Source organism: Pseudomonas sp. E1BtOHC1 (assembly GCF_058744285.1).
This window is the reverse complement of the sequence record NZ_CP196023.1, coordinates 2,606,533-2,663,961: the sequence shown is the minus strand read 5'-3', so window position 1 is coordinate 2,663,961 and position 57,429 is coordinate 2,606,533. Positions and strand designations below refer to the sequence as shown.

At 61.6% G+C, this 57,429-nt stretch carries 55 protein-coding genes (1 of these 55 only partly in view); 16 read left to right on the top strand and 39 right to left on the bottom strand.

What is annotated here, in order from left to right; all coding sequences use genetic code 11:
• From ACSSVC_RS12200 to ACSSVC_RS12055, 30 genes are all read right to left on the bottom strand, one after another.
• Positions 1–465 carry the 5' portion of a sensor histidine kinase gene (locus ACSSVC_RS12200; RefSeq protein ID WP_346632079.1) on the bottom strand. 729 nt of this gene lie to the left of the window's left edge, so 465 of the gene's 1,194 nt are visible here — the first part of the coding sequence; it begins with the start codon at positions 463–465; its stop codon lies beyond the left edge, outside the window.
• A 129-nt stretch (positions 466–594) separates the two neighbouring features.
• Positions 595–2,070, bottom strand: a complete 1,476-nt coding sequence (locus ACSSVC_RS12195) for a sigma-54 dependent transcriptional regulator (RefSeq protein WP_011059970.1) — start codon at positions 2,068–2,070, stop codon at positions 595–597.
• Between the two features lie 170 nt (positions 2,071–2,240).
• Positions 2,241–2,537, bottom strand: coding sequence for a flagellar protein FliT (gene fliT / locus ACSSVC_RS12190; protein ID WP_102864028.1), 297 nt, complete (start codon positions 2,535–2,537; stop codon positions 2,241–2,243).
• An 11-nt stretch (positions 2,538–2,548) separates the two neighbouring features.
• On the bottom strand, positions 2,549–2,944 hold the full coding sequence (gene fliS, locus ACSSVC_RS12185; RefSeq protein WP_346631991.1) for a flagellar export chaperone FliS: 396 nt from the start codon (positions 2,942–2,944) through the stop codon (positions 2,549–2,551).
• Positions 2,945–3,073: 129 nt separating this feature from the next.
• Complete coding sequence (gene fliD / locus ACSSVC_RS12180) at positions 3,074–4,519, bottom strand: flagellar filament capping protein FliD (protein WP_492612332.1); 1,446 nt, start codon at positions 4,517–4,519, stop codon at positions 3,074–3,076.
• Positions 4,520–4,601: 82 nt separating this feature from the next.
• Positions 4,602–4,973: a flagellar protein FlaG gene (locus ACSSVC_RS12175; protein WP_346631993.1), complete on the bottom strand. Its 372-nt coding sequence runs from the start codon at positions 4,971–4,973 to the stop codon at positions 4,602–4,604.
• Positions 4,974–5,046: 73 nt separating this feature from the next.
• A complete protein-coding gene (locus ACSSVC_RS12170; protein WP_346631994.1) occupies positions 5,047–5,898 on the bottom strand; it encodes a flagellin domain-containing protein in 852 nt (283 codons plus the stop codon).
• A 243-nt stretch (positions 5,899–6,141) separates the two neighbouring features.
• Positions 6,142–6,411 (bottom strand): hypothetical protein, encoded by a 270-nt coding sequence (locus tag ACSSVC_RS12165; RefSeq protein WP_346631995.1) that lies wholly within the window; start codon positions 6,409–6,411, stop codon positions 6,142–6,144.
• Entirely contained in the window at positions 6,408–7,697 is a 1,290-nt protein-coding gene (locus ACSSVC_RS12160; protein WP_492612331.1) for a motility associated factor glycosyltransferase family protein, read from the bottom strand. The genes ACSSVC_RS12165 and ACSSVC_RS12160 overlap by 4 nt, the downstream gene beginning before the upstream one ends.
• 82 nt (positions 7,698–7,779) lie before the next feature.
• Positions 7,780–8,706 carry a ketoacyl-ACP synthase III gene (locus ACSSVC_RS12155; RefSeq protein ID WP_346631997.1) on the bottom strand — a complete coding sequence of 309 codons (927 nt, stop codon included), beginning with the start codon at positions 8,704–8,706 and terminating at the stop codon, positions 7,780–7,782.
• Between the two features lie 231 nt (positions 8,707–8,937).
• A complete protein-coding gene (gene pseI / locus ACSSVC_RS12150; protein WP_492612330.1) occupies positions 8,938–9,990 on the bottom strand; it encodes a pseudaminic acid synthase in 1,053 nt (350 codons plus the stop codon).
• Positions 9,983–11,488 (bottom strand): UDP-2,4-diacetamido-2,4,6-trideoxy-beta-L-altropyranose hydrolase, encoded by a 1,506-nt coding sequence (pseG, locus tag ACSSVC_RS12145; RefSeq protein WP_492612329.1) that lies wholly within the window; start codon positions 11,486–11,488, stop codon positions 9,983–9,985. Before pseG ends, pseI begins: the two co-directional genes overlap by 8 nt.
• The gene (pseF, locus tag ACSSVC_RS12140) at positions 11,485–12,192 is read right to left on the bottom strand and encodes a pseudaminic acid cytidylyltransferase (protein ID WP_346632000.1); all 708 of its coding nucleotides are present in this window, start codon (positions 12,190–12,192) and stop codon (positions 11,485–11,487) included. Before pseF ends, pseG begins: the two co-directional genes overlap by 4 nt.
• 110 nt (positions 12,193–12,302) lie before the next feature.
• A complete protein-coding gene (gene pseC / locus ACSSVC_RS12135) occupies positions 12,303–13,472 on the bottom strand; it encodes a UDP-4-amino-4,6-dideoxy-N-acetyl-beta-L-altrosamine transaminase (RefSeq protein ID WP_346632001.1) in 1,170 nt (389 codons plus the stop codon).
• 94 nt (positions 13,473–13,566) lie between these two features.
• Entirely contained in the window at positions 13,567–16,503 is a 2,937-nt protein-coding gene (locus ACSSVC_RS12130) for a TIGR00180 family glycosyltransferase (RefSeq protein ID WP_492612328.1), read from the bottom strand.
• Between the two features lie 51 nt (positions 16,504–16,554).
• Entirely contained in the window at positions 16,555–17,292 is a 738-nt protein-coding gene (locus ACSSVC_RS12125; RefSeq protein WP_492612327.1) for a cephalosporin hydroxylase family protein, read from the bottom strand.
• 20 nt (positions 17,293–17,312) lie between these two features.
• Positions 17,313–18,383, bottom strand: coding sequence for a class I SAM-dependent methyltransferase (locus tag ACSSVC_RS12120; protein ID WP_404938708.1), 1,071 nt, complete (start codon positions 18,381–18,383; stop codon positions 17,313–17,315).
• Positions 18,373–19,230 (bottom strand): NAD-dependent epimerase/dehydratase family protein, encoded by an 858-nt coding sequence (locus ACSSVC_RS12115; RefSeq protein ID WP_492612562.1) that lies wholly within the window; start codon positions 19,228–19,230, stop codon positions 18,373–18,375. Before ACSSVC_RS12115 ends, ACSSVC_RS12120 begins: the two co-directional genes overlap by 11 nt.
• 5 nt (positions 19,231–19,235) lie before the next feature.
• Entirely contained in the window at positions 19,236–20,462 is a 1,227-nt protein-coding gene (locus ACSSVC_RS12110; RefSeq protein WP_346632004.1) for a methyltransferase domain-containing protein, read from the bottom strand.
• Positions 20,459–21,019 carry a dTDP-4-dehydrorhamnose 3,5-epimerase family protein gene (locus ACSSVC_RS12105; protein ID WP_492612326.1) on the bottom strand — a complete coding sequence of 187 codons (561 nt, stop codon included), beginning with the start codon at positions 21,017–21,019 and terminating at the stop codon, positions 20,459–20,461. The genes ACSSVC_RS12110 and ACSSVC_RS12105 overlap by 4 nt, the downstream gene beginning before the upstream one ends.
• Positions 21,016–22,098, bottom strand: coding sequence for a CDP-glucose 4,6-dehydratase (gene rfbG / locus ACSSVC_RS12100; protein ID WP_492612325.1), 1,083 nt, complete (start codon positions 22,096–22,098; stop codon positions 21,016–21,018). The genes ACSSVC_RS12105 and rfbG overlap by 4 nt, the downstream gene beginning before the upstream one ends.
• Positions 22,080–22,853, bottom strand: coding sequence for a glucose-1-phosphate cytidylyltransferase (gene rfbF, locus ACSSVC_RS12095; RefSeq protein WP_346632007.1), 774 nt, complete (start codon positions 22,851–22,853; stop codon positions 22,080–22,082). Before rfbF ends, rfbG begins: the two co-directional genes overlap by 19 nt.
• Before the next feature lie 267 nt (positions 22,854–23,120).
• Positions 23,121–26,693: a glycosyltransferase gene (locus tag ACSSVC_RS12090; protein ID WP_446438884.1), complete on the bottom strand. Its 3,573-nt coding sequence runs from the start codon at positions 26,691–26,693 to the stop codon at positions 23,121–23,123.
• A 120-nt stretch (positions 26,694–26,813) separates the two neighbouring features.
• Positions 26,814–28,382: a flagellar hook-associated protein 3 gene (locus tag ACSSVC_RS12085; RefSeq protein ID WP_346632009.1), complete on the bottom strand. Its 1,569-nt coding sequence runs from the start codon at positions 28,380–28,382 to the stop codon at positions 26,814–26,816.
• 13 nt (positions 28,383–28,395) lie between these two features.
• Entirely contained in the window at positions 28,396–30,447 is a 2,052-nt protein-coding gene (flgK, locus tag ACSSVC_RS12080; protein ID WP_346632010.1) for a flagellar hook-associated protein FlgK, read from the bottom strand.
• 10 nt (positions 30,448–30,457) lie between these two features.
• Positions 30,458–31,723 (bottom strand): flagellar assembly peptidoglycan hydrolase FlgJ, encoded by a 1,266-nt coding sequence (gene flgJ, locus ACSSVC_RS12075; RefSeq protein WP_346632011.1) that lies wholly within the window; start codon positions 31,721–31,723, stop codon positions 30,458–30,460.
• A gap of 10 nt (positions 31,724–31,733) precedes the next feature.
• Entirely contained in the window at positions 31,734–32,843 is a 1,110-nt protein-coding gene (locus tag ACSSVC_RS12070; RefSeq protein WP_123723934.1) for a flagellar basal body P-ring protein FlgI, read from the bottom strand.
• Between the two features lie 15 nt (positions 32,844–32,858).
• A complete protein-coding gene (gene flgH, locus ACSSVC_RS12065; RefSeq protein WP_011059951.1) occupies positions 32,859–33,554 on the bottom strand; it encodes a flagellar basal body L-ring protein FlgH in 696 nt (231 codons plus the stop codon).
• Between the two features lie 61 nt (positions 33,555–33,615).
• A complete protein-coding gene (gene flgG, locus ACSSVC_RS12060) occupies positions 33,616–34,401 on the bottom strand; it encodes a flagellar basal-body rod protein FlgG (RefSeq protein ID WP_102864053.1) in 786 nt (261 codons plus the stop codon).
• 45 nt (positions 34,402–34,446) lie between these two features.
• The gene (locus ACSSVC_RS12055; RefSeq protein WP_492612324.1) at positions 34,447–35,187 is read right to left on the bottom strand and encodes a flagellar basal body rod protein FlgF; all 741 of its coding nucleotides are present in this window, start codon (positions 35,185–35,187) and stop codon (positions 34,447–34,449) included.
• A 333-nt stretch (positions 35,188–35,520) separates the two neighbouring features.
• Here ACSSVC_RS12055 and ACSSVC_RS12050 point away from each other — a divergent pair, with 333 nt between their 5' ends.
• Together ACSSVC_RS12050 and ACSSVC_RS12045 are read left to right on the top strand one after the other, a co-directional pair.
• A complete protein-coding gene (locus ACSSVC_RS12050; RefSeq protein WP_346632012.1) occupies positions 35,521–36,387 on the top strand; it encodes a phytanoyl-CoA dioxygenase family protein in 867 nt (288 codons plus the stop codon).
• On the top strand, positions 36,384–37,106 hold the full coding sequence (locus tag ACSSVC_RS12045; RefSeq protein WP_060838116.1) for a TylF/MycF/NovP-related O-methyltransferase: 723 nt from the start codon (positions 36,384–36,386) through the stop codon (positions 37,104–37,106). Before ACSSVC_RS12050 ends, ACSSVC_RS12045 begins: the two co-directional genes overlap by 4 nt.
• A gap of 54 nt (positions 37,107–37,160) precedes the next feature.
• Here the strand turns inward: ACSSVC_RS12045 and ACSSVC_RS12040 are convergent, their stop codons facing one another.
• Positions 37,161–38,723, bottom strand: coding sequence for a sigma-54-dependent transcriptional regulator (locus tag ACSSVC_RS12040; protein ID WP_123392028.1), 1,563 nt, complete (start codon positions 38,721–38,723; stop codon positions 37,161–37,163).
• A 305-nt stretch (positions 38,724–39,028) separates the two neighbouring features.
• On the opposite strand from ACSSVC_RS12040, the gene phhA reads away from it, so the two are divergent.
• From phhA to ACSSVC_RS12010, 6 genes are all read left to right on the top strand, one after another.
• Positions 39,029–39,820: a phenylalanine 4-monooxygenase gene (gene phhA, locus ACSSVC_RS12035; RefSeq protein ID WP_123723930.1), complete on the top strand. Its 792-nt coding sequence runs from the start codon at positions 39,029–39,031 to the stop codon at positions 39,818–39,820.
• Positions 39,821–39,889: 69 nt separating this feature from the next.
• Positions 39,890–40,246 (top strand): 4a-hydroxytetrahydrobiopterin dehydratase, encoded by a 357-nt coding sequence (locus tag ACSSVC_RS12030; protein WP_007930096.1) that lies wholly within the window; start codon positions 39,890–39,892, stop codon positions 40,244–40,246.
• Positions 40,246–41,436 carry an amino acid aminotransferase gene (locus ACSSVC_RS12025; RefSeq protein ID WP_404938701.1) on the top strand — a complete coding sequence of 397 codons (1,191 nt, stop codon included), beginning with the start codon at positions 40,246–40,248 and terminating at the stop codon, positions 41,434–41,436. Before ACSSVC_RS12030 ends, ACSSVC_RS12025 begins: the two co-directional genes overlap by 1 nt.
• Before the next feature lie 202 nt (positions 41,437–41,638).
• Positions 41,639–41,770, top strand: a complete 132-nt coding sequence (locus ACSSVC_RS12020; RefSeq protein ID WP_258009278.1) for a hypothetical protein — start codon at positions 41,639–41,641, stop codon at positions 41,768–41,770.
• An 89-nt stretch (positions 41,771–41,859) separates the two neighbouring features.
• Positions 41,860–42,042 carry a hypothetical protein gene (locus tag ACSSVC_RS12015; RefSeq protein WP_346632015.1) on the top strand — a complete coding sequence of 61 codons (183 nt, stop codon included), beginning with the start codon at positions 41,860–41,862 and terminating at the stop codon, positions 42,040–42,042.
• A 117-nt stretch (positions 42,043–42,159) separates the two neighbouring features.
• Positions 42,160–43,359, top strand: a complete 1,200-nt coding sequence (locus ACSSVC_RS12010; RefSeq protein ID WP_446438885.1) for an MFS transporter — start codon at positions 42,160–42,162, stop codon at positions 43,357–43,359.
• On the opposite strand, the gene arfB is transcribed toward ACSSVC_RS12010, so the two are convergent.
• Together arfB and ACSSVC_RS12000 are read right to left on the bottom strand one after the other, a co-directional pair.
• Positions 43,356–43,769, bottom strand: a complete 414-nt coding sequence (gene arfB, locus ACSSVC_RS12005; RefSeq protein ID WP_492612323.1) for an alternative ribosome rescue aminoacyl-tRNA hydrolase ArfB — start codon at positions 43,767–43,769, stop codon at positions 43,356–43,358. The genes ACSSVC_RS12010 and arfB overlap by 4 nt on opposite strands.
• 201 nt (positions 43,770–43,970) lie before the next feature.
• A complete protein-coding gene (locus ACSSVC_RS12000; protein ID WP_404938699.1) occupies positions 43,971–45,392 on the bottom strand; it encodes an amino acid permease in 1,422 nt (473 codons plus the stop codon).
• A gap of 1,027 nt (positions 45,393–46,419) precedes the next feature.
• Here ACSSVC_RS12000 and ACSSVC_RS11995 point away from each other — a divergent pair.
• Positions 46,420–46,557 (top strand): hypothetical protein, encoded by a 138-nt coding sequence (locus ACSSVC_RS11995; protein WP_178116200.1) that lies wholly within the window; start codon positions 46,420–46,422, stop codon positions 46,555–46,557.
• A 63-nt stretch (positions 46,558–46,620) separates the two neighbouring features.
• Positions 46,621–47,586, top strand: coding sequence for a CgnE/CgnB domain-containing protein (locus tag ACSSVC_RS11990; RefSeq protein ID WP_346632019.1), 966 nt, complete (start codon positions 46,621–46,623; stop codon positions 47,584–47,586).
• 172 nt (positions 47,587–47,758) lie between these two features.
• On the opposite strand, the gene rluB is transcribed toward ACSSVC_RS11990, so the two are convergent.
• From rluB to ACSSVC_RS11965, 5 genes are all read right to left on the bottom strand, one after another.
• Complete coding sequence (rluB, locus tag ACSSVC_RS11985; protein WP_346632020.1) at positions 47,759–48,949, bottom strand: 23S rRNA pseudouridine(2605) synthase RluB; 1,191 nt, start codon at positions 48,947–48,949, stop codon at positions 47,759–47,761.
• 266 nt (positions 48,950–49,215) lie between these two features.
• Entirely contained in the window at positions 49,216–50,220 is a 1,005-nt protein-coding gene (scpB, locus tag ACSSVC_RS11980; protein ID WP_492612322.1) for an SMC-Scp complex subunit ScpB, read from the bottom strand.
• 12 nt (positions 50,221–50,232) lie between these two features.
• Complete coding sequence (locus ACSSVC_RS11975; RefSeq protein ID WP_123723921.1) at positions 50,233–51,051, bottom strand: segregation and condensation protein A; 819 nt, start codon at positions 51,049–51,051, stop codon at positions 50,233–50,235.
• Positions 51,052–51,681, bottom strand: coding sequence for an L-threonylcarbamoyladenylate synthase (locus ACSSVC_RS11970; protein WP_102864113.1), 630 nt, complete (start codon positions 51,679–51,681; stop codon positions 51,052–51,054).
• A gap of 13 nt (positions 51,682–51,694) precedes the next feature.
• The gene (locus ACSSVC_RS11965; RefSeq protein WP_123723920.1) at positions 51,695–52,555 is read right to left on the bottom strand and encodes a PHP domain-containing protein; all 861 of its coding nucleotides are present in this window, start codon (positions 52,553–52,555) and stop codon (positions 51,695–51,697) included.
• A gap of 87 nt (positions 52,556–52,642) precedes the next feature.
• On the opposite strand from ACSSVC_RS11965, the gene ACSSVC_RS11960 reads away from it, so the two are divergent.
• The 6 genes from ACSSVC_RS11960 (at position 52,643) to ACSSVC_RS11935 (ending at position 56,735) form a co-directional block, all read left to right on the top strand.
• Complete coding sequence (locus tag ACSSVC_RS11960) at positions 52,643–53,239, top strand: septation protein A (RefSeq protein WP_346632022.1); 597 nt, start codon at positions 52,643–52,645, stop codon at positions 53,237–53,239.
• A 1-nt stretch (position 53,240) separates the two neighbouring features.
• Positions 53,241–53,540: a YciI family protein gene (locus tag ACSSVC_RS11955; protein ID WP_402894414.1), complete on the top strand. Its 300-nt coding sequence runs from the start codon at positions 53,241–53,243 to the stop codon at positions 53,538–53,540.
• A gap of 110 nt (positions 53,541–53,650) precedes the next feature.
• Positions 53,651–54,061: an SH3 domain-containing protein gene (locus ACSSVC_RS11950; protein ID WP_346632024.1), complete on the top strand. Its 411-nt coding sequence runs from the start codon at positions 53,651–53,653 to the stop codon at positions 54,059–54,061.
• 7 nt (positions 54,062–54,068) lie between these two features.
• The gene (locus ACSSVC_RS11945; protein ID WP_346632025.1) at positions 54,069–54,746 is read left to right on the top strand and encodes a response regulator transcription factor; all 678 of its coding nucleotides are present in this window, start codon (positions 54,069–54,071) and stop codon (positions 54,744–54,746) included.
• 143 nt (positions 54,747–54,889) lie between these two features.
• Entirely contained in the window at positions 54,890–55,327 is a 438-nt protein-coding gene (locus tag ACSSVC_RS11940) for an LTXXQ domain protein (RefSeq protein WP_346632026.1), read from the top strand.
• Between the two features lie 67 nt (positions 55,328–55,394).
• Entirely contained in the window at positions 55,395–56,735 is a 1,341-nt protein-coding gene (locus ACSSVC_RS11935; RefSeq protein WP_404938695.1) for a sensor histidine kinase, read from the top strand.
• An 81-nt stretch (positions 56,736–56,816) separates the two neighbouring features.
• Here the strand turns inward: ACSSVC_RS11935 and ACSSVC_RS11930 are convergent, their stop codons facing one another.
• Complete coding sequence (locus tag ACSSVC_RS11930; RefSeq protein ID WP_346632028.1) at positions 56,817–57,383, bottom strand: nitroreductase family protein; 567 nt, start codon at positions 57,381–57,383, stop codon at positions 56,817–56,819.
• Positions 57,384–57,429: the final 46 nt, after the last annotated feature.

The following is a 57,429-nucleotide window of genomic DNA, read 5'->3' as shown; positions in this document are numbered from 1 at the left end:
CAACTGCCCGGGCTCGGCATCCAGCGAGCGGGTAGCTATCGATAGACGCCGGCCGTCGCGCAGGGAAATCTCATGACCGTCATCCTCACGGGGCGCAAAGCTGCGGGCAATGATGTTGCGCCACAATTGCCCTTCCAGCGGCAACCCCAACAGATCGCATGCCGCCGGGTTCGCCTCGCTGACAATACCGTGGCCATCAATGACGATGACGCCACCGGGCAACAGGTCGAGAAGATTTTGCAGACGGTTGGCCAGACGCTCTTTTTCCGCCAGTTCCTGCATCCGCTGGGCACTGACCACAGCCAACTCACCCTTGAGCTCAGTCACCCGAGCCTCAAGCATGCTGTAGGAGTCAGTAAGTTGGCTCGACATCTGGTTGAACAAAGCGAAGGCCTGCTCAAGACCTAGCCGACTTGCCTGCTCTACGGACGACGATTGCCCCGGAGCATCGGGGGCAGGAGACATCTGGGCGGCTTGGGGCATCGTGCTCTCTCGCGTGGCTGACCGTCAGTTAAACGGAACGTTGCAAGAGACTTAGCAATACCCGTGCCTAAAAAAAAACCACACGGCTTTCAACGACTTGAAAAACAGGCGTCAATCATCCGCCTGTTCATCGCCCTCACGACGACTCATGCCGTACTTGCGCATCTTCTCCACCAGAGTGGTGCGACGAATGCGCAGGCGCTCTGCAGCCCGAGCCACAATGCCATTGGCATCGTCCAACGCTTGCTGGATCAGACCCTGCTCCAGGCTACCGAGGTAATCCTTCAGATCCAGGCCTTCCGGCGGCAGCATGGCGGTGGCGGCGAAGTCCGGCGCATGGCCATTGATCGCCACCCGCTCTTCCAGGTCGCTGCGCAGACTGTCTACCAACTGCTCGTCTTCATCATCGACGTAGCGGAATTTCTTGGGCAACTCGACCACACCGATCACCCCATACGGGTGCATGATCGCCATGCGCTCAACCAAGTTGGCCAGCTCGCGGACGTTACCCGGCCAGCCATGCCGGCACAGGGACATGATGGCAGCAGAGTTGAAGCGGATCGAACCGCGCTTCTCATGCTCCATGCGCGAGATCAACTCGTTCATCAGCAGCGGAATGTCTTCCACTCGCTCACGCAATGGCGCCATCTCGATGGGGAACACGTTGAGGCGGTAGTACAGGTCCTCACGGAAACTGCCCACTTCAATCATGCTTTCAAGGTTTTTATGGGTGGCTGCGATGATTCGCACATCGACACCCTGGGTCTTGTTGCTACCTACGCGCTCGAAGGTACGCTCCTGCAACACCCGCAACAGCTTGACCTGCATCGGCAGCGGCATATCGCCGATTTCGTCGAGGAACAAGGTGCCGCCGTTGGCTAGCTCAAAGCGCCCGGCGCGACTGGTAATGGCCCCGGTGAATGCACCCTTCTCATGGCCGAACAACTCGCTTTCCAGCAACTCTGCAGGAATGGCTCCGCAATTGACCGGAACGAATGGCGCGTCACGCCGCTTGGAGTGGTAGTGCAGGTTACGAGCTACCACTTCCTTGCCGGTCCCGGACTCACCAAGGATCAGCACGCTGGCATCGGTATCCGCCACTTGCTGCATCATCTGCCGCACGTGCTGGATCGCACGACTGGTGCCTACCAGGCTGCGGAACAGGTTGGGCTCTCGGTGACGACCGCGCTCGCGGGCCTGATCGTACATTTCACGATAGACCTGGGCACGGTGCAGGGAGTCGAGCAACTTGCTGTAGCTAGGAGGCATTTCCAGGGTGGAAAGCACTCGACGACGCTGGTCTTCGGGCAAGTCGATGGAAGAATTTTCGCCCATTAACAAAACCGGAAGGAACTCATCCCAGGTTGAGAGTGTCTTTAACAGGCCCAAAAGCGCGCCAGGAGCATTTACAGTCCCGATGAGGACGCAAATTACTTCACGACTTGACGACAAAGAGCCGACAGCCTGCTGCCAGTCATGGCTACCGCAGGGTAAATTTTCTTCACCAAGAAAATTTAAAATCACCGCCAGGTCGCGGCGGCGCACGCTATCGTCATCGATCAGCAGAATTTTGGTTTCACGCCACATGCAATAGCAACTTCCCTAGTCAACTCAATGCCCAGAATGAGGGGCAAGCTAGACGCGCTTTAGGCATTTTCTGCCTTATAGACGCCTGAAATCTGAAAACAGCCACTAGTTAAGTCAAAAATGCGTGCACAGTCAAATTTATGGCGCGCAACGTTCGGATTAACTCAACATTAACCGAACAAATGGTAAACCTTTGCCGCGTTCTGTGCTTGGGTGATCTGCGACATCTCGTCGACTATCGCCTGACGCTCTCCGGTTGCCACCTCAAGCAGCTGCCGGTAAACCCCCAACAACTCCTCCAGATTGTCCCGCAAGGCGACCTCGTCAACCTGAGCCTCGCCGAGCACATCCTCCATGCACGAACGGCAGGCCAGGTCCAACTCGCCAATGGCTTGCCAGTTGCGCTCGGCCAAGGCGCCAACCAGAGCCTCGCGGGTTTCTTCGATGCGTTGCAGGACAGCACTCATGGTGTTCCTCCTTAGAACTGCGGACCCGGTGCAGCGATGGCATCCCAGCCTTCCTTGACCGTGCGCAGCAGATCAGCGACCTCATCGAGAATCTTCGGATCGGTCTTGATATTGGCTTCAGTCAGACGCTTCATCATGTAGGTGTAGAGACCATCCAGATCCCCCAGGGCATCCATGGAGTTTTCCAGGTCCAGCCCCTCACGCAAGCCACCGATGATGCCAATTGCCTTGCCGATGAACACGCCCTTGTTGGCGATATCCTTGCGCTCCATTGCGCCCTTGGCCTGCGCAATACGATCCAGACCGCCTTCCATCAGCATCTGCACCAGACGATGCGGACTGGCTTCTGAGGTCTGTGCCTGTGCACCCACCTTCTGGTACTGCCGAAGGGCTAACATCGGATTCATGTGATACCTCTTCAAAACTCAAGGGTTCGTATAAGCAATGTATCGACGCAACGTCAAAAAACTTTAGATCAAATGCAAAAGCCCGGAGCGCTGAAAAAACGCTGCCGGGCTTTTGGCGCAGGCTGGATATTAGCCTTTTTTCTGTGCGTTCAACGCTTCGAACATCGACGTGATGTTACTGGCAGTGGCCTTCAGCTTGCCCACCAGGGTATCCATGTCGTTGTACTTCTTGGTCAGTACCGCTGTCAGCGTCGCCACTCGACGATCCAGGGCATCCTGCTGATCGCTGAGCTTTTTCTTGGTGATATCCAGGGTCTTGGTCCGAGTGGTGAGAATCCCCTCGGTCATGGTGCCTACGCCCTGAGTGAACGGCTTGATAGCGGAAGTCATGCGATCAAGCAGGCCTGGATTGGTGCCATCGCCGGAAAACAGCTTCTGCACTTCGCCACCGAGTTTTTTGTCGGTCATGGCGGCGGTGAACTTCTTATCGTCGAAGTCCAGGGCACCAGTCTTCTGGTTGGTGGTAATCCCCAACTGCGCCAGCACCGTCAACTTGTCACCCGCCCCCACCTCCGACAACGGCGCACGAATCGCCGCCAGAATCGAACGAGGCAGAGCGTCACCGGTCAACTGAGCAGGGACCGTCAGCTTGCCGTTGTCGTCCAGCGAGGGCTTGGTCAGGGTCGAAATGCCATTGGCCACCGCGTTGTAAGCATCGACAAACTTCTGAATCGAAGTCTTCAGACCTTCAGTGTTGGTCGCAACAGTGATAGTGATCGGCTTATCGGTCGCGGTGGGAGCCACCAAGTTGAGCTTGAGACCGGAAACAGCCTGAGTAACGGTATTGGTCTTGCTGGTCAGCTGCATGCCATCGATCTTGAAAACCGCATCCTTGGCGAGCCCACCAATGTTGCCCGATGCCGCAGCGCCGACCCCCATGGGCTGGGTGCCGTCAACTTCCAACCCAGCAATACCACTGACAGAAATATCAGAGCCAGCACCAGTCTTCTCAGAACCAATCACCAGACGCGAACCGAACGAGTCGGTCACGATGTTGGCACTGATTCCGGACATGGCCATTTTGGAATCGGCGTTGATCGAGTCACGCACCGACTGCAATGTCGCATTCGCGCCGATTGTCAGCGGATAGTTAATGCCATTTTGAGTGATGTTCAACGTACCACTCGGAATGGCACTGGTATTTCCTCCGGCAAAAGCCTTACTGGCCACTTTTGACGAAGTTGCAATATTAGTCACTTCAACAGTGTACTTGCCAGCCACCGCATAGTTGTCGGCTGTGGCATCCACGATTTTATTGTCGCTGGAGGTAGCCGCAAAACCGGCAAAGGAAGGATTGACCGAGCTTCCAAGCCCTGTGACCGACAGAGTGCTCTGGAAAGTCGACAACAGCGATTGCAAGGTGCCGATACCGGAAATACTCGCACTGTTGCTGGCAGTTGCACGGTCGATCTGACCCTGCTTGGCCGCTTTGTCAGCCGCAACCAACGCCTTGACGATAGCACCGGTGTCGAGGCCGGAACCTAGACCGGTACCCGGTAGAATTGGACTTGCCATGTGTATCTCCCTTCAGTGTGCCGCCGGTCTTTTGACCACTACAACGTCCAAAAGAACACAGCAACAAATTTCATGCCAGCTATCAGACTTTCGCGCTGAACAGCAGGCTGCTGGCGTCATTCAAGCTATTGGCCAATCTCAGCACTTCTTCGTTGGGGATCTGACGAACCACCTCACCCGAATCGCTGGCAATCACCTTGACCACAACCTGGCCGGAGGGCTCGTCGATCGAGAACTCCAGGTTACGCTTGACCGACTGGACAAATTTCTCGATTTCCTGGACGGCCATCTTCAACTTTTCCTGCTCGGTCTGAGCACCTTTCTTACTGTCCTGACTGGCGGTCTCAGCCACAGCAGGCACCACCTCTCGAGGCTTCTCCACGGGCTTGTCAGCAACAGGCGTCACCGGCTTGGCCGCTGGATAAGACAAGTTCAGCTTCACGCTCATATCCATGTCCATCACCTCTTAAAGTAAAAAAGCGAGAGAGCACGACCAGCGCACTCCCCCGCCAAAGCTTAGCCAGCTATTACTGAAGCAGTTTCAGTACAGCGGATGGCAGTTGGTTGGCCTGGGCCAGAACTGCGGTCGAAGCTTGTTGCAGAGTCTGCTGCTTGGTCAGCTGGGCAGTTTCAGCAGCGAAGTCGGTATCTTGTACGCGACCCAGTGCAGCACTGGCGTTTTCGTTGATGTTCTGCAGGTTGGAGATGGTGCTGGTCAGACGGTTCTGGGCAGCACCGAGGTCGGCACGGCTGGAGTTGATGGTCTGCAGCGCCTTGTCGATGGCGTCCATAGCGGCTTTGGTGCTGGCTTCAGCAGTGGTGCTGTCAGTACCGGTGATGGCGATGGTCGCGGAACCCACGCTCAGGGTTGCAGCGTCGAAGCCGCTGGCCAGAGTGATGGTGATCTGGTTGGTAGCGCCAGTGTTGGAACCGACCTGGAAGGTCATGGTGCCAGCAGTACCGTCGATCAGGTTCTTGCCGTTCAGGTTGGTCGACTTGGCGATACGGGTCAGTTCGTCCGACATCTGACCAAATTCTTTGTTCAGAGCAACACGGTCTTGAGTACCGTTGGAGTCGTTTCGTGCCTGTACAGCCAGTTCACGCATACGCTGCAGAATGTTGGTGGATTCTTGCATCGCGCCTTCAGCGGTCTGGGCGATGGAGATACCGTCGTTGGCGTTCTTGATAGCCATGGTCTGACCACGGATCTGCGAAGTCATACGGGTAGCGATCTGCAGGCCGGCGGCGTCGTCTTTTGCACTGTTGATTTTCAGGCCGGAAGACAGGCGAGTCATCGAAGTCGACAGAGCGTCGGAAGCGCGGTTCAGGTTTTTCTGAACGTTCAACGACGTGACGTTAGTGTTTACTGTTAAAGCCATGACGAATTCCTCGTTGGTTGGGTACTGCGGCTTCCGGCCCTGGCAACCGCCGGGTAATGGCCTAGAGAACCTTCGTAATAGTTATCGTCGCCAATGCAAGTTGCTTTAGGGCTTTTTCAAAAATATTTGCCATCACCCTGCCACCCCTTGGAAAACAAGGGGTTAAGCCCATCGACAAGCGAAAAAAATGACGTCAGAAAACCCTCGCCAAAACCGCCCTGGCAGGCAACAAGAAAAAACCTTTCAGCTACCCAGTTCACCCTGCAGCCAATCCACCAGTTCATATTCGAGATAATCAGCCAGGCTCAGCCAGTTCTGCATCTCCTGGCAAGCCAGCATCAGGCCCAGCAACTGGGCCCAGTCCTGCTGAACCGACACCGACGCACTATCCACCCGCAACTGTATGGGCTCGAACAACTCGACCATGCCTCCTACAGCCTCCACATCTCGGCCCAGGCGGAACAGATCGGCAACTTCCCGGGCACGATCAAACACAGGCTCAAGTCGCTTCATTGAACAAAATCCCCATGGAAGATGGTGCCCAGGATCATCGCGCCACTGCGGCTGGTATTGAAGAACACCACTTCGGGCCGACTCGCGATGTAACGCTCCAGCTCGCACAGATAACTACGAAAGTTGAGCTGGGTCTTGACCCGCTGCCCATGGCCGTCAAGCACCCAATGCCGGGCCACGCCGGCCTGAGGCCCGAGATCACCGTCCTGCCACCCGGCATGAGTTCGATTCTGAGGAAATGCGAAATCCGCACCAAACAGAGTGATCCGCCTGCCTCCCATCTTCACCGCCAGATCCACGGCCGGATGAATCACACTGCCTCCAGCATGCAACTGCGCCCGCGGTATCCGCTGGCGCAACGCCTGGAATACCGGACTGGAGGAATAGCCCACATACCGCGGCCCCCGCCAACCTTCAAGAACCAACGGGTCCGCCAGGGGCATATAGACCAGGACGACGCCGTCACTACCCTGGCCCGGCAGATGCACCGTGGAGATTCGCTGATCGATACTGACCACCAGATCCACCCGGATGCCTTGCTTGAGCAGAGGCAGATAGGCCGTATCCACACAGATCAACAACGGCCGCTCAGGTTGTTCGGCTACCGCCCGCAATGCCTGGTAATGCTGCTCCAGGCTCGGCCCCGTAGCGATCACGAACACCTCGCGCCCAGCATGAAGATCGAACAGTTCGGCAACATCGCGATCCGCCCGAACCCAGGGCTCGATGGCGGCCAGACGCGCAGCGATGTCCGGCGCATCGGCCGAGAACAGACGATTGTTGAAAGACAGATGGGTCTCGCTGATCAGCCGGTCACGAATCTTCGCGTTGTAATCATCGGCCAGCACCAACTCGGCCGGCAGGGCGAAGAACGGCAGTTGAATCTCCGGCAGATCGCCGGCATACAGCAACTCGACCCGTGGATCGGCCAGCCAGTCCTGCTGATCAAGCAGTTGCAGCACCAACCTGAACACCGCGCCATTGAGGATGTGCACGTACAGACGCGTCAACTCCGGCCGCTGGAGTAACGCCCGTTGCAGGTCCCCCAGGCCGCAGCCGTACAGATGCAGGACCGGCGCCTCAGGCAGGCTGGCGGCCTGGGTATGCGCCTCACGGGTGCGATCATGGCGGCTGGTGAGCTGGATACCGGCGATGCTCAGGGTCGAACCCAGCCCCTCCACCAGGTCCGCCTGCAGCGCATCACTGTCTTCAGCCAGCAGCCGCTCCAGCAGCACCGGCCAGCGCTCGCCCAGGACCCGGGCATTGTGTTCCAAGCTGTCGCTCATGCTGCCTCGCTTATCACTCGCGCAAAAAAATAGCGCTCAAGATTACACCTTGAGCGCTACGTGTGCCGCCGGAAGCTGAGCGTCAGGAGCGATAGATGATCGCCGACCCCCAGGACAAACCAACACCGAAGCCACTCAAGGCCACGCGCTTCCAGCTGGAATCGAACATATGCTTTTCCAGTAGCAGCGGAATGCTCGAGGAAACTGTGTTGCCGGTTTCCACCATGTCCTTGATGAACTTGTTCGGATCGCCCTCGAAACGCCGGGCCACGGCGTCGACAATCGCAGCACTGCCCTGGTGAATGCAGAAGGCATCGATATCGTCAGGCTGCAAGCCCGACTCGGCCAGCAACTCGTGCAGGTGGGCAGGCACCTTGAGCAGTGCGAAGTTGAACACCTGGCGGCCGTTCATGAAGAACACGCCATCGCTGACTTTCAAGTGCGGAGCACCGGAGCCATCGGTGCCGAACTTGGCCTTGCCCAACTGCCAGGTCGCCCCCTCGCCCAGCCAGGTGGCGGTGGCGGCATCGCCGAACAGCATGGTGGTGTTGCGGTCTTCGGGATCGACGATCTTCGAATAAGGATCGGCGGTGACCAACAGGCCGTTCTTCAGGCCTGCAGCTTCCATGAAACCCTTGATGGCATAGATACCGTAGACATACCCGGAACAGCCCAGGGAAATATCGAAGGCCGCCACCGTGGTCGGCAGGCCCAGTTTGTCCTGAACGATCGCGGCGGTATGGGGCAGCCCTTCCTCGTCACCGTTCTGGGTGACCACAATCAATACGTCGATGGCTTCGCGCTTGAGTTCCGGGTTGCTGGCGAACAGGGCATTGACCGCTTCGACACACAGATCGGAAGTCTCTTGCCCGGCGTCTTTGCGCGGCAGGAAAGCGGAACCGATCTTGCCCAGGATGAAGTCTTCATCCTTGGCGAACTTTGCACCTTGTGCGTAATTGTCCACGCCGGCTACAGGCACGTAGCTCGCAATGCTTTTTATGCCAATCATTACGGCTTCCCAATAATAAACAGCTCAATACCCCCGCTCAGTCACTGAGCAGGGGCTGCCGAAAGAAACACAGATACTTGCGCCGAACACAACGGCATCGGGAAGAACCAAGGGCTATCACGGGTCCTGTCACGCAGGGCTGGCGCCATCTTCCCGGGCAATACAATACAGTGAAGATGCACGTTATGACTCACAGGTCACGCTATTTTGCCGAATCAGCCACACAAAGGCTTAATCGATGAGCGCCCAGTCCAGCGCCGTGCCGCGCTTGAGGGCCTGACGCGCACGACGCCCGAGCAGCGCATCGTAGTGCTTGGGAGCCAGCCCCAGTCCGGGACGGATTGCCCGCACATTGTCGGCGCTGAACAGTTCCCCAGCCTGCATGTCCCGGGTGACATACAGCGACCGACGGTACGTCAGCGACTTGCTCTCGGCCTGGGTGGCGCCATAGCGCACCTGCCCCATGGCCTGCCAGGCCCGCTCGGTTTCAAGCACCAGGCTGGCCAGTTCCCCCGGTTCCAGGGAAAAACTGGCGTCGACCCCTCCGGCCGAACGGTCCAGGGTGAAATGTTTTTCGATCACCGTGGCGCCCAGGGCCACAGCAGCCACCGAGACCCCAACCCCCATGCTGTGATCGGACAGGCCCACTTCACAGCCGAACAGCTCCCGCAGATGAGGGATGGTCAACAGGTTGCTGTTGGCCGGCGAAGCCGGATAGGTGCTGGTGCACTTGAGCAATACCAGATCCCGGCAGCCGGCCTGCCTGGCGGCCCGCACGCTTTCGTCCAGCTCGGCGATGCTGGCCATGCCGGTGGAAATGATCAGCGGCTTGCCGGTGGCGGCGACCCGGCGAATCAGCGGCAGGTCGGTGTTTTCAAAACTGGCGATCTTGTAGGCCGGGACGTCGAGGCTTTCGAGAAAGTCCACCGCGCTCTCGTCGAACGGCGTGGAAAACGCCAGCAAGCCCAGCTCCCGCGCCCGGGCGAAGATCGGCTCGTGCCACTCCCAGGGCGTATGGGCACGCTGGTACAGGTCGTACAGCGATGAGCCAGCCCAGAGGCTATCCGGGTCCTTGATGAAAAACTCCCCCTGATCCAGGTCCAGGGTCATGGTGTCGGCGGTGTAGGTCTGCAACTTCAGGGCATGGGCACCAGCCTTGGCCGCGGCCTCGACAATCTGCAGAGCCACATCCAGCGACTGATTATGGTTGCCGCTCATCTCGGCGATGATCAACGGCGCAGCACCGGCGCCCACAGAGCGCGAGCCGATCTTGAAACTAGTCATCCAGATGTTCCTTCAACACACGGGTGAATTCACAAGGCGCCTGGCAATAGCCGGCCCGGCGAAACAATGTCAGCGAAACCTGATTCTCTGCCAGCACCCGAGCCCCCAGGCGCTGCACATCGGGCCAATGGCGCATCAGCCAAGCCTCGCCCTGCTCCAGCAACGCCCGCCCCCAACCTAGCCCCAGGTGCTCGGCAAACAGGTAGATCGACACATCCGCCTGAATGCCTTGGCGGTCATAGCGCAGCACCCCCACCGCCCCCGCGGCTATTTCCGCTATCAGCAACAGCCGCTGCGGATCATTCACAGCGGCCTCCAGCCAGCGCACATGGTCCGGCCACTCAAGCGCCTCGGGCTGCTGGGACCAACGCCTGACGAGTTCGGCATTGCGCCCCTCGAACAGCAACCGGGCATCATCCACAGACGCCGGACGCAAACGCAGTGCCACAGTGAACAACGCCGCTGCCATTCGCTGCACACCCCGACCATCCACCAGCTCGCGGGCCCGGCGGGACAGGCTATGACGCAGCCCCGGATTGTCCAGCAACAGGCTCAGGGCCTGGCGCACCTGCTCCACGCTGACCTGTTCACAGGCCCCCAGGTACAAGTGGGCACCCGCCTCGGCCAGCAACCGGGCATTGGCCTCCTGGTTAGCGGCCACGGTGATGCACAGCGTAGGCACCCCCAGCACCGCTCGCTCCCAGCTGGTACCGCCTCCCGCGCCCAGGCACAGGTCTGCCTCGGCCAACAGCCCGGCAAAATCCTTCACATAGCTGTGCAGTCGCCAGTGCGGCCGTTCGGCGGCCAGGGCCTGCATGGCCTGCCAGTCCGGGTTGCCGCTGCCGGCGACGAAGTCCACCTGCAGATCGTGGAAATCCAGCAGTGCCAACATGGCCTTGTGGGTCTGGCCGGCGGCATCGAAACCGCCGAAGTTCACCAACAAGCGCCGCGGCTGTGGCCGGATCGATATGGGGGGGCGGTGAAACTCTTCGCGCAACAAGGCGTAATGCGGACCGAACAGGGTCCGGCACGACGCGTCGTACAACCCGGAATAGGCCTCGGCGCTGCCGCTGAAATTCTGATCCAGCAACAGGTCCACGGCATGCTTGCGGTTGGCCAGATCGTCGATCGCGGCGATCCTCGGCGCCCATTGGCGAGCGGCGCTCTGCCATAGATGATCGAGACCGTAATGATCCACCAGCACCCAGTCGAAGGCCGGCTGAGCGACCAATACCAGCTGCAGCGCGGCGATGTCCGCCTGCCAGGGCAAGGGCGCCTCGATCCCCAACTCTGGATGCTCGTCGACGTAGCACTCCGGTAACTCAAAGGCCTGGAAGCCCTCGGCCCACAGCGCCTCCAGGCGATGACCGGGCAGACGCCGACAGGCGAACGCTACATCAGCGCCCTGGCGGCGCAGTTCCTGGGCCAGGGTCAGGCAGCGGGCCACGTGGCCGCTGCCGATGACCGGCGACGCATCGGCGCGGATCAGTACCCTCACTCCAGCTCTCCTGCGGCCTTCAGTGCGGCGTACAGGTATTCCGCTCGCCGCCAGTCTTCTTCGGTATCGATGTCCTGCACCAGATGACGGGGCAGGATCACCGGCAGGCTGCGGGGTGAGAACAGCACCTCCCCCTCCAGCCAGGCCTGGCTCCTGCCCCAGTAGAACTGCCCTGCATCCTGATAGGCCAGTGGCAGATCCTGGGAACGGCTCTGACGAAATTCCGGGTACAGGGCATTGAGCGCCCCTTGCTCATCGAGAGTCAGCGCCCGCTGCACGGGAAAGCCGAAGCTGCACACCGAGAAGGCGAACGCCTTGTCCGGGTGCTGCACCAGCGTCTCCAGCCCCTGGCGCAGATAACGCACCTGCAGCAAGGGCGCGGTGGCGTAGATACAACAGGCGTACTCGAACGCTTGTCCCTGCTCCTGCAACACCTGCAAGGCATGGACAATCACCGCTGCCGTGCCGGTGAAGTCATCTGCCAGGGACTGTGGCCGAACAAACGGCACCTCGGCGCCACAGGCAAGCGCCAGTTCGGCGATCTGCGGATCGTCGGTGCTGACCACCACTCGCTGGAACAGCCCGGAACTCAATGCCTTGTCGATGGAGCGAGCGAGCATCGGCACACCATCGAAGGCCCTGAGGTTCTTGCGTGCAATACGCTTGCTGCCGCCTCGGGCAGGAATCAACGCCACACAACTCAAAGGCCTGGCTCCAACTTGCACGCCCCTGACTCAGGCAGACAGCCTGGAGCGTTCGCAGCCGCTTGGACGCAGCACATCCCAGGCCAGGAAAAAACCGTCATCACTACCTCTCAATCCAGAATCCGCTGCAGGTGCGCCACCACTTCGTCTTGCAACTCATCGGTCAGCTCTGGAAAAAGGGGCAGACTGAGGGCTTCCAGGAAGTAACGTTCTGCCTCGGGGTAATCACCCTCGGCGAAGCCCTGTTCTTGGTAATAAGGCTGCAGGTGCACGGGAATGTAATGCAGGTTCACCCCCAGTCCCGCCGCACGCAATTCGTCAAAGACTTGCTTCTGGGTCAGCCGGATACGGGTCAGATCCAGGCGCACCACATACAGATGCCAAGCCGAGTCGGCCCCGCTCTGCGCCACCGGCAAGGTCAGCGGCAGGTCGGCCAGCAACATCTGGTAGCGTGCCGCCAGCTCCCGACGTCGAGCCACGAACTCGTCGAGCCGGGACATTTGAGAAAGTCCCAGTGCAGCATGCAAGTCGGTCATCCGATAGTTGAAGCCCAGCTCCAGTTGCTGGTAGTACCACAGGCCAGTATCCGGGACCTGCATCAGTGCCGGGTCGCTGGTAATGCCATGACTGCGCAAACGGCGCAGGCGCTCGGCGAACTCCGGCCGGTTGGTCAGCACCATCCCGCCTTCGGCACTGGTGATGATTTTCACCGGGTGAAAGCTGAAGATGGTCATTGCCGCATAGGTTCCGCAACCCACTGGACGCCCCAGGTAGGAGGCACCCACGGCGTGCGCCGCGTCTTCGATCAAGACAAATCCGTAGCGCTCGGCAAGCCCGGCGATGGCCTGCATGTCGGCACTCTGTCCAGCAAATGCGACAACCACCACCACCTTCGGCAGGGTGCCGTTGCGTTCGGCTAACTCGAGCTTCTGCGCCAGCAGAGCCGCATCCATATTCCAGGTATGGGGATCGATATCGACAAAGTCCACCTGGGCACCGCAGTAACGCCCACAGTTGGCCGAAGCGACAAAGGTATTGGGGCTGGTCCACAGAAAGTCGCCCGGCCCCAGGCCCGCCGCCACGCAGGCGATATGCAGCGCCGCCGTGGCATTGCACACGGCAACGGCATGCCCGGCCTGACAGTAGTCGGCCAGGGCCTGCTCGAAACGCTCGATCGTCGGCCCTTGGGTCAGCCAGGGAGACTGGAGCACCTGCACCACCGCATCGATGTCCGCCTGATTGATGCTCTGGCAGCCATAGGGAATCCTGTAGGGAGTCATGACAGTCTCCCTCTGCAAGCAAGCGTCAAGTCACGATGCGCAAAGCGGACATTCAAAAGACTATTGAGCATGCTGGGTTCCCTCGAGACAGCAATCAATTGGCAATCATCTGTAGCCAATCCACACCACTGGCGGTACCGAGCGTAAAGCCCTTGCCGCTCAACGCCAGGTTCTGGTTATAGGCAATATCCTGGGCAAAGCGCGCCGCCCACTTGTCCTGCAGGGCCGCGGCCGCCTGTGGGTGTTGCGGCAAAGTCCCCGGATGCTGCACCTGGGCCTGGGGCGTCAGTACCGTGAGGTAACCGGCATCAGCCACTTTCAGGCACAGGTCGACATCGGCGAAGGCCTGGTCGAAATGCTCTTCGTCCAACCCGCCCACCGCCTCGAACAGCACCTTGGCGATCATCAGGCAGGCACCGGACACCGCTGAATAGTTTTTCTCCACCCACAGGCTATTCATGTAGCCCGCTGCCTCCCTGGCCTCACCGGCGAAGGCGGCACCCAGGTGGCCGTCAAAACCCAGAATCAACCCGGCCTGGGTGGTCACGCCGTTTTCGTTCACCAGCTTGGCGCCGACAATCCCGACTTCCGGGCGTTGAGCCTGGTTGAGCAGGCTCTCGATCCAGTTGGCGTTGACCACCTCAGCATCGGCCGAGAGCAGCACCAGGTACTCGCCCCGAGCTTCCCGGCACGCCATGTTGTACAGGGCCGAAGCGCTCAGGCGCTGGCCGCTGCGCAACACGCGAATGCGCTCGCCGCGGCCTTCCAGGCTGGTCAGCCAGCTGTCGAGCTCGGCGCTCTGGTTGTGGTTTTCGGCGATCAGCACTTCATAGCGCTGGTAGCGGGTGCGCTGCAGCACGCTGACCAGGCAGCGTTGCAACTCGGCGAAATTGTCCTGGCTGGGCAGAATGATCGACACCAGCGGCCGCTCGGCGTGCTGATACTCGATCTGATAGGTGCCCGGCTGCGCCGAACCAACCTGAGCGCGATAGCCTCGTGCGGCCAGGTGCCGGGTCAGCACCTGCCGTTCTTCGGCTTCCGCCTTGTCCCCTGGGGCCTGACAAATCAGCAAGGGCTCGGCCAGGTGGGCCAGACCGCCCAGGCCACCGTCCTGGATCAGGCGTAATACAAGGTCCAGTTCCAGGGCCTGCTTGAGCTCACGGGAGAAACCACCGATCTGCAGCACCGTCTCGCGGTCCAGCAGCCAATGCCGGGCCATTAGCGCCGGCGTGCCTTGCAGTTGATCCAGGTTGACCCCGGGGCGGAACACCGAACTCAAGGTGGCATCGGCACGGCGCTGGATCTCGTCCATGGCCACGGCCCGAATGCCTTCGGCGCCGAGCAACTCCAGGCTCGCCCGCAGCAGGCCGCTGGCGGTGAACTGGTCACCGGCCTCGGCCAACACTACCCAGTCGGCACGGGACTGGGCCATGGCCTGGTTGATGCGCTCGACGTAGTTGCTTTCCGTGACCTTGACGAAGTGCAAGGTGTCCTGGGCCGTGGTGGTGGCCGGCAGCTCGCCGGTGGTGAATACCACCAGTTTGAACGCCTTGTAATGACCGGCCAGCAGACTGTCGAGCGTGGCCTGCAACTTGACTAGGTCAGCGTCCAGGTCCAGCAACAGGATCTGCACCTGCGGGCCACCGGCATGACGGGCCAGGTGCGCGGCGATGGCATTCAGCTGTGCCGGCTCCGGAGCACGGGCCTCAAGCCATTTGAGCAAGCGTCCCGACTCGGTCGCGTTGAACAGGGCACGACTGTCAGAGCCTGGCACCGATGCCAGGCGCTCGGCCCAGGCCTGCAGCTTGCGCGCCTCCTCGGGCTCGTCGCTGTCCTGCATCGACTCGGCCAGGCGCTTGACCACCTCGCGGTTGAACAGGTTCAGGGTCAGCGCTTCCCACAACCGGGCGCGCAGACTCTCCGGCGTATCGTTGGGATGAACCCGCATCAACTCTTCCTGACGCAGCCACACGCCCTCCAGCTCTTTGAGCTGCAGGCGCCCGGTGGGCATGGCGTGCATGAGGAATTCCAACTGGGTCAGCAGATCGAACATCGGCTGGTTGTAGAAGGGCATCTCGACGAACTGCTCGGGACCGAAGGAGCGTACCGGCTCGGCCCCGACCTCGACCCAGGCCGAACGGAAGATCGCCGTGCCCTTGAGGGAACGTCCGCTGAGCAGGCAATCGGCCATGGCGGTGAAACTGTCCAGGGCGATCTGCTTCACCTGCTCGGGGTCCTGGCCACTGAAACCGGTGGGCAACGAAGCGAGGAATTCGGCGAAGGCCTCACGCTGGGCCACCGATTGCGCGTCCTTGTAGGTCAGCACCGTCAGCACATTGGTGTTGTGCTCCGAAGCCCCGTAGTTGGCCTCACGCACGGCAAATGGAATCGGCAGGATCCGCGCCTTGGCACAGGCCAGCAGGAAGAAGGAATGACCGATTTCCTGCCATTCGAAACTCACCCCCGGCGGCAGCAGCTCATACCACTGGCGCAGCAGGTCGGTGCGGGTCACCGCATAGAACGGCGGCAGGAAATGCCCCATGAAGTTCATTACCCGATCCTGGGCATCATGGGAGTCATAGTCCTCCATGACCCGGCGATCACGGCGGTAGTAATTGGTTTCCGAAGCCCGGGCCAGATACATCATCCCGTAGCCGTGGCACAGCCCGTAGTCGGGATGGGCCTCGAGAAACTCCAGGGAGCTAGTCAGCGCATCGTGGAGGAGAAAATCGTCATCGGCAGCGAACGCCATGTAAGGCGTGGTCACCAGGCTCATACCATAGGTCAGCTTGTCCTGCAGGCCCTTGTAGCCGAACTGCGGCAGATGCCGGTAGTCGACCTGGGGATAGAGCTGCGCCAGGGACTCATCCGCCTCCAGCGACGAATCCAGTACCAGGATCGAGCACGGATAGGTGCTGTAATACTGCAAGGTGCGCTGCATGAACGCTTTGCGGTTGTGGGACAACAGCACAAGGGTGAAACGCTCACTCAGGGGTGCTTTGTCATTCATTGCTTTGTCTCCAACCCACATAGGTACTTCCCCACAACCGGCCAAACGCCTTGAACCTGCAACCATTGATAGTTAACGAACCCGACGCAGGTAACCGTCCGGCGCCACGGTGATCAGCAGCTTGTTCTGCATCTGATAGTCGATTTCAAAATCGCGGTTCTCCTCCAGATAGGCCCAGACCGCAGTTTTCGGGTTGTCACCCGGCCCCCAGGGACGATCCGGGAAGAAGCTTTCCGGCATGTCCTCAACCACGGTGTCCATGACCACGCAGTAGCTGTCCACCGACACCAGCGGCGCATACAGACGCAGCTCTTCGAGCACGTGCTCGTGGGTGTGGTTGGAGTCCAGGACCAGGATCACCTTCTTGCCGGCTGCGGCGGCCCGTACCTGCTCGGCGATGGTCGGATCGATGCTCGAACCCTCGATCATGCGGATACGCTTGCTCATCGGATGCTGCTCGATGGCTTCGCGGTTATGCGGACGGATATCCAGGTCGATGCCCAGCACTTCGCCATGGCCCTGCAACTCCAGCAGCGAGGCGTAGTAGATGATCGAGCCGCCGTGAGCGATACCGCATTCGATCACCAGGTCCGGCTTGACCTGCCAGATGATCTCCTGCATCGCCATCATGTCCTGGGGCAGCTGAATGATCGGCCGCCCCATCCAGGAAAAGTGATAGCTGTACTTGTGGGTCGCCGACTCGTTGAAAAAGTCACGGGCCAGGCCCTTGAGCTTCTCATCCTGGCCCTGGGCGCTGATCTGCGCCTGGCATTCTTGTTCAAAGGCTTGAATGACGTTGTGCTCGGTCATGTTCGGATCTCAATGGCAAATTAGCTGAACGAAGCGCTGTCGACGGCGTGATAGACATAACGGCCGTCGGTCATGCGCTTGATTTCTTCGAGGTAGTTGGAATTCATCACGAACAGGTTGGCGCCTGCCGGCAGTGCCTCCATGGCTTCTTGTGGCGATGACACACGCATGCCACTGAGCGGCAGGTACCGGCCCTGTTTGGCCGGGTTGATATCGACGACTTGATCCACCGCCACGCCGGCCCGTTGCAGGAACAGCGAATAGATCACGCCCTTGGACGAGGCGCCCCAAATCCCGGCAGCGGTGTGCGGCGCCGACTCGATGATGCGCTTGGCGCACTCGATGCTGGCGGTGAAATCCGCCGGCATCTGCAACGGCCGGCTAGGCGCCGGCAACGACGACTTCAAGCTGCCCAGGTCCGCCACCACGTACAGGTACTGGCCGCCGAACAGATGCCCGGCCTCATGCACGGTGCCGAACATGCGCTGCAGGTCTTCGAGGCGGAAGTAATTGACGTGCTCATAGAACACGTCGAACCAGGCGCGATGCTCGAGAATCCAGTCGAAACATGGCACCTCGATATAGATCTGCCCGCCCTGGTTGGCATCGGCAATCTCTGCCAGAAAGGCCAGCGGATCGGCAATATGCTCCAGCACATGACGCAGCACGATGGCCTCGGCAGCCAGCCCCAGGCCACGGGTGAAAGGCGCCTTGATCACCTCGGGGTTGGCCCCTTCGTAGGCCGGGTCGATGCCGGTGATGGCGTAGCCCTCGCTGCGCAGCAGTTCGAGGAAATAGCCCTTGCCGCAACCGACTTCGATCAGCTCGCGCCCCTTGAAGTGCCGGGCGATGATGCCCTCCACATCCATCAGGTGCTGCTGGAACTGCGCTGAATGGGCCTGTTCGTTCTGGTAGTCGCTGTCGTAACTGAGCTTGTCGGCATCGAAGGCCTGATTGAAGATCAGCCCGCTTTGCAGGTCCTGCACCAGCACGATGTCCGCAGCAGCCGAGGCGCGGGCACTCTGGGCATCGGCGAAGGTACGGTTCTGCAACACCGGCAAGTCGGCGACCCGATACAACTCATGCGCCATGTTCGGCTCCTGTTATTTGCTGCAAGCGTTGGTTCAAGCCCCAGAACGCCATGGGTTCGTAGTCCGGGTACGGGTAGTGCCCCAGGTTCAGGCGAATCGATGAACCGCGCTGGGCGATGCGCTGTTCCACCAGGGAACGCACGGCGATCGGCCGGCCACTGGAGCAATTGACCACACCGGAAAACGCCCGCTGGCGCAGCAGCGCCGCAAGGTAGCCGGCCGCTTCCTCGATGGCCAGGTAGTCCCGCAACTGCTCGCCGCCGGACATGTCGAACACCTCATCACCGGCATCGATGGCCCGATCCAGAGCCGCCAGCAGGCTCTTGGGATTCTGTCCCGGGCCATGCAGGTAGAACAGCCGCGCCCACTGCAAGCTGAAGGGCACCTGCTGCTGCAGGGCCTGGAGGAACAGGTGCAGGCTGTGCTTGGCCAGGCCGTAGGGATTGCCTGGGCAAGCCTCGGTCTGCTCTGTCAAAGGTCCGCTCTGCATGCCGTACTCGAAGCAGGTACCGGTGACCAGCACCTGGCCCACCCCCGCCTCGACCACCGCCTTGATAAAGCGATAGTCGGCCATCAGGTTGTGCTCCAGGTGAAACAGCGCCTGGTAGTTCGGCAATCCGGGCCAGGCCAGATGGGCCAAGGCGTCGACCCCGTCCACCAGGGCGGCGACATCCAGGTGCGGGTCATGCACATCCAGCGCGCGGAACTCCACAGCGTCGAACCAGGGCATCTGCCGCGCCTTGTCCAGATCACGGGCCAGCGCACGGACCCGGCAACCCCGGGCCAGCAAGGCTGCAACCAGATGCCGGCCGACAAAGCCGGTGGCGCCGGTGACCAGCACCTTCATGCCGTTCACAGCAGCTTCAACTCAGGCACGGCAATCACGAAACGCCCGCCCCATTGCCGCACCTGGGCCAGTTGCTCGCTGACTTCGCCCAACAGGTTCCACGGCAACACCAGCACATACTCCGGTCGCTCCTGGTCGATGCGCTCGGGCGCCACCACCGGGATACGACTCCCCGGCAGGAACTTGCCCTGCTTGTGCGGGCTGGCGTCGGCGACCCAGGCCAGCAAGTCGGCCTTGATCCCCGCGTAATTGAGCAAGGTATTGCCCTTGGCTGCCGCGCCGTAGCCCACCACGCGCTTGCCTTCGGCCTTGGCCTGGAGCAGGAAGCGCAACAGCTCGTGCTTGATCCGCTCTGCCGCCGGCGCCAGGGTCTGGTAATACTCGGGCGTGTTCACCCCGGCGCGCTGCTCCAACAGTAACTGCTGCGCCACGCTGTCCTGCACTGGCCGACGCGAACCGTCGATACGCTGCACGAAGACCCGCAGCGAACCGCCATGGGTTGGCAGGGTCTGGACATCGAAGACTTCCAGGCCGTTGCGCTGGCACAAGCTCAGGACGGCGGTCAGCGACAGATAGGAATAGTGTTCGTGGTACAGGGTGTCGAACTGCTGGCCGGCCATCAGGGTCAGCAATTGGGGAAATTCGAAAGTCGCCACCCCCGTCGGTTTGAGCAACGTCGCGAAACCGCAGAGAAAATCGTTGATGTCCGGCACATGGGCCAGCACGTTGTTGGCCGCCATCAGGTCCGCGGCCCAGCCCTCCTCCAGCAACTGCGCGGCAGTGCCACGGCCGAAGAACAGCTCGCGGATCTGCAAGCCCTTGGCCCGCGCCGCCTGGGCGGTGCTGCGAGTCGGCTCGACCCCGAGGCAGGGAATGTCACGCTGGGCCACGTACTGCAGCAGGTAGCCGTCGTTCGCCGCTACTTCCACTACTCGGCTGCGGGCGTCCAAGCCGAAACGCTCGACCATTTGCGCCACATAGTCCCGGGCGTGCTGCAGCCAAGTGCTGGAGAACGAACTGAAATAGGCATAGTCGGCGTCGAACAGGTGGTCGGCGCGGGTGTAGTCCTCGGTCTGCACCAGCCAGCATTGCTGGCACACCTGGACCTTGAGCGGCACCCACTGCTCGGCCTGATCCAGTTGCTCGGCACGCAGGTAAGCGTTGGATGGCGGTGAGGTGCCCAGGTCGATCAGAGGCAGGCTCAGGCATGCGCCACAACCGCGGCAATTCATAGTCTCACTCCAGCGAAGGCAGCATCGAGCAAGGGGTGGCTGGCATCCCGGTTCGACAGATTATTGACAGACAACGGCCAGTGGATCGCCAGTCGCGGGTCCAGCACCGACAACCCGGCCTCGTGCTCGGGGGCGTAGTCGGCGCTGTGCAGGTAGAGCAGCTCGGCATCGTCGCTCAGGGCCTGGAAGCCATGGGCGAAACCCGCCGGCAGCAACAGGCTGCGCCCATCGCCGCCGCGCAGGTGCTCGGCATGCCAATGCAGAAAGGTCGGCGACTCGGGGCGCAGGTCCACCGCCACGTCCCAGACTTCACCCCGCAAGCAACTGATGAGTTTGGCTTCGGGCCGGGCAGCGGTCTGATAATGCAGGCCACGCACACTGCCCCGTTCGCGGGTGCAGGAGTGGTTGATCTGGCGAATATGGAAGGGCTGGCCAAAAGCGCTCAGGCTGCCCTCGCAGAACAACCGGGAGAAATGCCCGCGCTGATCCTCGAAGCGTTTGTGGCGCACCTCGAACAACCCGGCCATTGGCAGAGCCAGGACCTGAAACTCGCTCACAGCGCCCCCCGGTACAGGTTCAACTGCCCAAGGGTCACGGCACGCATGTCCGCGCCGCCCTTCCAGGCCAAGTGCCAGTCCAGGGTTTGCACCAGACACTGTTGCAGCGTCCAACGGGGTTTCCAGCCCAGCAGCTGGCGCGCACGACTGCTGTCCAGGCGCAGCAGGCCGGCTTCGTGCAGCTCACTGGGCTCGATCCGCAGGCCCGGGGCCTTGGGCCAATGCCGGGCCAGCAGCTCCACCACTTCACCGACGCTGCACATGTCCTGCTCACCGGGCCCGAAGTTCCAGGCACCGGCGTATTGCGGGCCGTCCAGGTACAGGCCGGCCGCCAGTTGCAGGTAACCGGCCAGGGGCTCCAGGGCGTGTTGCCAGGGGCGTACCGCCTGGGGATAACGCAAGGTCACCGGCTCGTCGGCCGACCAGGCCTTGAGCACATCGGGAATCAACCGCTCGGGTGCAAAATCGCCACCGCCCAGCACGTTGCCGGCCCGGGCCGTGGCCAGGGCCAGGCCATGCTCGGCATAACGCTCGGCAGCAAAGAAGGATGAGGCATAGGACTGGGCCAGCAACTCGCAACAGGCCTTGCTGCTGCTGTAGGGATCGTGGCCGCCCAGGGCTTCGTTTTCCCGATAGGGCCACAGCCATTCCTGATTGGCGTAGACCTTGTCGGTGGTCACCAGGACACAGGCACGTACCCCACCGACCTGACGGATCGCTTCCAACAGGTTGAGGGTGCCCATGACGTTGCTTGAGTAGGTCCCCAGCGGATCGCGGTAGGCCTCGCGCACCAGGGGCTGGGCCGCCAGGTGCAGGACGATTTCCGGCTGCACCTGGGCGATCAGCTCCAGCAGACTGCCCAGGTCCCGCAGGTCGCCACGATGATCGTCGACGCCTTCGGCCACCCGGGCCAGTTCGAACAGGCTCGGCTCGGTCCCCGGGTCCAGGGCGAATCCGCTGACCTGGGCCCCCAGGCTTTGCAGCCACAGGCTCAGCCAACTGCCCTTGAAACCGGTATGCCCGGTCAGCAGGACACGCTTGCCACGCCAGAACTCCTGGCTCAGTCCCATTGCTTCCACGGGGCCTCCCCGCTTTGCCAGAGCTGTTCCAGATGATTCTTGTCCCGCAGGGTATCCATGGACTGCCAGAACCCCGAATGCTCGTAGGCGCTCAGTTGCTGATCCTTGGCCAGCTGGATCAGGGGCTCGGCCTCCCAGGTGGTGCTATCGCCATCAATGTAGGACAGCACTTTGGGCGACAACACGAAGAACCCGCCGTTGATCCAGCCACCGTCGCCACGGGGTTTCTCGGTGAAACCCAAGACCTGATCGCCATCGCGATCCAGGGCGCCATAGCGGCCCGGGGGCTGTACGGCAGTGACGGTGGCCAGCTTGCCGTGGGACTTGTGGAAGTCCACCAGGGCACTGATATCCAGATCGGAGACGCCATCGCCATAGGTGAAGCAGAAGGCCTCGTCTTCCTGCAGGTAGCGCCCGGCCCGGCGCAACCGTCCGCCGGTCATGGTTTCCTCGCCGGTGTCGATCAGCGTCACGCTCCATGGCTCGCTGTAATTCTGATGCACGTCCATGCGGTTGTTGCGCATGTCGAAGGTCACATCCGAAGTGTGCAGGAAGTAGTTGGCGAAGAAGTCCTTGATTGCGTAGCCCTTGTAGCCCAGGCAAATCACGAAGTCATGAATCCCGTGGGCGGAATACTGCTTCATGATGTGCCAAAGAATTGGCTTGCCACCGATCTCGATCATGGGCTTGGGCTTGAGGTGGGACTCCTCGCTGATTCGCGTACCCAGTCCACCTGCCAGAATTACTGCCTTCATCGCTGTCCTCTTGCTCTTCGTGGGCCAGGCCAGCCCTTTCAGGACTGGCGCGGCGCCAGATGCAGATCATTCATCGCAACCAAAGGGTCCCTTGCACCGCGCCGCAGTGAAGGATTTATGGCGATTTGCTGAAGACTTGCAGGAAGTGCGCCAATTGCGTGCGCGGTGCCCGCAGGCGCCGCAGAAGGCAGCGAGAGCAACCCCCCGAACAGAAGATTGCCCAAAACACCGGCCAGCGACGGTGGCAGTCGCCGGCCCGGGGATCGATCAGTCCGCCAACCATCCCCACAGCCAGTGCCGCAGGTTGTCGTCGCGCAGCATGAAGTCGCGATGCACCGCTTCTCGCAGCTCATCCCCCATGCGGTAGCTGGCTGCCGGGTCGGACAGGTGCATGCGGATCGCCTGCAACCATTCCTCGGTGCTGTTGCTGCGGACCTTGGTGCAGGGCAGGAAACCGCGATAGGCCTCGGTGTCGGTGCAGATCACCGGGTAACCGCAGGCACCGTATTCCAAGAGCCGCAGGTTGCTCTTGCAGTCGTTGAAGATATGAAACTCCAGCGGCGCCAGCGCCAGATCCAGATTCAGGCTGGCCAACTTGAACGGATAGCTCTGCAGGCTGGTGAGGGAGTGAAACTCGTGCACATAAGGACGCAAGTCATCAGGGCACATGCCGAAGAATACCCACTCGACCTCGTTGGCCAGCTCGCGTACCACCTCGGCAATGATTTCCAGGTCGCCGGTATGACTGGTGCCACCACCCCAGCCCACCCGCGGCTTGCTGGAGGTACCACGGCGACTGGTCAAACTGGCCCAGGGGTCCAGCGCCAGCATGTTGGGCACCACGCGAATGTCGCTGTGCATGCTCGACAGAGCATCGGCCAGGGGCTGGGTGGTCACCACCACGCGATCGCACAAGGCGATACCTTCGCGCAGCATCTGCTCGGTGTTCACCGGCTTGTTTCGAGCGTGGGTGTTTTTCTTCGGCGCGCTGACGATGTAGTCGTCGAGCTCGAAGACCCGCAGGGCGCTGGAGTATTTTTTCATCCGCAGAATGTCGCTGGCCGCCCCTTCGCTGTAGCGGCACTGCAGGATGATGCTATCCGGCGACAGGCGCTCGATGTCCGCCGTGGACGGCGACTCGTAGGCCACCCGGGCAATCGCCCGCCCCGCCTCTTCCAGCGCCGTCAGGGGACCTGTCACCCGGTAATGTCCGACCGCAGAGCTGTTGACCGGCAAGCCGAGGATCAAGGGCAAGGCCCGACTGCAGAACGGATTCCAATTGTTGCGCAAGGAGGGCTCCAGACTGAAGCTGGAGTAGCCCAGGCTCAGGGCCGGGTTGTAGGCCGGATCGCGAGCGACCTTGGCCATCCACTGCTGATAGAAACGCTCTTGCTCGGCTTCACGGGCCAGCAGTTGCTCGCTGTCGTCACTGGCAGGCGACGCCGGCCGCAGCATCAGGGTGGCGTGAGGCGTCCAGACCACCAGATAACCGTTGCGGTCGACCCGCAGACACAGGTCGGTGGCACCCAGCTCGCCGGCGAAGGCTTGCTCATCCAGGCCGCCCAGGCTGTCGAAGACCTCCTTGCGCACCATCAGGCAATCACCACTGACCGCACTCCAGTTCTGCACCACCTGCAGCCGCTGCATGTAGCCCCGGGCATCCATGGCTTCGCCGACAAAGGGTGAGCTCGCAGGCCCGGCCATGCCCAACACCTGGCCGGCATGGAGAATGGAGCCATCGGTAGCCAGAATCCGCGCGCCCACCACGCCCACCTCCGGACGCTGAGCCTGATTGAGCAACTCATCCAGCCAGTCGCCGCTACAGATCAGCGCCCCCGGATTGAGCAGCAACAGGTAGTCGCCACGCGCCTGGCTCGCCGCACTGTTGATCAGCGCAGCATGGCTGTGCGGACCGACATAAGGCAGGACCCGCAGCATTGCACCACCCAACTGAGCCATGGCCGTCAGCCAGTCGGCCATGGCCGGGTCGCGACTGCCGGCATCCACCAGCACAATTTCGTAGTGGTTGTAGGCCGTCTGCTCGATCAGGCTTTCAACACAGCGCTGCAGGGTCGCCAGGGAGTCGCCGCACGGCAGGATGATCGACACCAGCGGCCGGCTGCCATGCAGGTAGTCGATGCGGTTGAGCAGAGGCAAATCATCGTGAACAATCCGGTGCTCCACACCGATCCGCTGCAGATGCGCCGCCACCAGCCCCTCGCTGGCCTCGATCACCTGGGGCCGGGACAGCCACTGGGCGAAGCTGAACTCGGACTCCAGCTGGATATCGGCAATGTGCTCGATCGCCTGGGGCCCCGCCGCTTCCACCATCCGCCACAGCAGATCATGGGGCGCCAATTCGCCATGGAGCGGATCGAAGCCGCCCTCGGTCATGAAGCGCTCGCGGGAAAAAGCCAGGGCACGGCCGACATAGGGGTAGGAGCGCATCAGGTCAAGGTTGAAGTCAGGCTTGAACACCGGTTCCGACGACTCCCCCTCCACCAGCGCACCTTCATCGCTGTAGGCACAGAGCATGGCCGGGGTATTGGCGATGCGCTCGGCCAGGATCAGCAGTGCCGACTCCTGCAGACGGTCACCGGCCTGCAACAGATAGAACCAGTCGCAACCTTCCAACTGCGGGGCCAGCTCATTGAGCTGCTGTACCCAGTCGTCGCGCAGAGGCTGGTGCAGGACCCGCTCACGCATCGGCTCCTCGCCCGCCGACAACAGCAGCACTGCGGCAGGCGCGAACAGCTGGCCATCAATGCTGTCCAGAGTCCGGGCAAGCGCCTGGCCATCGCCCTCGAAGTCGAGAACCACCGGCACCAGCTGTACCCGCCGCGGCCAGCTGTCAATGCGCTGAGGCATCAGCCGCTGCTCCACCGCCGAGAACTTGCGTACCGACAGCCACTCGCGATAGAAATCCTCGTAACTGATGCTCTCGCCACCGACCCGGCCATCGACCACGGTACTGCGATTGCCCAGCACACGGGTCACGCACAGCTCCTGCCAGTTGCGCGGCTGCCCGGCCTCCCGAGCCATATCGACATACCGTACCCAGCCTGCCGCCGGCGCCGACTCGCCACTGCGGGCGGCCAGCATCTGCACCAGCCACTCCCACTCATTCTTGGCCAGCTTGAGCATTTCCGGGGTCGCGCTCAGGCGCCCCGAGTACAGGCGCTCGCAACTGAGCACCGTCACCAGCGCCGCGAGATTGCCACGGCGCATCAGGCAGATGAACAGAGCGAAATCCAGCAGCGCGACAAAACCTGCGCCCTCCTGGATCAATGCCGGCAGCAGCTCCAGCACATCGGCACGACGCATCAGGGCCGAACTGAAGTTGCCAAGGAAATTGCGTGGCGTGCTCTCGAAGATCGCCAGCATGTCCTCGCCCTTGAGCACGGCATCGTTGTAGGTGAAACGGCAGTTGTCGACCCGCGGCGGCAGGATGAAATTCCCGGCATCACTGAACACCCGCAGTGCACACACCAGATTGATATCCGGGTTGTCGATCAGTACCGGCGCCTGCAGGGCGATGCTGGGGGCAAACAGCCGATCGTCGTCGCACAACACCTTGATCAGTTCGCCGCGCGCCTCTTCAACGCAACGCAGAACGTTCTTCTGCAGCCCCAGGCGTTGCGGGTTGCGCAGGTAACGCACAGGGTGCGCAGGCTCGGCCACGGCTTCGACGATACGCTGGATCTGATCGTCGGCGCTGTCGTCGCAAATGACGATTTCCAGGGGCTGGTAAGTCTGGGCCAAGGCACTGTCGAGGGCCTGGCTGAAGAAACGCGGGTTGAAGGCGGGGATGACGATGCTGACTAGAGGGGCTGGGTTCACGGCTGGAAACTCTCGAGCGGCGAGCCCCGGCCAGAAGGACCAGGGCTGCAGGACCGCTTAAAAAGACGGCTGACGGCTCGACGGTCATGGCGCTCGAGCCGCAGCCCGAACGCCATGTTCTCAGACCTTGTTGAACAGGCCGAGCTGGGTGATTTTGCTGAAGGCCAACTGCGAGGCCTGCAACATGGTCTGTTGCAGAGTCAGGCGAGTCATGACTTCGGCCGGATCGGAATCACTGATGGCAGAACGGGTGGTGACGTTGGCTGCCGACAGACTTTCGTTGATTTCGTTCTGGGTAGCCAGAGCCGAACCACGACCACCGATGGAGCTGATGCCGATGGACAGCTGATCAACACCGCTGGCCAGGTTGGCCATCCCCGACGCGAGGTCGGCCAGCTGCTTCTGGGTCGCCAGGACGTTACCGTCGGTGGGTACGTTCAACGCGTTTTTCAACTGACTCACGGTGTCCAGGACGTTCTGGGTTTCGTGGGTGTTGACCGCCACGCTGAACTGATCGTTGGCGGCCGGCGAAGGAGCGCCCGTCAGGGTGAAGCTCACACCTGCCGCGGTGGCGATATTGCCCGGGCCTACCACACCCGAAGACACCGGTTTGCTGTCTGCCGTCAGCGGCGCGGCATACAGATCGAAGTTGGTGGCGCTGGTGAACTTGAGCACTGCAGAGCCACTCGGGAACGTCGAGTTGTAAGCCACCGGATCAGTCACGCTGGTGGCTGAGACCTGAGTCATGCTCGGGTTGCCCGGAGAACGCGCAACGTTGAAGGTGTCCGGCTTCGAGGCCAAGGTAAAACTATGCCCCGGCAGCACCGTGTTGGCGACATCGCCGGACTTGAGATTGATGTTCAGGTTCAGATCGACACCACGGAAACTCACGGTCTGGTTCGGCGAAGTGCCGACCACGCCGCCCTTGCTGGCCTCGGCAGTCACATCGTTGCCACTGCCATCGAGGATCTTCAACTGAGTACCGCTGACGAACGACACGGTATAAGGCTCGCCAGCGCGGAACTGGCTGTTGTAGGTGCCGCTGTTGGTCATCTGGCCATTGGACAGGGAAACCCGTCCATCATCCACCGCCGGCGAGGTCATGGTGACCTGGCTACGACTGGTGTTGAGTGCCTGCTGGAACACATCCCAGCCAGTGCTGTTGGCAGCCATCATCATGGTGTCGCCCACCGGCAGCTTCAGGCTGCTCTGGTCACCGTTGTAGCTGTAGGTGCCATCGGAGTTGCGGCTGAACGGCGGAACGTCGTCCTTGGAACCACCGAAGAGGTACTTGCCGTTTTCGTCCTGAGAGTTCATCAGGCTCAGCAGTTGCTCTTCGATCTGCCCCAGCTCGGAAGCATTGGCCTGCCGGTCAGCATCGGTGTAACCGGCACTGCCGGCGCCAGTGGCCAGTTGCTTGGCCCGGTCCAGGACGTTGTTGATGCTGGTCATCACCGACTCGGCCTGGCCCAGAGAAGCCTTGATCGAGTTGCTGTTGGCCTTGTACTGATCAAGCAGGGAGGCCTGCTGACCCAACTGCAGCAGGCGGGCAGCGCCCACCGGATCGTCGGCGGCGGTCTTGACCCGGACCAGGCTGCTGGACTCTTCGCCGCTCTTGATTGCGTTGGAAAAGTTCTTCTGATAGTTGGCAGCCGAAGTCTCGTAAAACTGGGCGGTGGAAATGCGCATGGGCTACGACTCCTTAAAGGCTGTTGATCAGCGTGCTGAAGGTTTCCTGCGCAGCCTTGATGATCTGCGAAGACGCTGTGTAGTACTGCTGGAACTTGACCAGGTTGCCGGTCTCATCATCCAGGTTGACCCCGGACAGCGAGTCGCGGGCGCCCTTGGCGTTGGCCAGGATGGAACCGTTGGCAGCGCTGTCGAGCTTGGCCTGGCTGGCCTTGGCGCCGACGTTCTCGATCAGCTTGCCGTAGGCATCCACCAGGGTGATGCCCTTGCTCGCCGAACCGGTGTCAACGGTCTGCTTGGTCTGCAGACCCGACAGCGTCAGGCCGTTGCGGTTATCGGAAGAACCGGCGCCATTCACCGAAATGTTCATGTTGTCGCCGGCATTGGGCGAACCGGCAACGGTCATCTGCACCGTGAAGGTCTTGGTCACGGGTGGCGTGCCACCGTCGGTGATCGGGTTGCCGCTGGCATCGAGCATCTTGACCTGCAGGTTCAGGACATTGCTCTGCCCCGGCACGATAGAGCCGCTGCCCATCTTGACGCCCTTGGCGTCAAAGTAATCGTAGGTCTGGCTGCCGCCGGACGCCGCGTTGAACACCACCTTGACCGGGCCGGAGTTCTTCAGCGCCGTCTGCATCTCCAGCTTGCTGGCAGTGTTGTAGCTGTCGATCGGCACCGCCAGGGACGGCTGCGCAGAGATGCTCAGGGAGCTCTTGACCCCGGCACCAATCTCGGCCTTCAACGGCGCAGCCAAAGCCAGGCGCTTGGCGTCAGTCATTTCCGTCTGGATAGTGGCCGCCGCATTGCGGGTCGGGGTGATCTTGAAGCTGTCACCAGCGGCCACCGTGCCATTGAGGTTCAGCGAGAAACCGTCGATCACTGGCGCCGGGCTGGTCGTGGTGCTGAAGGTGCCCATGTCCTTGCCGTCGGAACGCTTGACGGTGTAATCCGTGGCACTGCTGAAGGTCACGGTGTAGTCACCGGTGCTCAGCTTGCCGGTGTCCTTGATGGTCACATCGAAGTTGCCCGAGCCTGCGCTGTTGGCGGCGCTGGCCATACTGCGCTGACTGATCATCCGCAGGCTGTTGATGTCGTTGAACAGGTTGCCGCCGAACTCACCGTTCTTGTCGATGCCCTGGGCCATCTGGCTGTTCATCTGGTCGGCAACCACCAGGGCCACGCGCCCCAGCTCGTTCATGGCCGGGTCCAGCACTTCACTGCGATAGCGCAACAGACCACCAATCTCGCCACCGGTGGTGACGTTGGTGATGTCCACGGTGCTGGTGCCGCGATTGAGCTGCAGCATGGAGCGCGTCGGGTCGTTCTTACCCTGCACCACTTCCAGGGTGTTGGCGGAGTTACCCATCACCAGCGGTTGGCCACTGCCCAGGTACAGGTCGAGGCTGGAGCCACGCTCCGACACCTGAACACCGATAAAGGTCGACAGCTGGCGTACGGTTTCGTTACGGGCGTCCAACAGGTCGTTGGGCATGCCGTTGCCGTTGGTCGACAGTTCGGAAATCTTCTGGTTGAGCTGGGCAACGGTATTGGCCAGCTTGTTGACCTGATCGGCCATGCTCGCCATGTTGCCGTTGATGTTGCTGTTCTGTTCGTTGAGCTGGCTGGACACCGAGTTGAAACGGTTGCTCAAGGCCTGGGTGTCGCTGAGCAGCAACTGCCGGGAGGCCTCATCGGTAGGCTTGGCGTTGAGGTTCTGCAGAGAAGCGAAGAACTTGGTCAGGGCGCCGTTCATGCCGGTGCCATTGTCCGACAGCAACTGGTCGATCGGGCTGATCTGGCCCTGGTAGGCCGCAACGTCACTGTTGAGGGACGTGGCAGTGCGCAACTGGGCATCGAGGAAGCTGTTGTACACCCGGCGTACGTCCGCCAGGGTGGTACCGGTGCCGATGAAGACATTGCCGAATTGAGCAGAGGCCTTGGTGCCCTGCACGGTCTGCTGGCGCGAGTACCCGGCGGTGTCGGCGTTGGCAATGTTGTTACCCGTAGTCACCAACGACGTTTGGCTGGCGGCCAGCCCCGACATCCCAATATTGAGCAAACTCATGATTCAGACCTTATAAATTCGTGGAAACGCCCGCCGCAGCGTAGTTCTGGTAGTTCTTCATCTGCTTGGCTATCTGCGAAATCTTGCTAGCGTAATCCGGGTCCGTTGCATACCCGGCTTTTTGCAACTCGCGAACAAACTGTTCTGGTTTATCGGCAACCTTCAGCACTTCTTGATAGCGATTATTGCTCTGCAGCAAGGTCACCAGATCGTGGAAGCTGTCCTGGTAGGAGTCATAGGAACGGAACGCCGCCGTCTCCTTGACCATCTGCCCATCGCGGAACTCGCTGGTGATCGCTCGCGCCTGTGCACCCTGCCAACTTTTGTTGGCCTTGATACCGAACAGGTTGTGACTGCTGCTGCCATCCTGCTGACGCATCACCGATTTACCCCAGCCCGTTTCCAGCGCGGCCTGGGCCACCAGGTAACGCGGATCGATACCGATGCGCTGGGCCGCCTGCTGCGCCATCGGCAACATGGTGGCGACAAAATCATCTGCGGAACTGAAGGCGCGCTTGGCCGGCGCCAACGGCGGCTGAGCCATGGCCCGGCCATACACGCGCATCTTGCCCTGGGACGCGGCGTAGCCCTGATTGACCCGCCACTCGCCACGCAGCACCGCATCGGCGGCTGCACTATTGCGGGCAGGCGCCAGGTTCTGGGTAGAGGCGTCAGCAGTCGCACCCGCCGATGGCACGATACCGGTCAACAGGCGATCGGTAAGCTTGCTCGGCAACGACAGGCGCCGCTGATTGAGCAACGCCATATCGTTATGCGACACCGTGCTGCGCAATGGGTCCTGGGCACGCGAGGCCCACATTGGGCGCTGGCCATTGACCCGACTCAGCGGCCCATCCTGGGCGGTGGTACCGGCGGCAATCGGGGTCGGAGTGGCCACCGGCGCCGCGGCCGTCAAGGCCGTGTGGGTCGCACCCGGTTGAGCTGGCTTGTTCTTCATCATCTGGCGCATCAGCACATTGGCCAGGCCGATACCACCCCCCTCGCGAGACAGGGACACTGCCAGCTGCTGATCGTACATGTCCTGATACTGCTTGGCGGCCGGGGTATTGAGCGGGTTGTCCTGACCAATGACATCGGTGGCCTTGCGCATGGACTTGAGCATTTCATTGAGGAACAGCGACTCGAACTCCTGCGCCACCTTGCGCACGTTGGCTTCGCCGTTCTTGTCACCAACCTTGAGTTGCTGCAGGCGATTGAGGTCGGAATAGGACCCGGAATCGCCACTGCCGATCAATCCACTCTTACGTATATCCATGGCCGTCACCTCAAATCACGATCAGGTCGGCTTGCAAGGCGCCGGCCTGTTTCAAGGCTTCGAGAATCGCCATCAGGTCGCCTGGAGCGGCTCCCACCTGGTTCACCGCACGGACGATCTCGTCCAGGGTGGTGCCCGGGCCGAATTTGAACATCGGCTTGGCTTCCTGCTGGGCATTGACCCGCGAACGGGGAACTACTGCAGTCTGGCCGTTGGAGAGCGGACCGGGCTGGCTGACGATCGGGTCTTCGGTGATGGTCACGGTCAGGCTGCCGTGGGTCACCGCTGCCGGCGACACCTTGACGTTCTGGCCAATGACGATGGTGCCGGTACGGGAGTTGATGATGACCTTGGCCACCGCCTGCCCCGGATCGATTTCCAGGTTCTCCAGGATCGACAGGTAGTCCACGCGCTGGCTTGGGTCCAGAGGCGCGGTGACCCGGATCGAACCGCCATCGATGGCCTGGGCCACACCCGGACCGAGCATGTCGTTGATCTTGTCGACAATGCGCTTGGCAGTGGTGAAGTCCGAACGGTTAAGGTTCAGGGTCAGGCTGTTGCCCTGGTTGAAACCGCTGGGTACGGCGCGCTCCACCGAAGCACCACCGGGAATGCGCCCGGCAGACGGTACGTTGACAGTAATCTTCGAGCCGTCACGCCCCTCGGCATCGAAACCGCCCACCACCAGGTTGCCCTGGGCAATGGCGTAGACGTTGCCGTCGATACCCTTGAGCGGGGTCAGTAGCAGGGTGCCGCCACGCAGGCTCTTGGAGTTACCGATGGACGAAACGGTGATATCCACCTGCTGACCCGGCTTGGCGAAAGCTGGCAGATCGGCACTGATGGACACTGCAGCGACGTTCTTCAACTGCACGTTGCCGGAACCCGCCGGCACCTTGATGCCGAACTGCGACAGCATGTTGTTGAAGGTCTGCAGAGTGAACGGGGTCTGGGTCGTCTGGTCGCCGGTGCCGTTAAGCCCGACCACCAGGCCGTAACCGATCAACTGGTTGGAACGCACGCCGGAAATACTGGCGATGTCCTTCAACCGCTCGGCCTGAACGCCGAGGGAAGTGGACAGCAACAAGGCCGCCGCCATCAGGTGCTTGAAGTTGAACATGAGGCTTCTCATCACCTAGAAAGGGAACAGCGGACTGAGGAAGAAACGATCGAACCAGCCAGGCTGGTTGGCATCGGCAAACGAGCCGGTGCCCGAATAGGTAATGCGTGCATCTGCCACTCGGGTCGAAGACACGGTGTTATCCGTGGCGATATCGTCCGCCCGCACCAGACCTGCAATCCGCACCAGCTCATCGCCAGTGTTGAGGGTCATCCACTTCTCGCCGCGCACCGCGATGATGCCGTTGGGCAGTACATCGGCCACGGTAACCGTGATCGAACCGGTCAGGCTGTTGCTCTGCGCGGCCTTGCTGTCGCCCTTGGTGGCGCGATTGCCGCTGTAGCCGGCATTCAGGGTCAGGTCGCCATCGCCCAACGGGTTGTTGGTGTTGGGTACGGCACCAAACAGCGAGGTCAGGCCGATGCTGTTGGAGCTGGTCTTGGTCAGGGCCGAGTTGGCCCCCTTACTGGCGTTGGTCCGCTCGTTCAGGGTGATGGTGATGATGTCACCGACCCGGAACGCCTTGCGGTCGCTGTAGAGGTTCTGCTCGAAGCCGGCCTGATAGATCGAACCGTTGTTGGACGCGGAAGGCAGCGGCGTGCGCGGCAACACCGGTGCGTAGTAAGGGTCATTGGGCTTGGGCGGCGGGGCAACACAGCCCGCGAGCACGGCACTCCCACTCAGCGCTAGAACACAAATAAACCGATTCATGACCCTTCCTCACGATGTTGCCGGTGCGCCACTTCAGACCCGTGGCGACCTCAAGACTTGATTACAGCTTCTGCGTTATGAACGAGAGCATCTGGTCCGCGGTGGAGATCACCTTGGAGTTCATCTCGTAGGCACGCTGGGTGGTGATCATGTTGACCATCTCCTCAACGGTGCTGACGTTGGACGCTTCCAGGGTGTTCTGCAGTGTGGTGCCGAAGCCGTTGAGGCCCGGGGTACCGATTTGCGGCGCGCCGCTGGCGGCGGTTTCCAGGAACAGGTTGTTGCCCTGGGACTGCAGGCCCGCCGGGTTGATGAAGTCGGCGGTTTGCAGGTTGCCGATCACCTGGGAAGCCGGGTTGCCGGCGATGGTGATGGATACGGTGCCGTCCTGACCCACGGTGAAGGTCTGCGCGTCGTTGGGCACGACCACCGCAGGCTCCAGGGCGAAACCGCTGGCGGTGACGATCTGGCCGTCGGAGTTGAGGTGGAAAGTACCGTCACGGGTATAGGCCGTGGTGCCATCGGGCTGCAGGATCTGGAAGAAGCCACGGCCATTGATGGCCAGGTCCAGAGGCTGTTCGGTGGTCTGCAGGCTGCCGGCAGTGAAGTTCTTCTGCGTACCGACGATGCGCACACCGGTACCGACCTGCAGGCCGGTTGGCAGTTCGCTGTCCTGAGTCGACTGAGCACCGGGCTGACGCTTGATCTGGTACAGCAGGTCCTGGAACTCGGCGCGATCACGTTTGAAACCCGTGGTCGAGACGTTCGCCAGGTTGTTGGAAATAACACTCAGGTTGGTGTCCTGGGCGGACAGACCGGTTTTGGCAACCCATAGAGCCGGAAGCATTCGATTCTCCTCTCGCGCCTGTTTTACGGCGCTAGATACTGGTAATTAGCTGATCTGCAAGACCCGAGCCATGGCCTGGTCGTCTTCTTTGGCGCTGTTCATCATCTTGACGTGCAATTCGAACTGGCGGGACAAGGCCAGCACCGCGGTCATTTCTTCCACGGCATTGACGTTGCTCGACTCCAGGAAGCCCGACACCAGCTGCACATTGGCATCGGCAGGCGCCGGCTGGCCGTCCTTGGTCTTGATCGACCCGTCCAGCCCCTTGGTCAGGTTCTTGATATCCGGATTGACCAGCTTGATGCGATCGACCTCAGCCATGACCCGCGGACCTTCACCCATGGCACGAATGCTGATGGTGCCGTCCTGGCCGACTTCGATCTTCTGCTCGGGCGGCACGGCGATAGGACCGCCATTGCCCATGACCGGCATGCCGTTGCCGGCACGCAGCACGCCCACTGCATCGACATTCAAGCTGCCGGTGCGCACATAGCTTTCGCTGCCATCCGGGCTCTGTACGGCGATCCAGCCTTTGCCGCTGACGGCCACGTCCAGGTCACGACCGGTCTCCACCATGGAGCCGGGAGTAAAATCCGTTGCTGGCCGTTCGCCCATGGCAAAGGCCCGCGCCGGAAAACTGTCACCAAACACCGGCATCGCGCGCGCCTGCTCCAGGTCGCGCTGAAAACCGTTGGTGGAGATGTTCGCCAGATTGTTGGCATGAGCCTTTTGCGCCAGAGCATTCTGGCTGGCGCCGGTCATTGCCACATAAAGGTACTTGTCCACAATCGTTCCTCATCTGCCGGACGTTTGCCGCCCCACACTGTACTGAGCATGGCGCAAGCAATTTCTACACCAACTTTCACTGACAGCAACGCTCCCCATGCGGGCCGGGGCTTTGCCGCGAGCAACGGGATTTTCAGGGCGGAACGAGAGACGAAAAAACGGCGGACTTATGCCGCTAACGGCAAGCATCGGTCGCATGACGCGGATCAGACCCGCCCTCCGGGCCGGAGACTTTGTGAACAGATCTTGCAAGGCGCAGTGACTGGCTATCGCGACTTCAGTTTGCGGGGGGGTGGCCGACACCTAAGCCAGTGACTGCCAAGGAGAACCACTTTGAACCTGTACCTCAATCAGCTGCGCAAGACAGCTGACTTCAAGGACGCCATCTATTCCGGGGATATCTTCCTGGACACCGACCTGGCCACCGCAAAAGACCTCTGCGGGTTCGCCAAGGAAAGCATCACCGCGGCGTTTGATGGTGAAACCAACCACCAGGCTTTGCACACGATGATGCCGGTGGAAGAGTTCGTCAGCCGGGTTACCCGACTCAAGGGCCAGTTCACCAACAGCCAGCGCGTCAAGGATCTGATCCTTGGCTTCATTCACGAGATCGGCATCGATCCTCGGGACTACATTTTCGACGTACCGCGCCTGCGGGTCGTGCCCAACTACGACTACCTGCACGCCGGCGTCAGCTACGCCTACAAACCCCATCGCGACAGCTGGTACGGCAGCGTGGACTGCCAGATCAACACCTGGATGCCGGTCTACACCATCACCCCGGACCAGACCATGATGATCAACCCCAGCTACTTCGAGAAGCCGGTGGCCAACACCTCGAAAGACTGGAGCCTGAAGGACTGGATCAGCAACCAGCGGCACAAGGCCAAGGACAACCTGACCGAAGAAGTGCGGGTCCACCCGGTGCCCGTGGAGGCGATCGACGACAGCTCCGAGCTGCGCATCGCCGGCAACTCAGGTGAGATGCTGGTGTTCTCCGGCTCGCACCTGCACGGCACCGTCCCCAACCGCACTGACCGCACCCGCTTCAGCGTGGACTTCCGCCTGATGCACCTCGAAGACCTGAAACACAACCGCGGAGCCCCCAACGTCGACAGCGCCTGCCCTGACGTCGGCTCCGGCTTCAAAGACTACTTCCACGCCCACGACTTCTCGAATTTCCAAGGATTCAAGCCATGACCAAACGTCGCCTTACCCCCGCCGAAGCCGAATACAACGAAACCCGCGCCGGCGTACTCAAGCGGGTCGACGCCGAGTACGTTGCCGACGCGCCCTTCGTCTTCGCCAACCGCATCAACGTCACCGCCGCGCTGTCGCGCATGGAGCTGTTCAAGAAGGTCATGGATGTACCAGGGGCGATCATCGAGTGCGGCGTGTACAAGGGCAACTCGCTGATGCTCTACATGCACCTGTCGATGATCCTCGAGCCCTATGCCATCAACCGCTCCATCGTCGGCTTCGACACCTTCGAAGGCTTCACCAGCATCAACAAGGACGAGGACCCGGCCGACATCAACGAAAGCATGTTCTCCGACACCGACCAGTCGCTGATCCAGGACATGATCGATGCCAACGACCTGCTGCGTCCGGTGAACCGCATCCCGCGCTGCGAGCTGGTCAAGGGCGACATCTGCAAGACCGTGCCGGAATTCGTCAAGTCGCGCCCGGACCTGGTGGTGGCCATGCTGATCCTCGACACCGACCTGTACGAACCGACCAAGGTCGCCCTGGAAACCTTCCTGCCATACATGCCCAAGGGCGCCATCGTGGTCCTCGACGAAGTCGCCTACCGCAACTTCCCGGGCGAAACCAAGGCCCTGCGCGAAGTGTTCGACATGAACAAGATCGAACTCAAGCGCCTGCCTTTTGACTCCTGTGTCGGCTACTTCCATATCTGAAGACCGCCAGTCCCGAGCCAAACGAAAAGCCCCGCTTCATAAGCGGGGCTTTTTTCATTCCGGCGATTCCTTTCCGACCTCGTACTGCCGCAGCTTGTTGGCGATGGTGGTATGGGAAACCCCCAGGCGCTTGCCCAACTGCCGACTGCTGGGATGCTCGGCATAAAGGCTTTCCAACACGGCCTTTTCGAAGCGCCCGACAATCTGCTCCAGGCCGCCCTCCAGGGAAAAATCCCCCAGCGGCTGGCGGGCGCCATAGTCCGGCAGACGGATATGCTCGGCCTTGACCGTGCCGCCATCACACAGCGAGACCGCCTGAAACAGCACGTTCTCCAACTGCCGGACATTGCCCGGCCAGTGGTAGTGGCTGAGGCGCTCCATGGCCGCCGGAGCCAGCCGCGGTAGCGGACAACCGATCTGGCGACTGGCCTGATCGAGAAAGTGCTCCACCAGGGGCGTCAAACCGTCGAGGCATTCGCGCAGTGGCGGAATATGCAGGGACAGCACGTTGAGTCGGTGGTACAGGTCCTGGCGAAACTCGCCCCGTGCGCACAACTCGGACAGATCCACCTGAGTCGCGCAGATCACCCGCACATCCAGGTATACCTCCTCGTCACTGCCGACACGGCGGAAGCAGCCATCCTGGAGGAAGCGCAGCAACTTGACCTGTAGGCGCGGGCTCATCTCGCCCACACCATCGAGAAACAGGGTGCCACCGGCCGTCAGCTCCAGCAGCCCGAGCTTGCCCTCGGCCCGAGCCCCTTCAAAGGCCCCGGGGCCATAGCCGAACAGCTCGGTCTCGGCCATGGACTCCGGCAGCCCGGCGCAGTTGAGGGCCATCAGCGGCGACTGGCCCCGAGGGCTGGCCAGGTGGCAGGCGCGGGCCAGCAACTCCTTGCCGGTGCCGGTCTCGCCTTCGATCAGCAGCGGCGCATCCAGTGGCGCCATGCGTCGGGCTTCCCGCACCACCGCCGCCATGACTTTCGAGCTCTGGAAAATACTGTCAAAGCCCCGCAGTTCCTGCTTGCGCACATTGTAGATACGCTCCCCTACCCGATCCGCCCGGTGCAGGGTCAATACCGCGCCGGCCATGGCTTCGCTGTCATCGTGTTCCGATTGCAGCGGGGCGATATCCGCCAGGAACACGTCGCCCTTGACCTTGACCCGCAGCCCGTTGATCCGCGACTGGTTGGCCCGTACCAGCTCCGGCAAATCGAAATCCTCGGCGTAGCGTGACAGTGGAATCCCCGGCACCTCATCCACCCGCACGCCCAGCAACTGCGCCGCCGCCCGGTTCGCGGCCACAATGGAGCCGCCCATATCGATGGACAGCACCGGGAACTCCAGGGCCCCCAGCAGCGCATTGAGCTCCATGTGCCGACGCTCGCTGGGCATCAGCCCGACCCTTTTGACGCCAAACACCCCGGCGATGGATTCAAACTTGGGGCGCAACGCCTGGAACTGCAGGTTGATCAGGTTCGGGCAGTGCAGATAGATGGCATTGCCATGCTCGCCACCTACCTCGCCCCGAGCCACGTTGATCCCGTATTCCACCAGCAGATTGAGGATGTCCCGCAGGATGCCGATGCGGTTCTGGCAGTGAACTTTGATACGCATGAAGAAAGCCCCAAAGCGGATAATGGAGGGCATAAACGCCGAAAGCCGACGCTTTTGACGCCGGCATTTGCAAACTTTCTGCGGGATGGCGCAGATAATCGTCAAGATTATGTGACAGCAAAGGGCTTTTTCAAACCGGAAAACCCACAATACTTGGGAGCCCCAGGCAAAATCGTAACGATTAGTTTACAAAATGACGCTCTACGCCCCTCCGCCACCGGCGGCCAACTGCTGCAAAGCGTCGCACCCTGGGGTATCACTGGGGTCACACATAACAAGAACGCATCCCCTGGCAGGAGAGCAGCATGAAGCAGACGCAGTACGTGGCCCGCGAGCCCGACGCGCAAGGTTTTATCGACTATCCACCCGAAGAACACGCGGTGTGGAACACCCTGATCACGCGCCAGTTGAAAGTGATCGAGGGCCGCGCGTGCCAGGAGTACCTGGACGGCATCGACAAGCTCGGCCTGCCCCACGACCGCATTCCGCAGCTGAGCGAAATCAACAAGGTCCTCGGCGAAACCACGGGCTGGCAAGTGGCCCGGGTGCCGGCACTGATTCCTTTCCAGACCTTTTTCGAACTGCTGGCCAGCAAGCGCTTTCCAGTGGCGACCTTCATTCGTACCCGCGAAGAACTGGACTACCTGCAGGAACCGGACATCTTCCACGAGATCTTCGGCCACTGCCCGCTGCTGACCAATCCCTGGTTCGCCGAATTCACCCACACCTACGGCAAGCTCGGCCTGCAAGCCACCAAGGAGGAGCGTGTCTATCTGGCGCGCCTGTACTGGATGACCATTGAGTTCGGCCTGGTGGACACACCGACCGGACGGCGCATCTACGGCGGTGGCATCCTCTCCTCGCCCAAGGAAACCGTGTACAGCCTGTCCGAAGAGCCGGAGCACCAAGCCTTCGACCCGCTGGAAGCCATGCGCACGCCTTATCGCATCGACATCCTGCAACCCATCTACTTCGCCCTGCCCAACCTCAAGCGCCTGTTCGACCTGGCCCATGAAGACATCATGGCCCTGGTTCATCAAGGCATGCAGTTGGGTCTGCACGCACCCAAGTTCCCGCCAAAACCCAAGGCGGCCTGAGCAGCCCGCCCTCGCGGGCGGCTGCGAAAGATAGTAACTTCCAACAAGAATCGAACTCAGGAACACACCATGACCGCTCTGAACCAAGCCCATTGCGAAGCCTGCCGCGCCGATGCCCCTCAGGTCAGCGACGAAGAACTGCCGGTACTGATCAAGCAGATCCCCGACTGGAACATCGAAGTTCGCGACGGCGTGATGCAACTGGAAAAAGTCTTCCTGTTCAAGAATTTCAAATTCGCCCTGGCCTTCACCAATGCCATGGGCGAGATCTCCGAAGCCGAAGGCCATCACCCAGGCCTGCTCACCGAATGGGGCAAGGTCACCGTGACCTGGTGGAGCCACTCGATCAAGGGCCTGCACCGTAACGACTTCATCATGGCGGCCCGCACCGACGAAGTGGCCAAGACCGCAGAAGGACGCAAGTAATGCATTTCGATGCCATCGGCCGCGTACCCGGCGATCCGATTCTCGGCCTGATGGAGGCCTACGCCAACGATCCCAACCCGCGCAAGTTCGACCTCGGCGTGGGGGTCTACAAGGACGCCCAGGGCCTGACGCCGATCCCGCAATCGGTGAAGCTGGCGGAGCAGCGCCTGGTAGACCGCCAGACCACCAAGACCTACATCGGCGGCCACGGCGACGCGGCCTTCGGCAAGGTGATCAATGAACTGGTACTGGGCAGCGATTCGACACTCATCGCCGAACAGCGCGCCGGCGCTACCCAGACGCCGGGCGGCACCGGAGCCCTGCGCCTGAGCGCCGACTTCATCGCCCAGTGCCTGCCGGGCCGCGGCGTTTGGTTGAGCAACCCGACCTGGCCGATCCACGAAACCATCTTCGCCGCAGCCGGGGTCAAGGTCAGTCACTACCCCTACGTGGGCAGCGACAACCGCCTGGACGTCGAGGCCATGCTGGACACCCTGAACCGGGTGCCCGAGGGCGACGTGGTGCTGCTGCACGCCTGCTGCCACAACCCCACCGGTTTCGACCTCAGCCAGGCCGACTGGCAACGGGTGCTGGAGGTGGTTCGCAAGCGCAACCTGCTGCCGCTGATCGACTTCGCCTACCAGGGCTTTGGCGACGGCCTGGAACAGGATGCCTGGTCAGTGCGGTTGTTCGCCGCCGAACTGCCGGAAGTGCTGATCACCAGCTCCTGCTCGAAGAACTTCGGCCTGTACCGCGATCGTACCGGGGCCCTGATTGTCTGTACCCGGGATGCGGAAAAGCTCCTGGACGTGCGCAGTCAACTGGCCCATATCGCCCGTAACCTGTGGTCCACGCCACCGGATCACGGGGCCGCAGTGGTCGCCACCATCCTCGGCGACCCGGAGCTGAAAAGCCTCTGGGCCGACGAAGTGGAAGCCATGCGCCAGCGCATCGCCCAACTGCGCGCCGGCTTGCTGGAAGCCTTGCAGCCCTACGGCCTGGCCGAGCGCTTCGCCCACATCGGCGTGCAACGCGGCATGTTCTCCTACACCGGCCTGAGCCCGTCTCAGGTCAAGGAACTGCGTGAACACCACAGCGTGTACATGGTCAGTTCCGGCCGGGCCAACGTCGCCGGAATCGACGCTTCGCGCCTGAGCCTGTTGGCCGAGGCGATCGCTCGGGTCGTCTAAAAGCAGAGCGCGTGCTTGCCGGCGCGGGTGGCCTTGAGGGTGCCTTCGCCGACAAGCCGGTTCCTGCTGCGGCGTTGCCCTTTCATCCCAAAATCGCGATAAAAATCTTTTTGTCATTTCCAGTGCTGTATCCTGCCCAGGCTTTTTAAAAGCGCGGACCTACCCAGCGATTTAAAAAACAGACTTTGCGAGGAGCAACGACATGCATGAGATTCCGAATCTCCCCTTCCCAAGCCTGCACGAAACTGAGCAGACAACCACGCCACAAGCCAGTGCTGAAAAGCCTGTAGTGCAAGAAGCCGCCGACAGCCGCAAGGCCGACAGCGAAGACTGAAAAAGAGCTGTAACCAGACCGTGTGGAAAGCGCTACTCAAGCGCTTTCCACACCGCCTGAATCCTCACCCCCCGAGCCTCTGCCGAACCATGACCGACTCCTTCAGCGAAACCCAGGCCAGCGTACTGATGGGTACTGCGGAAAAAATGATCGAGGTCTGGAATCGCCTCAGTCCGGAAAAACAGGCCGCCCTGCTGGCCCGTTTTGGCACCCAGGAAAACGCCCTGGCCGCCCTGGTCACCACCCATCTGCTGAACGCCAAAGACGCCTGATTCAATCCATCAATCAGGAAAGTTCTGAACAACGCGTCGATTTCTCCCCCTGCATTCCCGTCTACATCGGTATCATAAGCAGCCTATCTATTTAGCTGTCGCAGTGGACCCATGCCCATGCCAGATACCCAGCGCCCCTTGGCGGTCACGCTGCAAGTCGTCTCCATCGTCCTGTTCACCTTTATCGGCTACCTGAACATCGGCATTCCCCTGGCGGTACTGCCGGGCTACGTCCATAGCGACCTGGGATTCGGTGCGGTGATCGCCGGCCTGGTGATCAGCGTGCAATACCTGGCCACCCTCCTCAGCCGCCCCTACGCCGGACGCATCATCGACAACCTGGGCAGCAAGCGTGCTGTCATGTACGGCCTGGCCGGCTGCGGCCTGAGCGGGGTGTTCATGCTGCTTTCCGCCTGGCTGCAGAGCCTGCCGACCCTGAGCCTGGTCAGCCTGCTGATCGGCCGCCTGGTACTGGGCAGCGCGGAAAGCCTGGTGGGATCGGGTTCAATTGGCTGGGGCATCGGCCGGGTCGGCGCACAGAACACCGCCAAGGTGATTTCCTGGAACGGCATCGCCAGTTATGGCGCCCTGGCCATCGGCGCGCCCCTGGGGGTATGGCTGGTCAATCGCCTGGGCCTGTGGAGCATGGGGGTAAGCATCATTCTGCTGGCGGTGCTCGGCCTGCTACTGGCCTGGCCAAAACTCGCCGCGCCGATAGTCGCCGGAGAGCGCCTGCCGTTCATCCATGTACTGGGCAAAGTCTTCCCCCATGGTTGCGGCCTGGCCCTGGGCTCCATCGGCTTTGGCACCATCGCCACCTTCATCACCCTGTACTACACGACCCAGCACTGGTCCAACGCGGTGCTGTGCCTGAGCCTGTTCGGTGCCAGTTTCATTGGCGCGCGCCTGCTGTTCGGCAACCTGATCAACCGCCTCGGCGGCTTTCGCGTGGCCATTGCCTGCCTGTCGGTGGAAACCCTCGGTCTGTTGTTGCTGTGGCTGGCCCCCGATGCCAACTGGGCCCTGGCCGGCGCGGCCTTGAGTGGCTTTGGCTTCTCTCTGGTGTTCCCGGCACTGGGCGTGGAAGCGGTCAATCTGGTGCCGGCCTCCAGCCGCGGCGCGGCGGTGGGCGCCTACTCGTTGTTCATCGACCTGTCATTGGGCATCACCGGGCCGCTGGCCGGGGCGATTGCCGCCGGCTTCGGCTTTGCCTCGATCTTCCTGTTTGCCGCCATCGCCGCGTGTTGCGGCCTGCTGCTGAGCCTGTACCTGTATTACCAGGCGCCCAAGCTGCGCAAGGAACGCGAGAACCGCTAAAAGTCCACCTTACCGCGGCCGGCCTTGATGCTGCCGCGCTTGGCCTTGGTCTCCAGCCGGCGCTTCTTCGAGCCCAGGGTCGGCTTGGTCGGACGACGTTTCTTTTCCACCTTGATGGCACTGAGAATCAGCTCGGTGAGACGCTCCAGGGCATCGGCGCGATTCTGCTCCTGGGTGCGGTACTGCTGGGCCTTGAGAATGATCACGCCTTCACTGGTGATGCGACTGTCGCGCAGCGCCAGCAGCCGCTCCTTGTAGAACGGCGGCAGGGACGAGGCCGGAATGTCGAAGCGCAAATGCACTGCGCTGGACACTTTATTGACGTTCTGCCCGCCGGCGCCCTGGGCGCGGATGGCGGTCAGCTCGATCTCGGCATCCGGCAGATGCACGTTGTTGGAAATCACCAGCATGGAACAGGAATCCGTCTTCAGGGCGCACAGGATACCCCCATTCTCCACGCTCTTGCGGGCCTCTTCGCTGGCAAGGCAGCGCCTGCAAGAGACAGCCCTCGCAGGAGCCGGCTTGCCGTCGAAGGCGATCTGCATGCCCAACAAAAATCACAGGCATGAAAAACCCGGCCGGAGCCGGGTTAGTCATTGCCGGGGCCGCGCTTACTTCAGCGAAGGGCTGGCCGCCTGCAGCGCATGCTGGGCACTGCGCTTGTTCTTGATCAGGTAGCAGACCCACATGAACACCACCCACACCGGGATCGCGTACACCGAGATCTGGATGCCCGGGATCATCAGCATGATGCCGAGGATGAACACCACGAACGCCAGGCAGACGTAGTTGCCGTAGGGGTACCACAAGGCCTTGAACAACGAGGTCTGGCCAGTGCGGTCCATGTGCTGGCGGAACTTGAAGTGCGAGTAGCTGATCATTGCCCAGTTGATCACCAGGGTCGCCACCACCAGGGACATCAACAGCTCGAGAGCGTGCTGGGGAATCAGGTAGTTGAGCACCACGGCAACGAAGGTCACCACCGCCGAAGCGAGGATCGACATCACTGGCACGCCGCGCTTGTCGATCTTGGCCAGGACTTTCGGCGCATCGCCCTGCTCAGCCATGCCCAGCAGCATGCGGCTGTTGCAGTAGGTGCCGCTGTTGTACACCGACAGCGCCGCGGTCAGGACCACGAAATTGAGAATGTGCGCGGCGGTGTTGCTGCCCAGCATCGAGAACACCTGGACGAACGGGCTGCCGCTATAGGCGTCGCCGGAGGCATTCAGGGTCACCAGCAGGGTGTCCCACGGGGTCAGCGACAGCAGCACCACCAGGGCGCCGATGTAGAAAATCAGGATGCGGTAGATCACCTGATTGATCGCCTTGGGGATCACGGTTTTCGGCTTGTCGGCCTCGGCTGCAGTGAAGCCGAGCATTTCCAGGCCGCCGAAGGAGAACATGATGATCGCCATGGCCATCACCAGGCCGCTGACGCCGTTGGGAAAGAAGCCGCCATGGGACCAGAGGTTGCTCACCGATGCCTGCGGGCCGCCGTTACCGCTGACCAGCAGGTAGCTGCCCAGGGCAATCATGCCGACGATGGCCACCACCTTGATGATGGCGAACCAGAACTCGGCCTCGCCGAACACCTTGACGTTGGCCAGGTTGATGACGTTGATCATCACGAAGAACACCGCTGCCGAGGCCCAGGTCGGCACATCCGGCCACCAGTAGTGCACGTACTTGCCGACCGCGGTCAGCTCCGACATACCCACCAGGATGTAGAGAATCCAGCAGTTCCAGCCGGAAAGGAAACCGGCGAAGCCGCCCCAGTATTTATGGGCGAAATGACTGAAGGAACCGGCCACCGGCTCTTCGACGATCATCTCGCCCAGCTGGCGCATGATCATGAAGGCGATGAAACCGCAGATGGCGTAACCGAGGATCATCGATGGACCGGCGGATTTGAGCACCCCGGCCGACCCCAGGAACAAACCGGTACCGATCGCGCCGCCCAGGGCAATCAGTTGAATATGGCGATTTTTCAGGCCGCGTTTCAGCTCGCCCGAATGCGAGTTTTGTCCACTCATGAAAAGGTTCTCACGCAAGGTTTGATGATGTTTGCAAGACGTTGCCGCCCGGTGAAGGCTTAAGCGGCGCGGAGCAAACCCCAGCGCAGGCACCCGAAGTTCAGCGTTTTTCTAACGGTCATGCGTCACCTGTTTGTTTTTATCTGTGACGAAATCGAACCCACCACGCTCGTGACGCGGCGGAGTGAACAAGGTGGATAACCTTGAGTTTATTGGCCCGGCAGCAGTGTCTTCAGCGCCCTGGGAGCAGGCTGAAACACGCGGCGCAGACGCAAAGTGCGCGGGTACGCAGTTGGGTCACAGTTAAAACGCCGCGCATTGTACACCCCTGACCCCCTGCCGCCAGACACCGCTGTATCAGCGTGCCGGTAACCGGGATCCTGCGGGGCCTGCTCGATGCTCGGCATCGGCGGCGGAAATTTGGACGGACCGAGTGGGGTCGTCGATGAAGGTGCGATGACCATCGCCCTTCGAAGGGTGTCGGTGAAAGTCGGTTACGGCGTTCATTGCGCCTCCTTCTTGTTATGCACCTGTACGCAGGCAGGTGTGCATCTCACCTGCCTTGGCGCCCCGGAACAAGCGGGCCAGAGCCTCCACGGCCAGAGTGCCCGGCGCCCGGCGGCAGCTTTTCCTTACAGCATCCGGACCTTGGCCGATTCAGGGCAAAACACGGAAGATTTCGTAATATTTTCTTTACATCGCGTAACGCAAATTTGCCAAACCAGATCGACCAGCGCAGCGACTGCAAATTGACGCGCACACCCTCCGGCACCGGAAAAAGCCTTAGCTTTTTGTTTTCAGGCAATAAAATTTCGCCCTAAAAATAGAAAATAAAGTTCAGTAGAAAATAATCTAATTATTTTTTTGCACTTCAAAATGCCCTGAACTAGGTTTCCAGCCACTTGCCGGATGCCTCGTCCGACAAGTACGAGGAGTGGATGAACAGCCCTCGCAACCATCCCGTTCGCCGCTGTTGATCCGCTCCGCCAATGGACTGCTATGCCCTATGTCATCTAGGAGAGTCACCATGCAAACACTGGAACAAGACCTGGAAACCGAACTGCAACTGGACGATTGGTTCGAAGCGGCAACCCATGATGCGGCAGTGGAAATGATGCAGGCCGATGCGGTGGTGCCGTTCGGCACGGCGATGTGGCCGATGTAAGGCGCCCGGACCGGAGCAGGCCTCGGGCCTGCCCCGGTCACCTTTGTCCTCCAGGGAGGTTTTATGGACCAGACCCGCGCCATCCGCCATTTCCTGTACTACCTCGAACGCCATCCGGCCCTGAGCGGCGCACAGGCCTGGAAAGTGGTGATCGGCCATACCGCCGAATACCAGGCCATGGCCAACGCCATCATCGAACAGTCGCGCCAGGCCACGCCCCTGGCTGTCAGCGCTCTGCGCCTGGACCTGGAGCCGGCCGAACGCCTCGCCCAGGCGATCATCGACTGTGACCTGTACATCTTCTTCTACGACTCCTCGACCCTGCCCCAGCCACGCCCCGATGGCCCGGAATTCCTCCGCCCCCTACATGGCCTGATGGCCGAACACTGGAAGAAGTCCCTGCTGTTCAAGGATTACGGCGACTATTTCTACGACACCTTCAGCGTCGAACCACAACGCATCGCCGACCTCAATGCCACCTTGATCCGACGCCTGTCCCACGCCAGCACCCTGAGCTTCAGCGACCCCCAGGGCTCTTATTTCGAGGCCCCCCTGGACAGCGTGAAGAAGTGGACCGACATCAACGGCGTAGGCAATTACGACCTGGCGCCGGGTGAGATCGCCACCCACAGCGACGCGATCAATGGTCATGTGAAATTCCTCGGCACCTTCCTCAGCACCATCCCCTTTGCGCGCAAATACGGGGTGCTGCAGATTCCGCTGGAGCTGTGGATCGAGAACTCCAGCATCCGCCAGGTCGCCACCCAGGTGCCCGGGCTGGCCAATGACTTCAACAAGTACCTGGACGCCAACCCGTCGAACCGACGTATCGAGGAGCTGGGGATCGGCACCAACGAAGGGATCAAGTCCTTGTACGGACGCAACTCCGGCTTTGAAGAGCGTCATTGCGGCCTGCATCTGGGGCTGGGAGGCGGAGCCAAGGGCAGCCACCACCTGGACCTGATCTTCAGCGCCGGCGTGCTGACGGTGGACCACAAACCGGTGTTTGACGGCCAGTTCGCCTTTTAACTTCACCTTGTGTAGGAGCTGGCTTGTGTAGGAGCTGGCTTGCCAGCGAAAGCGATCATGAGCCTTGAGCAAGGCTCGAGAGCCTATTCGCCGACAAGCCGGCTCCTACGAAGCACCGGGCAAAAAAAAACGCCAACCCGGAGGTTGGCGTTTTTTGTCGGCGGGCCGAGGCTTATTCCGGCTTGCGACGACCGAAGCCAGGACGCTGGCCGCTACCGGCCGGGGCGCCACGGCGCTTGCCGGACGGTGCGTCCTTGTCCAGCACCAGGCTTGGACGCTTGGACTTCGGTGCAGGCTTGGCCGGACGCTTGGTGTCCGCCGGACGCTCGGCTACCGGAGTACCACGACCGCTTGCCGGACGCGGTGCGCGTGGTCCGCGCTCGCCATCCTGACGGGCTGCCGGCTTGCGCCCTGGACGCTCGCCTTCGATCTGCGGCTCGCGGGACGCACGCGGGTTGGCCGGTGCACCATTGGCCGGGCGCAGGGTGCGTACACGCTCGCTCTTGCCCACCGGACGCGAGGATTTGCGCTGCATGCGCTCCAGCTTGTCCTTGGACTTGGCATTGAGCTGTGGCAGCGCCACCGGCGTCAGGCCGACTTCGGCGCTGAGCACGTCGACTTCGTACTGGCTCATTTCGCGCCAGCGCCCCATGGGCAGGTCGGAATTGAGGAACACCGGACCGAAACGCACGCGCTTCAGACGGCTGACCACCAGGCCCTGGGACTCCCACAGACGACGCACTTCACGGTTGCGACCTTCCATCACCACGCAGTGGTACCAGTGGTTGAAACCTTCGCCACCGGGAGCCTGCTTGATGTCAGTGAACTTGGCCGGGCCGTCTTCGAGCATGACGCCTGCCTTGAGGCGTTCGATCATCTCGTCGTCAACTTCACCACGGACCCGTACCGCGTACTCACGGTCCATCTCGTAGGACGGGTGCATCAGGCGGTTGGCCAGTTCACCGTCGGTGGTGAACATCAGCAAGCCGGTGGTGTTGATGTCCAGCCGGCCGATGTTGATCCAGCGGCCCTCTTTCGGACGCGGCAGCTTGTCGAACACGGTGGGGCGACCTTCCGGGTCGTCACGGGTGCAGATCTCGCCGTCGGGCTTGTTGTACATGATCACGCGGCGCACCGATTCGGCGGCCTCTTCGCGCTTGATCACCTTGCCATCGATGGAAATGGCGTCATGCAGGTCGACACGCAGGCCGAGGGTGGCCTCTTTGCCGTTGACCTTGATCCGGCCCTGGCTGATCCAGGACTCGACGTCGCGGCGCGAGCCGACGCCGATGCGGGCAAGGACTTTCTGCAGCTTCTCGCCGGCTGGACGGATTTCCTGGTCGTTCTGATCGGTATCGCTCATCTGGGCACCTCCCGGTGTGTCGCTTCAGGCTTGAGCGGCCTGAAGACGTGAAAACAGGTTCTCTGGCGAAGGGATCGCCAAAGGGTCGCGAATCATACGCTCATGGCGGCGGTTGCGCATCACAGACTAGTTGATAAGTCGCCGCCCTGGCTTTTTTCCGCCCACCGGTGCCCGCCACCTGCAGGAGCCGGCTTGCCGGCGAAAAGGCCCACAAGCCTTGCACAAAACCGGCTGACGCCTTCGCTGGCAAGCCAGCGCCTACACGGTCAGTCGTCCAGCAGGCGGCGTTCGTTTTCGATGGCTTCAGCCAGGGCCAGGGCTTCGGCCTCTTCTTCGCTCAGCTCAGGCTCAGGCTCCGAAGGCTCCAGGGCTGCAACGGCAGCCAGCAACTTGGCCCGAGCCTCGGCAACACCCAGCACATCGTCCTCGGCTTCAAACTGCGGCTCCTCTTCGGGCTCGACCGCAAACTCATCGGAGTCGTCACCAGGGATGCCAGGCTCGGCTTGCACTTCTGGGTGATCGAACACCGGCTCAGAGTTCCCAGGCTCAACCGCGCCATCACGATGCAAGTCGTCGAAGTCGGTCTTGATCCCCTCCTCCATAGAGTCCAGCTCCAGCAGCAGGGTATGGAAGCTGGTCTCTTCCTTGGGCTCTTCCGGCTCGGCGCTGGCATCGGCCAGTTGCTGCAGGTGCTCGGGCACCGGCACATCGTCGAACTCCAGCACCGGCTCGGCCTCGATCTCCCGCAGTTCGGCCAGGGGCGGCAGGTCATCGAGGTTCTTCAGGTTGAAATGGTCGAGAAAAGCCTTGGTGGTGGCGAACATCGCCGGTTTGCCCGGCACATCGCGGTAACCCACCACCCGAATCCACTCGCGTTCGAGCAGGGTCTTGACGATGTGGCTATTGACCGCCACGCCGCGCACATCCTCGATCTCGCCCCGGGTGATGGGCTGGCGGTAGGCAATCAGAGCCATGGTTTCCAGCATGGCCCGGGAATAACGCTGAGGCCGCTCTTCCCACAGGCGGCCAACCCAGGGGGCGAACTTTTCACGGATCTGCAGGCGATAGCCGGAAGCCACTTCCTTGAGCTCGAAAGCCCGTCCTTCGCAGGATTTGCCCAGCAGGGTCAGGGCCTTCTTGAAGACGGCCGGGTCCGGCCGCTCGGCTTCTTCAAAGAGCTCGAACAGGCGCTCCAGGGACTGGGGTTTTCCCGAGGCCAACAGAAAGGCTTCGAGCAGGGGCGCCAGCTCGCGGGGTTCATTCAGGTTCATGATTTAAGCTCGTTATTCGGCTCGCGCCCGTACGTGGATGGCCGCAAAGGGCTCATTCTGCACCAGCTCGACCAGGGATTCCTTGACCAGTTCGAGAATCGCCATAAAGGTCACCACCACTCCCAGGCGCCCCTCTTCTGCCGTAAACAACTCGACAAAGGGCACGAAACCGCCGCCCTTGAGGCGCTCCAGCACATCACTCATGCGCTCGCGGGTGGACAAGGCCTCGCGGCTGACCTGATGGCTTTCGAACATGTCGCCACGGCGCAGCACCTCGGCCATGGACATCAGCAACTCTTCCAGGGCCACATCCGGCAGCAATTTGCGCGCCCGGGCCTGCGGGGCGTCGAGCTTGGGCACCACGACGTCGCGACCGACCCGGCTCAGGCCGTCGATGCCTTCGGCGGCGGCCTTGAAACGCTCGTACTCCTGCAGGCGGCGAATCAGCTCGGCCCGGGGATCGTCCTCTTCTTCTTCGATCTCGGCGGAGCGCGGCAGGAGCATCCGTGACTTGATCTCGGCCAGCATCGCCGCCATCACCAGGTACTCGGCGGCCAGTTCCAGACGCACCGACTGCATCAGTTCCACATAGCCCATGTACTGGCGGGTGATTTCCGCCACCGGGATGTCGAGGATGTTGATGTTCTGTTTGCGGATCAGGTACAGCAGCAGGTCCAGCGGGCCTTCAAAGGCTTCGAGGAAGACCTCCAGGGCATCCGGGGGAATGTACAGGTCCAGGGGCATTTCCATGACCGCCTGGCCGTAGACCATGGCGAATGGCAGTTCCTGTTGGGCGCCGGCCTGCTCGTCGACGGTTTCCAATACGGACATCTAGGCCTCGGCCATGAACGGCGCAGGGTCGCCGCAACCGACGCGAATCACTTCCGGTTCGCCATCGGCGAGGCTGATCACCGTGGAGGACTCGGTACTGCCGAAGCCGCCGTCGATGATCAGGTCCACCTGATGCTCCAGCAACTGGCGCATTTCATAAGGGTCGCTCAGTGCCTCGGTATCGCCGGGCATGATCAGGCTGACACTCATCAGCGGCTCACCCAGTTCGGCCAGCAGCGCCAGGGCAATGGGATTGCTCGGCACCCGCAGGCCGATGGTACGGCGCTTGGGGTGCAGCAGCAGGCGCGGGACTTCCCGGGTGGCGTTGAGAATGAAGGTGTAAGGCCCCGGCACATGGGCCTTGAGCAGGCGGAAAGTGCCGGTGTCGATCTTGGCGAACAGCCCCAACTGCGACAGGTCGCTGCAGATCAGGGCGAAGTTGTGCTTGTCGTCCAGTTGACGCAAGCGCCGCACTCGTTCGATCGCGCCCTTGTCGCCCATCTGGCAGGCAACGGCGTATGACGAATCCGTGGGATAAATCACCACGCCACCGCCGCGAATGATCTCGACGGCCTGTTTGATCAGGCGTGGCTGTGGGTTTTCCGGGTGGATCTGGAAAAATTGACTCACTGTCTCTACCTGTTCAGGCGGCAATAATTGGCTCATGTTTGAACCGACACCAAAGTGGCGGCAGGTCCTCCGGAACCGGACGATACTCGCCGATCTCGGACCAGCCTCCTGGGCCATGAAAGTCACTGCCGGCGCTGACCAGCAGTCCGAATTCACGAGCAAGGATAGCCAAACTGCCCACTTGCTCTGCAGGTTGGTGGCCATTGACCACCTCGATTGCATGGCCACCGGCTTGAATATAGTCGGCAATCAAGCGGCGACGCTTGCTGCGGGTGAAATCGTAATGCCAGGGATGCGCCAGGCTGACCCAGGCCCCCGCCTCGCGAAGGGTGCCGACGGTGTCTTCCAGAGTCGGCCAGTGCTGCTTGACGTCCCCCAGTTTTCCCGCCCCCAGCCATTTGCGAAAGGCTTCGGCACGATCCTTCACAAAACCGGCACGTACCAGATAGTCGGCAAAGTGCGGCCGCGCCGGGGCATTGCCACTGTCCCCCAACTCCTGCTGGATTGCCCTGGCGCCTTCCAGCGCCCCGGGCATGCCCTTGAGGGCCAGCTTGCGGCTGATCTCCTCGGAGCGCAGCCAGCGCCCCTCGTGCAGTTTGTCGATGGCCGCCACCAGGGCCGGAGCCTGGGTATCGAATCCATAACCCAGCACATGAATGGTGGCGCCGCCCCAGGTGCAAGACAGCTCGACGCCATTGACCAGTTGCATGCCCAATTGCTGTGCAGCCTGGCGAGCCTCCGCCAGGCCTTCGAGGGTGTCGTGGTCGGTCAAGGACAGGATTCGCACGCCTCTCTCGTACGCACGCGCAACCAGAACCGCGGGCGCCAGGGCACCATCGGAGGCCGTGCTATGGCAGTGCAAATCAACATTCACAGGACGATAAAACCTCAAGTCAGCTGGCGCTTTCGCTACCAAGGATGTTTGTTATTATGCCGCCACATCCTGCTTCTGGCTGCCACTGTGAAACAATTCATCGACTTCATCCCGCTGTTCCTGTTTTTCATCGTCTACAAAATCGATCCCCGGGTCGTCGACCTTGCCGGTCACGAAGTCACCGTGGGCGGTATTTACAGCGCCACCGCGGTGTTGATCATCAGTTCCCTGGTGGTCTACGGCGCACTGTTCATTTCCCAACGCAAACTGGAAAAAAGCCAATGGCTGACCCTGATCGCCTGCCTGGTCTTCGGCAGCCTGACCCTGGCCTTCCATAGCGAAACCTTCCTTAAATGGAAGGCGCCGGTGGTCAACTGGCTGTTCGCCCTGGCCTTTATCGGCAGCCACTTCATCGGTGATCGCCTGCTGATCAAGCGCATCATGGGTCACGCCCTGACCCTGCCGGACCCAGTGTGGACCCGCCTGAACATCGCCTGGATCGCCTTCTTCCTGTTCTGCGGCGCCGCCAACCTGTTCGTCGCCTTCACCTTCCAGAGCATCTGGGTCGACTTCAAGGTCTTCGGCAGCCTGGGCATGACTGTATTGTTCCTGGTGGGCCAGGGTGTCTACCTGTCGCGCCACCTGCATGACGCCGATCCCACCACCCCGAAAACCGAGGACTGACATGCTTTACGCAATCATTGCCACAGACGTCGCCAACTCCCTGGAAAAGCGCCTGGCCAACCGGCCGGCGCACCTGGAACGGCTGCAAGTGCTCAAGGACCAAGGGCGTGTGGTGCTGGCCGGCCCGCACCCGGCGATCGACAGCAATGACCCTGGCGCCGCCGGCTTCACCGGCAGCCTGATCGTCGCCGAGTTCGACTCCCTGAGTGCCGCCCAAGCCTGGGCCGACGCCGACCCCTTTGTGACCGCCGGCGTCTATGCCCATGTGCAGGTCAAGCCGTTCAGGCAATCGATGCCGTAAATCCTCCCTGACGCGATGAACCTTCACGGCTCATCGCGTTCTCAATCGCTCATTATTCTCGTTTGACGGCCGACAACCTGCCCAACACTCGATTGGAATCAGGAGTTTCGATGCGCCAAGGTCCGCTGTGCCTGCTGTTGGTCATGTTGTCGATCGGGGCTCCGGCCCTTGCCGAGGAAGCCCAGGAATCCGGTCATTCGACGCCGCTGTCCCTGAGCGCCGGCAGTCAGATCACCGAGTTGCAGCAACGCTTGAAAGAAAGCGAACGCCTGCGTGAAGAGCTGAGCAAACAACTGCAGAGTGCCGATGCCGAACGGGAAAGCCCGCAGCTGACCCGCTTGCGCCAGGAGAACCAGCGCCTCAAGCTGCAACTCAAGGAGGCCCAGGCCAACCCGGTGCCGCGCCTGCTGACCGACCAGCAGCAATGGTTTGTCACCGGCGGCGGCGTGGCCCTCATCGCCCTGCTCTGCGGTATCTTTGCCAGTGGCGGACATCGCAAGCGTCGACAATGGCTAAATTGAGTGATTCATGAGCGACCTGTTACTGATTGATGACGACCAGGAGCTGTGCGAGCTCCTGAGCAGCTGGCTCGGCCAGGAAGGTTTTCAAGTACGGGCCTGCCACGATGGCCTGAGCGCACGCCGGGCCTTGTCGGAAACCGCCCCGGCTGCGGTGGTCCTGGACGTGATGCTGCCCGACGGCAGTGGCCTGGAGCTGCTCAAGCAACTGCGCAACGACCACCCCGACCTGCCGGTACTGATGCTGTCGGCCCGTGGCGAGCCCCTGGACCGTATCCTCGGCCTGGAGCTGGGCGCCGACGACTACCTGGCCAAGCCTTGCGACCCTCGCGAACTCACCGCCCGCTTGCGCGCCGTGCTGCGCCGCAGCCACCCGGTGGCAGCGTCCAGCCAGCTGGAGCTGGGAGACCTGTGCTTCAGTCCGATTCGCGGCGTGGTCAACATCGACGATCAGGACATCACCCTGACCGTATCCGAAAGCCGCCTGCTGGAAGCCCTGCTCAAGCAGCCGGGCGAGCCCCTGGACAAACAGGAACTGGCGCAGATCGCCCTGGGTCGCAAACTGACCCTGTACGACCGCAGCCTGGACATGCACGTCAGCAACCTGCGCAAGAAGATCGGCCCCCACTCCGACGGCCGCCCGCGGATCGTCGCCCTGCGCAGCCGCGGCTATTACTACAGCCTGTGATTGCAACGTGCCCTGACGCATTTGTCAGGGCACGGAAATACCTTCTTTACCCAAGCTTTACCCTCCGCTGACTGCCGCTGACCTTGATCTGGGTAACCTGAACTCATCCGGAACTTACCGGGAATGAGACAAGGAGACACACCATGCGCAAGACCCTGATCGCCCTGATGTTTGCCGCCGCCCTGCCAACCGTGGCCATGGCCATGCCTGAAGGCAACGGCCCGATGGGCCCGATGGACGGCCCTCGGCACAGCGAACACATGCGCGGCAAAGGCCCCTTCAGCCAAATGGATCTGAGCCGTGAACAACGCCAGCAGATCGGCAAGCTGATGGGCGAGCAAATGCACGACCGCAAGGCAGTGGTGGAAAAGTATCTGGAGAAACTCTCGCCGGCCGACCAGAAAGCCATGAAGGATGAACTGGACGCCAAACACCAGAAGACCCAGGCCGATATCCGCGCCTTGCTCAAACCCGAGCAGCAGAAGGAATTCGACGCCATTATCAAGAAACAAGAGGAACGTCGCGCCGAATGGGCTCAGTTCAAGGCCTGGAAAGCGCAACAACCGCAAAAAGCGCAATAATGCGTTAGCGTTCACCCTATAGCCCAGTGGCCTCCCCCCACTGGGCTTTCGCGTTCGAGGAGTTCCTGTGCGTTCATTGTTCTGGCGCATCCTGGCCAGTTTCTGGCTGGCCATCACCCTGGTTGCAGGCCTGTCGATCCTGCTTGGGCACATGCTCAACCAGGACGCCTGGATTCTCAGTCGCCACCCAGGCCTCAACAGCCTCGCCGAGGAGTGGACGCAAACCTACGAGACCCAGGGCGAAGATGCTGCCCAGGACATCCTCCAGCAGCGCAAGCGCCAATACCATATTGACGTCCAGGTACTCAACGAGAGTGGCGACCCGGTGGTCCGCGGGACCTTCCCGCGCCGCGCCGCCGCCTTCGAAGCCCGGCAGAACAACGATGACCGCCACCTGCCCTGGCGCCGCCTGACAGCGGAATACACCAGCCCGAAAACCAGCGACACCTACCTGTTCATCTACCGCATCCCCCATCCGGAACTGGACGCCTGGCATCGCGACAGCCTGACCTGGCCCCTCAGCGCCTTGGCCATTGCCTTGGTGGTACTGACCCTGTTCAGCCTGCTGGTGACCCTGTCCATCACCCGTCCCTTGAGTCGCCTGCGCGGCGCGGTACACGACCTGGGCCAGGCCACTTATCAGCAGAACAGCCTGGCGCGTCTGGCCAATCGCCGTGACGAATTTGGCGTGCTGGCCCGAGACTTCAACCGCATGGGTTCACGCCTGCAGAGCCTGATCGGCAGCCAGCGGCAACTGCTCAGGGATGTCTCCCACGAACTGCGCTCGCCCCTGGCGCGCCTGCGTATCGCCCTGGCATTGGCGGAGCGCGCCGCCCCGCAAGAGCGGGAGAGACTCTGGCCGCGGTTGACCCGGGAATGCGATCGCCTGGAGGCACTGATCAGCGAGATCCTGGTGCTGGCCCGGGTCGATGCGGACAACGCCAGCGCCGAAGAAGTCGACCTCAACGCCTTGCTGCTGGCCCTGCAAAAAGACGCGCAACTGGCCTGCCCCGAGCAGCAGGTGCAGATCGATGCCCAACCGCAACTGAGCCTGCGGGGCTGGCCGACCATGCTCGAACGGGCGATGGATAACCTGCTGCGCAACGCCCAGCGCTTCAATCCTGCCGGGCAACCGATCGAAGTCACGGCCCTGCGCCATGGCGAAAAGCTCCAGATCAGCGTGCGCGACCATGGCCCCGGCGTGGAAGCCGAACACCTGCGACAACTGGGAGAGCCGTTCTTCCGCGCACCAGGACAGAGCGCTCCGGGCCATGGCCTGGGGCTGGCCATCGCCCGCCGCGCAGCGGAACGCCACGGCGGCAGCCTGCTACTGGACAACCATCCTCAGGGCGGATTCATCGCCACGCTGGAGCTGCCCCAGGTCCCGGGGGCCGTGGTGCAGGCTTGAATGCAACGCGGGCAAGCCGCTGCTGCGAGGTTCGACAGCAGCGGGCTTGCCCGCGAGGGACTTAGCGTTCGAAGGGGAAAATCAGGCCCTGGCCGTCCAGGCACTGACGAACTCGGCGATGTCGACTTTCGGTGCGACCCGCGGTTCGTTCAGCGGCGTGCCCAGGTAAAGGAAGGCGATGATCTCTTCGCCGTCCGCCAGGCCCAGCCCCTTGGCCACGTGGGGCGAATAGGACAACTCGCCAGTGCGCCATACCGCGCCGATACCCTGGGCATAGGCCGCCAGCAGAATACCGTGGGCAGCACAACCCGCCGCCAGCAGCTGCTCGCTCTTGGGCACCTTGAAGTGCTCCTGCAAGCAAGCGACCACCACAACCACCAGTGGCGCACGCAGAGGCATGGCGCGAGCCTTGTCCAAGGCTGCCTGGGTCACGTCGCCGCCTTGCAGTTGCACCGCCTCCACCAGCAACTCGCCCAACTGGTCACGGGCTTGCCCCTCGACAGTGAGAAAGCGCCAAGGGCGCAGTTGCCCGTGATCCGGCGCCCGCAAGGCGGCAGCGAACAGTGCTTCGCGTTGCTGCGCAGTGGGGGCTGGCTCCACCAGGCGCGGCACGGAAACACGGTTGAGCAAAGCGTCGAGAGCCTCCATCGGCCACCTCCTGAAAAAAATGTCCGGCTATTCTAGCGGTATCTGC

Coding starts and splice junctions, on each gene's coding strand:
- ACSSVC_RS12020 (WP_258009278.1), top strand. CDS start 41,639: ATGCATGAGATTCCGAATCTCCCCTTCCCAAGCCTGCACGAAACTGAG.
- ACSSVC_RS11945 (WP_346632025.1), top strand. CDS start 54,069: ATGAGCGACCTGTTACTGATTGATGACGACCAGGAGCTGTGCGAGCTC.
- rfbF (WP_346632007.1), bottom strand. CDS start 22,853: ATGAAGGCAGTAATTCTGGCAGGTGGACTGGGTACGCGAATCAGCGAG.
- ACSSVC_RS12130 (WP_492612328.1), bottom strand. CDS start 16,503: ATGTGGGTTGGAGACAAAGCAATGAATGACAAAGCACCCCTGAGTGAG.
- ACSSVC_RS12015 (WP_346632015.1), top strand. CDS start 41,860: ATGACCGACTCCTTCAGCGAAACCCAGGCCAGCGTACTGATGGGTACT.
- ACSSVC_RS12030 (WP_007930096.1), top strand. CDS start 39,890: ATGACCGCTCTGAACCAAGCCCATTGCGAAGCCTGCCGCGCCGATGCC.
- ACSSVC_RS12010 (WP_446438885.1), top strand. CDS start 42,160: ATGCCAGATACCCAGCGCCCCTTGGCGGTCACGCTGCAAGTCGTCTCC.
- fliS (WP_346631991.1), bottom strand. CDS start 2,944: ATGAATCCGATGTTAGCCCTTCGGCAGTACCAGAAGGTGGGTGCACAG.
- ACSSVC_RS12175 (WP_346631993.1), bottom strand. CDS start 4,973: ATGGATATGAGCGTGAAGCTGAACTTGTCTTATCCAGCGGCCAAGCCG.
- pseC (WP_346632001.1), bottom strand. CDS start 13,472: ATGACTCCCTACAGGATTCCCTATGGCTGCCAGAGCATCAATCAGGCG.
- flgK (WP_346632010.1), bottom strand. CDS start 30,447: ATGAGTTTGCTCAATATTGGGATGTCGGGGCTGGCCGCCAGCCAAACG.
- phhA (WP_123723930.1), top strand. CDS start 39,029: ATGAAGCAGACGCAGTACGTGGCCCGCGAGCCCGACGCGCAAGGTTTT.
- arfB (WP_492612323.1), bottom strand. CDS start 43,769: ATGCTGGTGATTTCCAACAACGTGCATCTGCCGGATGCCGAGATCGAG.
- ACSSVC_RS12025 (WP_404938701.1), top strand. CDS start 40,246: ATGCATTTCGATGCCATCGGCCGCGTACCCGGCGATCCGATTCTCGGC.
- ACSSVC_RS12125 (WP_492612327.1), bottom strand. CDS start 17,292: ATGACCGAGCACAACGTCATTCAAGCCTTTGAACAAGAATGCCAGGCG.
- ACSSVC_RS12000 (WP_404938699.1), bottom strand. CDS start 45,392: ATGAGTGGACAAAACTCGCATTCGGGCGAGCTGAAACGCGGCCTGAAA.
- flgJ (WP_346632011.1), bottom strand. CDS start 31,723: ATGGATATACGTAAGAGTGGATTGATCGGCAGTGGCGATTCCGGGTCC.
- flgG (WP_102864053.1), bottom strand. CDS start 34,401: ATGCTTCCGGCTCTATGGGTTGCCAAAACCGGTCTGTCCGCCCAGGAC.
- fliT (WP_102864028.1), bottom strand. CDS start 2,537: ATGAGTGCTGTCCTGCAACGCATCGAAGAAACCCGCGAGGCTCTGGTT.
- pseI (WP_492612330.1), bottom strand. CDS start 9,990: ATGACTAGTTTCAAGATCGGCTCGCGCTCTGTGGGCGCCGGTGCTGCG.
- ACSSVC_RS11950 (WP_346632024.1), top strand. CDS start 53,651: ATGCGCCAAGGTCCGCTGTGCCTGCTGTTGGTCATGTTGTCGATCGGG.
- ACSSVC_RS12165 (WP_346631995.1), bottom strand. CDS start 6,411: ATGAAGCGACTTGAGCCTGTGTTTGATCGTGCCCGGGAAGTTGCCGAT.
- fliD (WP_492612332.1), bottom strand. CDS start 4,519: ATGGCAAGTCCAATTCTACCGGGTACCGGTCTAGGTTCCGGCCTCGAC.
- ACSSVC_RS12110 (WP_346632004.1), bottom strand. CDS start 20,462: ATGAATTGCCGCGGTTGTGGCGCATGCCTGAGCCTGCCTCTGATCGAC.
- ACSSVC_RS12120 (WP_404938708.1), bottom strand. CDS start 18,383: ATGGCGCATGAGTTGTATCGGGTCGCCGACTTGCCGGTGTTGCAGAAC.
- ACSSVC_RS12195 (WP_011059970.1), bottom strand. CDS start 2,070: ATGTGGCGTGAAACCAAAATTCTGCTGATCGATGACGATAGCGTGCGC.
- ACSSVC_RS12040 (WP_123392028.1), bottom strand. CDS start 38,723: ATGCGTATCAAAGTTCACTGCCAGAACCGCATCGGCATCCTGCGGGAC.
- flgH (WP_011059951.1), bottom strand. CDS start 33,554: ATGAATCGGTTTATTTGTGTTCTAGCGCTGAGTGGGAGTGCCGTGCTC.
- scpB (WP_492612322.1), bottom strand. CDS start 50,220: ATGAACCTGAATGAACCCCGCGAGCTGGCGCCCCTGCTCGAAGCCTTT.
- ACSSVC_RS11990 (WP_346632019.1), top strand. CDS start 46,621: ATGGACCAGACCCGCGCCATCCGCCATTTCCTGTACTACCTCGAACGC.
- ACSSVC_RS12160 (WP_492612331.1), bottom strand. CDS start 7,697: ATGAGCGACAGCTTGGAACACAATGCCCGGGTCCTGGGCGAGCGCTGG.
- ACSSVC_RS11995 (WP_178116200.1), top strand. CDS start 46,420: ATGCAAACACTGGAACAAGACCTGGAAACCGAACTGCAACTGGACGAT.
- ACSSVC_RS11975 (WP_123723921.1), bottom strand. CDS start 51,051: ATGTCCGTATTGGAAACCGTCGACGAGCAGGCCGGCGCCCAACAGGAA.
- ACSSVC_RS12045 (WP_060838116.1), top strand. CDS start 36,384: ATGACCAAACGTCGCCTTACCCCCGCCGAAGCCGAATACAACGAAACC.
- ACSSVC_RS12070 (WP_123723934.1), bottom strand. CDS start 32,843: ATGTTCAACTTCAAGCACCTGATGGCGGCGGCCTTGTTGCTGTCCACT.
- ACSSVC_RS11955 (WP_402894414.1), top strand. CDS start 53,241: ATGCTTTACGCAATCATTGCCACAGACGTCGCCAACTCCCTGGAAAAG.
- ACSSVC_RS12115 (WP_492612562.1), bottom strand. CDS start 19,230: ATGAAGGTGCTGGTCACCGGCGCCACCGGCTTTGTCGGCCGGCATCTG.
- ACSSVC_RS12170 (WP_346631994.1), bottom strand. CDS start 5,898: ATGGCTTTAACAGTAAACACTAACGTCACGTCGTTGAACGTTCAGAAA.
- rluB (WP_346632020.1), bottom strand. CDS start 48,949: ATGAGCGATACCGATCAGAACGACCAGGAAATCCGTCCAGCCGGCGAG.
- ACSSVC_RS11940 (WP_346632026.1), top strand. CDS start 54,890: ATGCGCAAGACCCTGATCGCCCTGATGTTTGCCGCCGCCCTGCCAACC.
- ACSSVC_RS12085 (WP_346632009.1), bottom strand. CDS start 28,382: ATGCGCATTTCCACCGCCCAGTTTTACGAGACTTCGGCTGCCAACTAT.
- ACSSVC_RS11930 (WP_346632028.1), bottom strand. CDS start 57,383: ATGGAGGCTCTCGACGCTTTGCTCAACCGTGTTTCCGTGCCGCGCCTG.
- ACSSVC_RS12155 (WP_346631997.1), bottom strand. CDS start 8,706: ATGATTGGCATAAAAAGCATTGCGAGCTACGTGCCTGTAGCCGGCGTG.